Origin of the sequence: Fibrobacter sp. UWB13 (assembly GCF_900177805.1) — a bacterium.
In the GTDB taxonomy this organism is placed as follows: domain Bacteria; phylum Fibrobacterota; class Fibrobacteria; order Fibrobacterales; family Fibrobacteraceae; genus Fibrobacter.
Window position 1 is genome coordinate 173,014 of sequence record NZ_FXAX01000003.1, and the last position, 57,671, is coordinate 230,684.

General features: G+C 45.2%; 45 protein-coding genes and 1 other RNA gene (2 of these 46 only partly in view). 12 read left to right on the forward strand and 34 right to left on the reverse strand.

Annotation, left to right across the window (positions count from 1 at the left end; genetic code table 11):
• The 7 genes from B9Y77_RS13260 to B9Y77_RS13290 all read right to left on the reverse strand — a co-directional run.
• Window positions 1–934 carry the beginning of a hypothetical protein gene (locus B9Y77_RS13260; RefSeq protein WP_176221768.1) on the reverse strand. 1,367 nt of this gene lie to the left of the window's left edge, so only the first 934 of its 2,301 coding nucleotides appear in the window; it begins with the start codon at window positions 932–934; its stop codon lies off the left edge, out of view.
• A 31-nt stretch (window positions 935–965) separates the two neighbouring features.
• Window positions 966–3,278, reverse strand: a complete 2,313-nt coding sequence (locus B9Y77_RS13265; protein WP_176221769.1) for a hypothetical protein — start codon at window positions 3,276–3,278, stop codon at window positions 966–968.
• On the reverse strand, window positions 3,271–4,098 hold the full coding sequence (locus B9Y77_RS13270) for a TIGR02147 family protein (RefSeq protein WP_085491972.1): 828 nt from the start codon (window positions 4,096–4,098) through the stop codon (window positions 3,271–3,273). The genes B9Y77_RS13265 and B9Y77_RS13270 overlap by 8 nt, the downstream gene beginning before the upstream one ends.
• Before the next feature lie 184 nt (window positions 4,099–4,282).
• Entirely contained in the window at window positions 4,283–5,644 is a 1,362-nt protein-coding gene (locus B9Y77_RS13275; protein ID WP_085491973.1) for a hypothetical protein, read from the reverse strand.
• Entirely contained in the window at window positions 5,634–6,464 is an 831-nt protein-coding gene (locus B9Y77_RS13280) for a TIGR02147 family protein (RefSeq protein ID WP_073425149.1), read from the reverse strand. Before B9Y77_RS13280 ends, B9Y77_RS13275 begins: the two co-directional genes overlap by 11 nt.
• 269 nt (window positions 6,465–6,733) lie before the next feature.
• Window positions 6,734–7,348 (reverse strand): imidazole glycerol phosphate synthase subunit HisH, encoded by a 615-nt coding sequence (gene hisH, locus B9Y77_RS13285; RefSeq protein ID WP_073425150.1) that lies wholly within the window; start codon window positions 7,346–7,348, stop codon window positions 6,734–6,736.
• 87 nt (window positions 7,349–7,435) lie between these two features.
• Window positions 7,436–8,308, reverse strand: a complete 873-nt coding sequence (locus B9Y77_RS13290) for a DUF3078 domain-containing protein (RefSeq protein ID WP_244536630.1) — start codon at window positions 8,306–8,308, stop codon at window positions 7,436–7,438.
• 117 nt (window positions 8,309–8,425) lie between these two features.
• Here B9Y77_RS13290 and B9Y77_RS13295 point away from each other — a divergent pair, with 117 nt between their 5' ends.
• A complete protein-coding gene (locus B9Y77_RS13295; protein ID WP_085492028.1) occupies window positions 8,426–8,974 on the forward strand; it encodes a hypothetical protein in 549 nt (182 codons plus the stop codon).
• Between the two features lie 52 nt (window positions 8,975–9,026).
• On the opposite strand, the gene B9Y77_RS13300 is transcribed toward B9Y77_RS13295, so the two are convergent.
• Both B9Y77_RS13300 and B9Y77_RS13305 read right to left on the reverse strand, forming a co-directional pair.
• The gene (locus tag B9Y77_RS13300) at window positions 9,027–9,731 is read right to left on the reverse strand and encodes a fibrobacter succinogenes major paralogous domain-containing protein (RefSeq protein WP_085492029.1); all 705 of its coding nucleotides are present in this window, start codon (window positions 9,729–9,731) and stop codon (window positions 9,027–9,029) included.
• Between the two features lie 128 nt (window positions 9,732–9,859).
• Entirely contained in the window at window positions 9,860–11,128 is a 1,269-nt protein-coding gene (locus B9Y77_RS13305) for an argininosuccinate synthase (protein WP_085491974.1), read from the reverse strand.
• A 166-nt stretch (window positions 11,129–11,294) separates the two neighbouring features.
• Here B9Y77_RS13305 and B9Y77_RS13310 point away from each other — a divergent pair, with 166 nt between their 5' ends.
• Window positions 11,295–12,311, forward strand: coding sequence for an MlaD family protein (locus B9Y77_RS13310; RefSeq protein WP_085491975.1), 1,017 nt, complete (start codon window positions 11,295–11,297; stop codon window positions 12,309–12,311).
• Window positions 12,312–14,405 (forward strand): ATP-dependent DNA helicase RecG, encoded by a 2,094-nt coding sequence (locus B9Y77_RS13315; RefSeq protein ID WP_085491976.1) that lies wholly within the window; start codon window positions 12,312–12,314, stop codon window positions 14,403–14,405.
• A gap of 3 nt (window positions 14,406–14,408) precedes the next feature.
• Here B9Y77_RS13315 and B9Y77_RS13320 read toward each other — a convergent pair whose 3' ends face one another.
• Window positions 14,409–14,765: a hypothetical protein gene (locus B9Y77_RS13320; RefSeq protein WP_073425154.1), complete on the reverse strand. Its 357-nt coding sequence runs from the start codon at window positions 14,763–14,765 to the stop codon at window positions 14,409–14,411.
• Between the two features lie 20 nt (window positions 14,766–14,785).
• On the reverse strand, window positions 14,786–16,486 hold the full coding sequence (locus B9Y77_RS13325) for a BamA/TamA family outer membrane protein (protein ID WP_254900043.1): 1,701 nt from the start codon (window positions 16,484–16,486) through the stop codon (window positions 14,786–14,788).
• A gap of 127 nt (window positions 16,487–16,613) precedes the next feature.
• Between B9Y77_RS13325 and rnpB the strand changes: the two genes are divergently transcribed.
• Window positions 16,614–16,984, forward strand: an RNA gene (rnpB, locus tag B9Y77_RS13330) — RNase P RNA component class A.
• 60 nt (window positions 16,985–17,044) lie between these two features.
• On the opposite strand, the gene B9Y77_RS13335 is transcribed toward rnpB, so the two are convergent.
• Window positions 17,045–17,689: an ABC transporter permease gene (locus B9Y77_RS13335; RefSeq protein ID WP_085491978.1), complete on the reverse strand. Its 645-nt coding sequence runs from the start codon at window positions 17,687–17,689 to the stop codon at window positions 17,045–17,047.
• Window positions 17,690–18,086: 397 nt separating this feature from the next.
• Here B9Y77_RS13335 and B9Y77_RS13340 point away from each other — a divergent pair, with 397 nt between their 5' ends.
• Window positions 18,087–18,422 carry a hypothetical protein gene (locus tag B9Y77_RS13340; protein WP_085491979.1) on the forward strand — a complete coding sequence of 112 codons (336 nt, stop codon included), beginning with the start codon at window positions 18,087–18,089 and terminating at the stop codon, window positions 18,420–18,422.
• 239 nt (window positions 18,423–18,661) lie between these two features.
• Here B9Y77_RS13340 and ettA read toward each other — a convergent pair whose 3' ends face one another.
• From ettA to B9Y77_RS13365, 4 genes are all read right to left on the reverse strand, one after another.
• Entirely contained in the window at window positions 18,662–20,356 is a 1,695-nt protein-coding gene (gene ettA / locus B9Y77_RS13350; RefSeq protein ID WP_085491981.1) for an energy-dependent translational throttle protein EttA, read from the reverse strand.
• Window positions 20,357–20,410: 54 nt separating this feature from the next.
• Window positions 20,411–21,076, reverse strand: a complete 666-nt coding sequence (locus B9Y77_RS13355) for a DUF4405 domain-containing protein (protein WP_254900044.1) — start codon at window positions 21,074–21,076, stop codon at window positions 20,411–20,413.
• A complete protein-coding gene (locus B9Y77_RS13360; protein ID WP_244536632.1) occupies window positions 21,049–21,627 on the reverse strand; it encodes a flavodoxin in 579 nt (192 codons plus the stop codon). The genes B9Y77_RS13355 and B9Y77_RS13360 overlap by 28 nt, the downstream gene beginning before the upstream one ends.
• A 126-nt stretch (window positions 21,628–21,753) precedes the next feature.
• A complete protein-coding gene (locus B9Y77_RS13365; RefSeq protein WP_085491983.1) occupies window positions 21,754–22,398 on the reverse strand; it encodes a CatB-related O-acetyltransferase in 645 nt (214 codons plus the stop codon).
• A 314-nt stretch (window positions 22,399–22,712) separates the two neighbouring features.
• Between B9Y77_RS13365 and B9Y77_RS13370 the strand changes: the two genes are divergently transcribed.
• The 4 genes from B9Y77_RS13370 (at window position 22,713) to recQ (ending at window position 28,626) form a co-directional block, all read left to right on the forward strand.
• On the forward strand, window positions 22,713–23,714 hold the full coding sequence (locus B9Y77_RS13370; protein ID WP_085491984.1) for a hypothetical protein: 1,002 nt from the start codon (window positions 22,713–22,715) through the stop codon (window positions 23,712–23,714).
• The gene (locus B9Y77_RS13375; RefSeq protein ID WP_085491985.1) at window positions 23,708–24,454 is read left to right on the forward strand and encodes a hypothetical protein; all 747 of its coding nucleotides are present in this window, start codon (window positions 23,708–23,710) and stop codon (window positions 24,452–24,454) included. Before B9Y77_RS13370 ends, B9Y77_RS13375 begins: the two co-directional genes overlap by 7 nt.
• An 84-nt stretch (window positions 24,455–24,538) precedes the next feature.
• Entirely contained in the window at window positions 24,539–26,713 is a 2,175-nt protein-coding gene (locus B9Y77_RS13380; RefSeq protein ID WP_085491986.1) for a DUF262 domain-containing protein, read from the forward strand.
• 71 nt (window positions 26,714–26,784) lie between these two features.
• A complete protein-coding gene (recQ, locus tag B9Y77_RS13385) occupies window positions 26,785–28,626 on the forward strand; it encodes a DNA helicase RecQ (protein WP_085491987.1) in 1,842 nt (613 codons plus the stop codon).
• A gap of 89 nt (window positions 28,627–28,715) precedes the next feature.
• Here recQ and B9Y77_RS13390 read toward each other — a convergent pair whose 3' ends face one another.
• Both B9Y77_RS13390 and B9Y77_RS13395 read right to left on the reverse strand, forming a co-directional pair.
• On the reverse strand, window positions 28,716–29,231 hold the full coding sequence (locus B9Y77_RS13390) for an OmpH/Skp family outer membrane protein (RefSeq protein WP_073425165.1): 516 nt from the start codon (window positions 29,229–29,231) through the stop codon (window positions 28,716–28,718).
• Window positions 29,232–29,249: 18 nt separating this feature from the next.
• Window positions 29,250–31,967, reverse strand: coding sequence for a BamA/OMP85 family outer membrane protein (locus B9Y77_RS13395; protein ID WP_254900045.1), 2,718 nt, complete (start codon window positions 31,965–31,967; stop codon window positions 29,250–29,252).
• 387 nt (window positions 31,968–32,354) lie between these two features.
• Between B9Y77_RS13395 and B9Y77_RS13400 the strand changes: the two genes are divergently transcribed.
• Complete coding sequence (locus B9Y77_RS13400) at window positions 32,355–33,692, forward strand: phenylacetate--CoA ligase family protein (protein WP_085491988.1); 1,338 nt, start codon at window positions 32,355–32,357, stop codon at window positions 33,690–33,692.
• A gap of 14 nt (window positions 33,693–33,706) precedes the next feature.
• Window positions 33,707–34,132, forward strand: a complete 426-nt coding sequence (locus B9Y77_RS13405; RefSeq protein WP_015732209.1) for an ACT domain-containing protein — start codon at window positions 33,707–33,709, stop codon at window positions 34,130–34,132.
• 168 nt (window positions 34,133–34,300) lie between these two features.
• Here the strand turns inward: B9Y77_RS13405 and B9Y77_RS13410 are convergent, their stop codons facing one another.
• Window positions 34,301–37,390: a CotH kinase family protein gene (locus B9Y77_RS13410; protein WP_254900046.1), complete on the reverse strand. Its 3,090-nt coding sequence runs from the start codon at window positions 37,388–37,390 to the stop codon at window positions 34,301–34,303.
• 212 nt (window positions 37,391–37,602) lie between these two features.
• On the opposite strand from B9Y77_RS13410, the gene B9Y77_RS13415 reads away from it, so the two are divergent.
• Window positions 37,603–38,991, forward strand: coding sequence for a chloride channel protein (locus B9Y77_RS13415; RefSeq protein ID WP_085491989.1), 1,389 nt, complete (start codon window positions 37,603–37,605; stop codon window positions 38,989–38,991).
• A 174-nt stretch (window positions 38,992–39,165) separates the two neighbouring features.
• Here B9Y77_RS13415 and B9Y77_RS13420 read toward each other — a convergent pair whose 3' ends face one another.
• The 15 genes from B9Y77_RS13420 to B9Y77_RS13490 form a co-directional block, all read right to left on the reverse strand.
• Window positions 39,166–39,624, reverse strand: a complete 459-nt coding sequence (locus B9Y77_RS13420; RefSeq protein ID WP_085491990.1) for a hypothetical protein — start codon at window positions 39,622–39,624, stop codon at window positions 39,166–39,168.
• A gap of 3 nt (window positions 39,625–39,627) precedes the next feature.
• Window positions 39,628–40,914 (reverse strand): 5-methylcytosine restriction system specificity protein McrC, encoded by a 1,287-nt coding sequence (locus B9Y77_RS13425; RefSeq protein ID WP_176221770.1) that lies wholly within the window; start codon window positions 40,912–40,914, stop codon window positions 39,628–39,630.
• Window positions 40,915–40,982: 68 nt separating this feature from the next.
• The gene (locus tag B9Y77_RS16145) at window positions 40,983–43,487 is read right to left on the reverse strand and encodes an McrB family protein (RefSeq protein WP_085491992.1); all 2,505 of its coding nucleotides are present in this window, start codon (window positions 43,485–43,487) and stop codon (window positions 40,983–40,985) included.
• 33 nt (window positions 43,488–43,520) lie between these two features.
• A complete protein-coding gene (locus B9Y77_RS13435) occupies window positions 43,521–46,787 on the reverse strand; it encodes a type I restriction endonuclease subunit R (protein WP_085491993.1) in 3,267 nt (1,088 codons plus the stop codon).
• Between the two features lie 13 nt (window positions 46,788–46,800).
• Entirely contained in the window at window positions 46,801–47,781 is a 981-nt protein-coding gene (locus B9Y77_RS13440; protein ID WP_254900047.1) for a HipA domain-containing protein, read from the reverse strand.
• Window positions 47,782–47,801: 20 nt separating this feature from the next.
• Window positions 47,802–48,146, reverse strand: coding sequence for a HipA N-terminal domain-containing protein (locus B9Y77_RS13445; protein ID WP_085491995.1), 345 nt, complete (start codon window positions 48,144–48,146; stop codon window positions 47,802–47,804).
• The gene (locus B9Y77_RS13450) at window positions 48,139–48,345 is read right to left on the reverse strand and encodes a helix-turn-helix domain-containing protein (protein WP_085491996.1); all 207 of its coding nucleotides are present in this window, start codon (window positions 48,343–48,345) and stop codon (window positions 48,139–48,141) included. Before B9Y77_RS13450 ends, B9Y77_RS13445 begins: the two co-directional genes overlap by 8 nt.
• Before the next feature lie 172 nt (window positions 48,346–48,517).
• Window positions 48,518–49,519 (reverse strand): virulence RhuM family protein, encoded by a 1,002-nt coding sequence (locus B9Y77_RS13455; protein WP_085491997.1) that lies wholly within the window; start codon window positions 49,517–49,519, stop codon window positions 48,518–48,520.
• A 73-nt stretch (window positions 49,520–49,592) separates the two neighbouring features.
• On the reverse strand, window positions 49,593–50,132 hold the full coding sequence (locus B9Y77_RS13460) for a hypothetical protein (RefSeq protein ID WP_085491998.1): 540 nt from the start codon (window positions 50,130–50,132) through the stop codon (window positions 49,593–49,595).
• A 29-nt stretch (window positions 50,133–50,161) separates the two neighbouring features.
• Window positions 50,162–51,301 carry a hypothetical protein gene (locus B9Y77_RS13465; RefSeq protein ID WP_085491999.1) on the reverse strand — a complete coding sequence of 380 codons (1,140 nt, stop codon included), beginning with the start codon at window positions 51,299–51,301 and terminating at the stop codon, window positions 50,162–50,164.
• Window positions 51,295–51,909: a hypothetical protein gene (locus tag B9Y77_RS13470; RefSeq protein WP_085492000.1), complete on the reverse strand. Its 615-nt coding sequence runs from the start codon at window positions 51,907–51,909 to the stop codon at window positions 51,295–51,297. The genes B9Y77_RS13465 and B9Y77_RS13470 overlap by 7 nt, the downstream gene beginning before the upstream one ends.
• 11 nt (window positions 51,910–51,920) lie before the next feature.
• Window positions 51,921–54,041, reverse strand: coding sequence for an ATP-binding protein (locus B9Y77_RS13475; RefSeq protein WP_085492001.1), 2,121 nt, complete (start codon window positions 54,039–54,041; stop codon window positions 51,921–51,923).
• Between the two features lie 5 nt (window positions 54,042–54,046).
• The gene (locus tag B9Y77_RS13480; RefSeq protein WP_217807245.1) at window positions 54,047–55,327 is read right to left on the reverse strand and encodes an SIR2 family protein; all 1,281 of its coding nucleotides are present in this window, start codon (window positions 55,325–55,327) and stop codon (window positions 54,047–54,049) included.
• Window positions 55,328–55,360: 33 nt separating this feature from the next.
• Entirely contained in the window at window positions 55,361–56,503 is a 1,143-nt protein-coding gene (locus tag B9Y77_RS13485; protein WP_217807250.1) for a restriction endonuclease subunit S, read from the reverse strand.
• On the reverse strand, window positions 56,500–57,671 hold the 3' portion of the coding sequence (locus tag B9Y77_RS13490) for an RNA-binding domain-containing protein (RefSeq protein WP_085492003.1). It continues 202 nt past the right edge of the window; the window shows 1,172 of its 1,374 coding nt (coding positions 203–1,374); its start codon lies beyond the right edge, outside the window; it ends in the stop codon at window positions 56,500–56,502. The genes B9Y77_RS13485 and B9Y77_RS13490 overlap by 4 nt, the downstream gene beginning before the upstream one ends.

The following is a 57,671-nucleotide window of genomic DNA, read 5'->3' on the forward strand; positions in this document are numbered from 1 at the left end:
AAGTCAATGTATCATCGACAGGGAATCTATCGTAAAATTTTTCATCCGGATACTTCCAGCCTTGTGTGGCATTACTTGGATCATAAGTACTAATACCCTTAATATTAAACACCTTATTTTCGTCATCACCGCGACTTTTAATTACAAACATTATGGACTGAATTTCTTTAGCCGCCTCATCCCCAGTATAAACTTTGCTAATCTGCGAAGAGCCACTATTTTTCGCCCAAGAGCTAACATCAAAACTGCTCCATTTCATGCATTCAGTTTGAGCTTCGTTTGTACTGAACAAATTGAAAAGCGTAGGCGCAGGAGATTCCCCAATAGTCGTTTCACTTAAATAATTAGCGGGATACGCTTCAAAAGGCTTCGTTAAGCTATTGGAATCAAATCCATCAACTTGAACCTTTAAATAAACACTAATTGAATAATCAGATTCGTAAGTAACACAAATACCGCCCCAAGATGAGATATCCGCCGTAGAGCCTTCCTTGGCAAGCGGGATTTCAACACCCGCCCAGGGACCAATCATTAAGTAATCGGGTTCAATCGATCCGCACAAACCATCGCAATGTTTAAAGACAGAAGAAAGCGGCGTCGACGAATTTTCAAGTTCGACCGGGAAAATAATCTTCGATTCGCCCTGAAGCCCAAACAAGTTATCGCCAAAGGTTCGCCAAAAGCCCGTGCTATCGTCACCCGTATTGACCTTGTAGTCTACAGCAGGGTCCCACAAGTTGTAGCGGGCCGTTTTTACCGCACCACTCGAAGACGACTCAATTACACTATCATCACTCGAAAGAGCTTCTATAGACGAGCAGCTATCGCCCTCCGAAATAGAGTCATCGATACCGCCCGACGGATTGTCATCGGAACAGGCGACAACACCAAGCAGCAAGGCAGAAATCACGCCACCAAAAATTCCCCTAAACATACAACACTCCTTTATTTTGTTTATACTCTATTTAAAGAACATAAAGAACAGCTGGTTCTTGACATTTTAAATAGGATGTGCCATCCAGTTCTTGATACGGGGCAATTCCCAAAATATTGAACGAACTGCTGGCATTATTCTTGGCATAATCATAGAACAAAATCGACGATATCTTAGAAGGATCGATAGGTACCCTTGTTTCGCTGTCAACAAATTCATTCCAGGATTTACATTCAATCTTGGCATAACCATCTGTCTGTGGCAACGTCACGCCCGGCAATTTAGATACATTTGCAAAATCATTTTGCTCTGCATCATTTATAGCAATATGCAAATCATATTCCGATGCATAAACAACACACATGCCGCCCCAATATTTGAGACTTTTAGCCTGCAACTTGCCATTTTCATCTTTATCAGCAATGTTAAATCCGAAGCCAGCATTTCCTGCACCTTTATGTATGACACAAAGTCCCTGACAGCGGTTTAGAACAGGTTGCAACGAATCCTGACCTAACTCGCTATTCACTTGTACAGGATAAGTCTCATTGACTTCGTCGTTGTCCTTGAATGCATACCAATGTCCACCATCACCTGTCGCTGTCGAATACCCCGTTTTCACACTCAAATAACCATCCGGACCATACCAAACTGGACTAAGATTTTTGAAAGAGCACTCATCTTTATACACCTTGCTACTGCTGGAACTGCGCGGGGTTCGACTCGAAGAACTTGTCGGCGTGTAAGAGGTTTTGGGGATGGAGCAAGCCCCATTAGCAGAATATTTTCCAATACCCGCTATATTAAACTGGTTCCTATCACCATCTTCATAGCTCTTTACAATAAACTGAACCGAGCTTACCGCAGACCCCATATTAGGATCATTCGGGGCAAGGTCACTCCAAGTAAAGCATTTTTCTACAAGAGCCCCCGTAGCAGGGAGAGATGCTTTCGGAGATTCTTCATACGGAACGCCTTTTACAACAACATTTAGGTAAGCATCCTTTTCGGAATAATAAGTGATGCAAATGCCACCCCAATCCTTGATATCGGCAAATTTAGGCTTACCATAGCAAGTATTGCCTTCACAAGATGTCAACGAATCTTCAGCAATATTGAAGCCTACACCAGAAGCGGCATAATCGGCTTTTTCCAAAGTAAACTCCATCGTTCCACAAAAGCCTTTACATACATAGATAATAGGATTATACATATAGGGTTCATATTCCATCCCCCTATACGTAGGGAATTCTATTCTTGTATACGCCCCCTCGGGAGAAACATCGAAATCATACAGCATCCCGACAAATTCATCCCGATCATTATAGCCCGTATTTACAATGCCAGACCTATTCAAGCCCTTCCACAGGCAGGTCAAGGAATCGTCGTTTGTAGTAACCAGGCCTAAATCCGGTTCATTCGTACCGTCATCGCGATTCCACTGCGGAAGATTTTCATCGTAAGTACTGATACCAAAGATATTGAATTCTCCCGAGCCATCGGAATTACCCATAAATACAAAGTTGATTGCCTTGACTTCTTTAGCAGCCTCTTCGCCTGAATAGATCTTGCTCAATTTTGCCTTATTGTATTCCGCCCAGCTAGACACCTTAAAGTCGCTCCATTTGGCACAACGCGTAATGGCTTCATCAGAACCAAGCATATTCATAAGCGTTGGAGTATTCGTTAAAGTTTTCGGAAGCGTAATGCCCGGATAGGCCATAAACGGAGACGCATAGGCAATCGTATCTATGCCGCCGACATCCACATTGAGATAGACACTCACCGGGTATTCAGAGGCATACGTCACACAGATACCGCCCCACGCGGAGATATCCACCGTCGAATTTTCTTCGGCAAGCGTAAAGCCAATACCCGCCCAAGGCTTTGATTCCATGCTTTGCAACTCAGCGCTTCCGCATACGCCTCCACAATAATCAATAACAGGATCTAAATTACTTTCAGAATATTCATTGCCCATTTCCACAGGCCAAGTGATGGTTGACCGGCCCCCTTCCGCATCATCGCTAAAACTGAACCAATATCCCGTATTTTCATTACCAGTATTGATTTTGTAGTCCGTTTTGCCATTCCACACATCAAACTTCGGAACAGCCTCTACACTGCTAGAGGACTGGACTGCAGATGAACTTTCAACAGCAGAAGAGCCGCCCACAACAGACGAACTGCTACCGTCATAAACAGACGAGCTGCTTTCACCATAGGCAATCGGATTACCATCTTCCGTGACACCCGCCGTATTGTCGTCCGAGCACGCCATAAAGCCGAACGCGAACGCACATGCAGAAACGCATGCCGATATGTTAAGAAGATTCTTAAGCATGATTTTTTCCCTCCTCCCACGTCAGCGGGAACAACTGTAAATTCAACCTGTAGACACGACCGACGCCACGGCCCTTCAAAGCGATTTGAGCGATGCGCTTGCGGCAAGCATCAATTTCTTGCACAATTTGCTCGTAATCCTCGTCCGAAATTCCCATGGTAAGCCCAGAATAATTGCGTTCCGTCGACGAGAATTTTTCAAGAGCTTCATCTGCAAAATGGATCATCTCATGATGCAAAGAACGCATCGCCACCGACATAATTTCAGGAGACCCCGTCAGATGCCTATCGACCTGTTCGTAGGCATCCCCGTTTTTCTTCAGCAGTCCTGCATCTACCATAAAATTGAGCGACTCGCGGACTTCCCCCGCTGAGGCATCCAAACAACAACGCCTCGCAATTTCACCCGGAGTCGCTCCAGGCATCACCGGTGCTAGCTCTCTCACCACCGGATGAATCCATGTTTCAAAATACTTATACGCATCGCCATCGACAACTTTCACAGCATTGTCTTTCGCAATCTTCAGCATTGATTCAAAAATGACTTTGCGGTCCGCATCCGTTTTGGCATGGCAGCATTCCACCATCAACTTAAAATAGTCTAGCTCGTAACCCACCAAATGCATTGCGGCACCGACTTTTTCTGCACCAACGGACGAAAGGCGCGTTTTGCCTTCACAGACAAGCTTCAAGTAAGTCGGCGACGTAAAACCAGCCGCACGTGCAAATTCACGCCAGGAAAACGATGATACGCGTTTGCGTTCATCGTAATAGTCCTGCACATAGCAGCGATAGTCCTGATAATCCGTAATCGGTTTCATAACAATAAATATACTTTGTTCTTTACAAAAATGCAATAATCTATGATACTTTTTATCGAATTTTAGTCAATTTTAACGATTTTTGTTTAAAATCACAAAAACACAATGTATTTTAATGATACACAAAAGGCAAAAAAGAAGCCCACTCGAACGAGCAGGCTCAACATGCTAGGAAAAAGCAAACCTAGAAAGAAGTCACTTTCGAGGTATCAATAGAGCAAACGCCTTTGGCATCATACCTGCCAACAGCAATGATATTGAAGTGGATTTGATTAAATACATTTTCACTCGAATGAACTTCAAACTTAATGTCGGTCGCTTTTTCCGCCAACCCTGAGCCAGAGAAATCGTCCCAAGTGACGCATTTCTCAACAGGAGTCGTAGACGCTGCCAGAGTATAATCTTTTTCAAGAGAATCAGAGGCTAGTACCATACGCATATCTTTTTCAGCCATGTAGTACACACAAATTCCACCCCAATCGCTAATATCCGTTGCAGTCACAATAGTATCACCGGAGTCCTCTTTAACAGCCATTTTGATTCCTACCCCCGCATACGCACGGGACGCGCTGCCCATATCCAAAGCGACACTCGCCGAGAGTCCGCCTTCAAACAATTCTTCATCAGTCAGCAATTCGATAGAGTTCTTGTAGCTCGGAGCTTCGGCAGACCAATACAACAGAGAAGCGCCACCATCGTTACGGTCATTGTAAGAATACCACAAACCACCTTTTATCTTCGGCGAGCCTTCCCAGACAAAGCTACTAGGATTACTCGAAGTTCCATTCCACAGGCAGGGTTCTTGCTCCACGTTGTCATCTTGAACTTCAGTAGCTTTTACCGTTTCGACAGAGTCCAGATTCTCAACACCATGCTTGTAAGAGCTCACACCCTTGATATTGAAATAGCCCGATTCCTTCGCCTTGCCGATAAACTTAAACACAAGCGACGTCGCTTTCTTAGAAGCTTCAGCACCGGAATCATCCGACGAATTACGCTTGAAATCAGCCCACTTGGCACAGCGGGCAGCAACAGCGCCCTTCTCCGTCTTATCAAAATTGACGGAGAGCATATCGCCCGAAGCATCGGAGCCATTTTTATAGCCCAGTTCGCCTCTCATGGCAAGTTCAGATTCATAAGAGACGCAAACGCCGTCCCATTCAGAAATATCTACCGTCGTATCTTTTTCAGTCAGCGCGATACCCACGCCCGCGCTCGGAGCAGAAGCATCGCCAAGTTCTACAGTTCCGCAAAGACCGCCGCAATGCGAGACCAGCGATTTCATGTTATCCGAAGTAAGTTCATGCCCATCGAGCGTCGGGAAATTGATCTGCGACGAACCGCCTTCATCTTCATCATCCACGCTAAACCAGTAACCGGAGCTACCGTTGATATTGACGCGAGCCATACCGTTTGCGCCATTCCACAAGTCAAAAGCAATAGAATTGCCTTCTTCCGTAATTCCCGCAGTATTTGAGTCCTTGGAGCACGCGACTGCCCCAATCAAAATTGTAAGCACAGACAAGTGAAGTACTTTACTGAGCATTGGACTTATCCTCTTTCCACGTCAATGGAAACAACTGTAAATTCAACCTATAAACCCTTTCGGTCCCGTGACTGTTCAGGGCAATTTGCGCCACTTTTTTACGGCAAACATCGAGTTCCTGCAAAATCTTGTTATAGTCTTCTGCAGAAATCCCCATAGTGAGCCCCGTAAAGTTTCTCTCCGAGGGTGCAAAGCGATTGATGGATTCTTCTGCAAAGTGAGCCATTTCGCGATGCATGTAACGCAGAGCGAGCGACACCGCCGAAGTCAAGCCTTTCAAGTGTTTGTCCGCCTGCTCGTAAGTGTCACCATTCTTTTTCAGGAGCCCAACTCGTACCATAAATTCGAGCGACTCACGGACTTCCGCTGCAGAGACTCCCTGGCAGCAGCGCCTTGCGATATCACTCGGAGTTGCCCCAGGCATGACTGGAGCAAGCTCTCTCACCACCGGATGTACCCAAGATTGAAAATACTTGAATGCATCGCCATCAACAATTTTGACCTTATTGTTTGATGCCAACTCGAGCATCGCTTCGTAAGCGATTTTGCGTTCCTGGTCTGTTTTAGCATGGCAGTAAGTGACCATCGACTTGAAATACTCAAGTTCGAACCCAGCCAGCTCCATTGCCATTCCCACCTTTTCTGCCCCTTGAGGCGAAAGACGGGTTTTGCCTTCACAAACCAGTTTCAGATAAGTCGGAGACGTAAAGCCCGAAGCGCGTGTAAATTCTCGCCACGAAAACGACGAAATTCGCTTGCGCTCGTTGTAAAAGTCCTGCATATAAATGCGGTAGTCTTCGTATTCCGTTACCGACTTCATAAGCGCAAATATATATTATTTTATCATGTAAAACAACATTTCATGATACTACAATGCGTTTTTCAATCAAAAATAAGGAATTTTTCACAAAATTTTACAAATAGCAAATTTCATGATACTAGGAGTTTGTTGTTAGTCATTGGTCAATAGTCATTGGTCAATAGTTATTGGTCAATAGTTATTAGTTATTGGTTTATGGATAGTTATGGGTAAAAGAAAAAAGGCGGGCAGAAAAGCCCGCTCTTACACAGTCTACTTTATAAAGCCTACTAAATATTCCAGTCGCAGAAATTCTTAAGCATGGCAAGGCCGACCTCGCCACTCTTTTCCTGATGGAACTGGCTTGCGATTAAGTTATCCTTGCCCAAGAGTCCCGTGAAAGTCTGCGTACCGTAAGTCGTTTCGGCAAAGGAGTATTCAGCCGGAACTTGCGGGTAGTAGGAATGCACGTAGTAAAAGTCGCAACCACTGCGGATGCCCTTCATAATCGGGTGTTCGCGTGTAAAGTTTACCTGGTTCCAGCCCATGTGTGGAATCTTGAGGCCCGGTTCATCCTTGAAACGCACAGCACGACCCGGAATGAGACCAAGCGTCTTGACGCCACCGTCTTCTTCGCTTTCTTCGAGGATAATCTGGCAGCCGATGCAGATGCCAAGCACCGGGTTTCCTGCTTTGACCACAGCCTTGATGGCTTCGCCAATTCCGGTCTTGGTCAAGGTTTCCATAGCCGAGGCTGCAGCGCCCACGCCCGGAAAAATCAGTCGCGTCGCTTTTGCAATTTCGTCTGGATCGCGGCTCACCTTGGCGTCAGCACCAATAAACTTGAGCGCGTTCATCACCGATGTCAAGTTGCCCGCATTGTAATCCACAACAGTAATAGCCATAAAAACCTCATTAACTTTTACACGTACAAAGATAGAAAAAAGAACCGCCGAAGCGGTTCCCTTAAATAGTTTGGATTTGATTCTAAATTAGAACCAGCGCCAGGTCACACCGACGAGAATCGTGTTCTTGTGCTGAGCATCTTCATCCAAGTCCTTGTCGTATGCGATATCGTAGCCGACCTGGAATTCAAACAGCGGAGAAAGAGACACGGCGAGGAGGTTTTCCCACTTGCCATCGATTTCGTCAAAACCCTTGAAGTTCACGAATGCCCAGAGGCGGCTCTTGAAGTTCACGATGTCGGAGAAAGCGTACTTGAATTCCGTAATGCTTTCGAGACCCGGTTCATCCTTGAACTTTTCGAATTTCTTAGTATCGCCATCATCAGCGTAGCCGTAACCGTGAGAAATGGTCATACGGTTTGCAAAGCCAAGACGAGTGGAGAAGTTGTCGTTCGGGAAGTAACCGACACCGGCCATCTGCGTGACGTAAGCCGGATCCATGAAGCAAGAAATAGCCTTCTTGACTTCGTTTCCGTCGTCATCTTCACTATACTCGTAACCCTTAGCAAACTGGCTTTCATAGCGGGCGCCAATATAGGGCTTGACCTGTTCAGAGACATTGAAGTCAAGCATGGTTTCGAGGAAGATCTTATCCGAAGACTTGCGCTTGCCGTAACCGTCTGTCCAGGTGTAACCAAGAGCGAGGTTCACCTTGTTACGCCAGTCCGCAACGTTCCAGTGGTTCTTAAGATCAGCATCATAGCTGAAGAGCCATGTGTAAGAGGAAGTACCGTCTTCGAACTTCCAGTTGCTGAACTGCATACGGGTGAACTTAACGGCAGCGACCACATCAGCAGTCATGTTTTCGGGAAGCCAAGCTTCGAACATGCCCCCGTCAGCAAAAGCTGTCGATGCAGAAATGAGTGCTGCACAACCGATTGCGAATAATGACTTTTTCATATTACTTCCTTGTTTATGGTCCTTCTTTCCCATAGACCTTATTGTTTGGCTTAAAGATAACATTTTTTTATAGAAAAAACGGAGCGGTTGCAATTTTCGATTGCTATTATTACAAACATGTTACTCAAGCACCTCGCCATAGTGTCTTTCTTGATTTTTTGCACCGGGTACGCCCTCGCAGACGAAACTGTCAACGTGAACGAGAACAAGCCCGCTGTTTCCGAAAAATCACCATGGACATTTGAAGTAGGGATTTCGGCGGGGCGCCCCACCCCGATCATGGCAAATGCAGGTATCGGCTACAAGAACATCTTTTTCAGGGCGATGGGCGGAGGAATGCGCTTTGGCGCTGACGACTTTTGGGTCGGGTACCGTGGCGGGCTCGCCTGGGAATTTTTCCGAGAATTGCCATTTACGCTAGACCTCGGAATTGGGAGCGGATACTCTTTTGCGAAGGCGCCCAACAAGTATTTCAAGGCGCTGAACAGGGCGAATAAGGATCGCATGGTGCGCTCTTACAACTACAAGGAAACGCTCGACATTTCCGCAGAAGTGCGCACCTGCATTTACGGGGTGTTTACGGACCTCGCGATTCCGGTACATTACTTTATGAAGCACGACGAACCGACCGTGCTTTGGCAAATCGGTTATACGTATAAATTCTAGACGAAAGAACGCCGCAAGCGGCTACAGACGAAAGACTAGAGAGAACACATTTCTAGTCTTTGACGCAACGAACTGAAAAAGCCATGAACTTGGGACGATAGTCCACATCCGCATTGTCATTCCTATAGATCAAGCGCATGGCATACGCATACTCGTCACTCTTCTCTGTAGAGATCCAAAAAGTTGCTTCGTTGCCCACATAGGTATAATCACCCCCACCATCCCTGTAGCCGACAGGCAAAGCCGAGAACGCGTAATCATCCGAGCCGTTGCCGCTAGCTTTGGCAAAGTTCCAGCCACTTGTTGATTTAAGCATCTTGCCCGCAACAGAGTCGCCGCCAACAGCAGAGAACAATGTTTCAAACTCCGCTTTTGTCGGCAAGTGCCAGCCATTCGGACAAACACCACGCACCGGGGACATCGCCGAACATTCCGATTTATAGCCGCACCCCTTGCCGTTCGAACTCCACTCGCCAGCGCTGTCCATCGCCGCAGCCCATGTGTACAGGCGACCGTACTTGGTGCAGTTGGAGGAATCGTCATTGAAACAGAATGATTTTTCCGTTTCAATGTTCAAGTTCTGAGCCATCCACGTCTGTTTTCCGATAACGACAGTCTTATAGGTTTGACCGTCGCGGGAGTCCGTCAAAGTCGGTAAAGACTCCTTCCCCGAAGGGCTAGTTACAGAACTATCATCGCCGCAGGCGGCAAGGAAAAGTCCAATCCAAAGAGAAGCACAAAGAACAAATTTTTTCATATTACGAATATAAAAAAGAATTCCCACAAATGTGAGAATTCCTTAAAAGTAATGGATCCTATCGACCCTGCGGGTCGTGAGGATGACATGCGAAGTATTGATGACAGCCAAGACGGCTGTCAAGAAAATTACTTCTTGAGGCTCGGAACGCCACCGAAGTCGACGTTCGTCTTCTTGCCGAGCAAGAGGGCGCGAGTCTTGAGCGGGAGGCCGTAGCAACGGATGAAGCCAGTAGCATCCTTCTGGTCGTACATGTCAACGTCCGTGAATCCACCGAGGCCCATGTCGTACAAGCTGTACGGGCTCTTGATGCCGGCCGGGATGATGTTGCCCTTGTAAAGCTTGAGGGTAACTTCACCCGTCACAACCTTATTCACTTCATTGAAGAAGGCGTCCATAGCCTGGCGGAGCGGAGTGAACCACTGGCCATTGTAGACAAGGTTTGCGTACGTCATAGACATCTTCTGGGCTTCGAACAAAGTTTCCTTGTCGAGCACGAGCTGCTCCAAGCATTCGTGAGCCTTGTAAAGGAGCGTGCCACCCGGAGTTTCATAAACACCGCGGCTCTTGAGGCCGACGAGGCGGTTTTCAACGATGTCCAAAAGACCGCAAGCGTTCTTGCCACCGATTTCGTTCAAGAATTCGAGAAGTTCAACAGCGCCCATCTTCTTGCCGTTGATAGCAACCGGATTGCCCTTTTCGAAGGAGATCGTCACGTGATCAGCCTTGTTCGGAGCCTTTTCATACGTGTTGGTGTGCTTGAGGAATTCGTACTTGTGTTCCTGTTCCGGGAATTCCAAGACGCCACCTTCGTGAGAAAGGTGCCAGAGGTTGCCGTCTTCGGAGTAGATCTTCTTCTTGCTGATGCCGTTGAGCGGAATCTTGTGTGCAGCGGCGTAGTCGATAGCGTCTTCGCGGCTGTGGAATGTCCAACGCGGGTCCTTCCACGGAGCGATGACTTCGAGCTTCGGGTTGAGAGCGGCGTAGGTGAGTTCGAAACGGACCTGGTCATTACCCTTACCGGTAGCACCGTGAGCAACAGCGTAAGCGCCTTCCTTTTCGGCGATCTTAACCTGGTACTTAGCGATGAGCGGACGAGCAAAGGACGTACCGAGGAGGTAAGTGCCTTCGTACTTTGCACCGGCGCGAACGGTCGGCCAAACGTATTCTTCAAGGAATTCCTTCTTGAGGTCGAGAACGTAGCACTTGGAAGCACCCGTTGCAAGAGCCTTTTCTTCGAGAGCCTTTGCGTTCGGGAAGTCATTCTGACCGAGGTCGGCTGCGAATGCAATAACTTCGACGTCGTAGGTTTCCTTGAGCCAAGGAATGATGATGGAGGTGTCAAGTCCACCGCTGTAAGCGAGGACGACTTTCTTCTTGGATTCTGTTTTAGCCATTTTGAATGTCCTTATGGAAAATTTTAGACGTTGTAAATATAGAATAGACAAGTGGCGAGAGAACAGAGGAACGAAAAATTTTTATTAAAAAAAGCATCCCCATTTTACTTGCAACAACAACGGCTTCAGCAAAGCATTCAACTCTATTTTTTCTATTTTCGAAAACATGAAACTTTCGGACAGAGCGCTTGGTTATATTTCTTTCATTGTATTTGCCTGCATTTTTGGCGGCATTTCTTTTGGCATGTGGGCGGCGCATCAGAACGTACGCCAAACGGCGATAGTCGATTTTAACGAGCTTGGCTCTTTGCAACCCGAAGATCCCGTGGTATTGCGCGGCTACCGAGTCGGCACTATCGGAAGCGTCACCTGGCTCAAAGACCGCTCCCGCGTCGTCATTCACTTTACCGAACCGCTCAAGCTCCGCGAAGGTACACAATTCAATAACGTAAACTACGCACTCATGGGGCAACGCCGTCTCGAAATCATCCCGTCAAAGACGGGAACCCTCATGCCAGAGAACCACGTGTTCCAAGGGCATTTTGAACCAGGCATTGCAGAAACGTTGCGCCTCATCGAAAACGTAAACGAACAACTCGAAGCTGTACAGAAGACGATTCTGCTGCTCGCCCAGGGAGATTCTTCACACAAGTCCGCCCCGGAAATTTATGAAGAAGCCATGCACTCCATCGAGGACATTTTTGCCCACACCGAAAAGACGGTCGGCACGCTCGGTCCCAAGATGATCAAGCTCTTCAAGCAAATGAATTCTTCGAGCAAGGCGCTGACCAAGACCGCACTCCAAGCAGATACTGCCATCAAGACGGCTACTGCAACAGTGAACGAAAAACTCTCGCTCGTCGACTCTGTCGTCATTTCGCTTACAGAAAACGCAAAGAAGACAAACGATGTTATCACGAGCATCGAAAACGGAATCGATTCCGAAACACTTTTGCAATCCAAGGAACTTGTAGAAAAAATCAACGACATTATCGCAAGCCTCAACAGTGCCGTGCAAGCTATCGACACGAAGAATCTTGGATTCAAGGATAAAGACGGCAAGCCGATTAAGCTGATTACCTGGAAAAACATGAACATCATCGGTGATAACGCCCGCGACAAAGCTCGCAAGCGTTTAGAAGAAGCCAAGGCGCAACAAGAACAAAAGAAAGCAGGCAAGTAAATGGATTTATCGAACCTGCCCGGACTTGGTCCCAAGAGACTTGAAAAGCTGAACAAGTCCGGCTTAAGCACCATAGCCGATCTTTTATACAACATTCCGCGCACCTACCTCGACCAGACCAAGGTTTCAAAGATTGCAGACTTACACGATGGCGATCGCGCGGTCGTGATTGGGATTATCACGCGCGCAGGGATAGTCAAAGGGCGCATGTCGCGCTTTATGGCAGTCCTCACGGATGGTTCCGCCGAAATTTCGCTTTTATTTTTCCGCGGCACACGATTCATCGCAAACCGCGTGAAGCCGGGAACACGTTGGCTTGTTTCGGGTACGGTCGGTTCGTACCGCGGGCTGCAATTGGTGCATCCGGACATGCAGCCATTCGACGAAGGCGAAGCATTTAACGGACAAATTCTCCCCGTCTACCCGATTAGCGAAGTTTGCCGTGAAGCCAAAATGGAACAGCGGTTCTTCCGCAATTTGTACAAGACGATTTTCAATTTTCCGGGACTCACGCTCCCGAACGCTTGCCCGCGCGAGCTCACGGACTATTTGCACTTTGCACCTGTGATGGACAATCTCCGTACGCTCCACATGCCGAAAGATTTTGATTCCATTTACAAGGCGAAGCGCGAGCTCAAGATTTTGGAGCTTTTGCCGTTTTGCCTGCGCATGGTGAAGCGCCGCGAAAATCAAAAGATTCGCGGGCATGAACGCCAGATTGATTTGGGGAACGTGATGGCAGCGAAAGCGCGCCTCCCGTTCCAACTGACCGCCGGTCAGGACGCGGCGCTGAATACAATCATTGACGGTCTCAATGGCAAAAAGCAGTTCCACGCACTGTTGCAGGGCGACGTGGGCTGCGGAAAGACCGTCGTTGCCATGCTCGCCATTATGGCGGTCTGCGGAGCAGGCGAACAATGCGCTTTGATGGTCCCGACTGACATTCTCGCCCGCCAGCATTTCAAATCGCTCAAGCCGTTCTTTGATGCGGCTGGTATCCGCGTGCATCTGCTTGTCGGGGCAACTCCCGCCGCCGAAAAGAAGGTGATTCTCGGTGAACTCCAGATGGGGCTTTGCAACGTTGTCATCGGAACGCACGCGCTCTTTAGCAAAGATGTTTTCTTTGCAAAGCTCGGGCTCGTGATTATCGACGAACAGCACCGTTTCGGCGTGAGCCAGCGCGAAGCGCTGCTCGCCAAAGGCGACTACCCCGACATGCTCGTCATGAGCGCTACGCCGATTCCGCGAAGCCTCGCGATGACGCTTTACGGCGATTTAAAAGTCATCAGCATCAAGGAAAAGCCGGCAGGCCGTAAGCCTATCAAGACGCGTCTCGTGAACGCCGCAAAGCGCGAATCGATGAAGCAGTTTATTTGCAAGGAAGCCGCCGGCGGAAATCTTTGCTACTGGATTGCAAGCCGCGTGAACGCCGATGGCTCAGACAGCACCGACGAAAGCAACGCCCGCAGTGTCGATGACATCGTGAACGAAATGCGTGCCTTTATCGCCGCCTTCGGCCACACCGATGTGAGCATTGCAAAGCTCAAAGTTGCAGGCGTCCACGGTCAAATGGACGACACGCAAAGAGACGAAATCATCAAGCAGTTTGCAGCAGGCGAAATCCAGATTCTAGTTGCTACAACCGTTATCGAAGTCGGCGTGAACGTCCCTGCCGCAAATCTCATGGTCATCGACCAGCCAGACCGATTCGGTCTAGCGCAGCTTCACCAGCTGCGCGGCCGCGTAGGCCGTGGCAATCAAGAAGCCTGGTGCTTCTTGATGACACCCGAAGGCGAAGCCGCCGAAACGAGCATGGAGCGCCTCTCGCAATTTGCCGCTACCGAAGACGGCTTTGAGATTGCAGAACTCGACCTGAAAACTCGCGGCGCCGGAAACCTCGAAGGCAACGAACAGAGCGGAGCCTGGGTATTCCGCTGGTTCGACTGGATTCACGACCAGGAGCTCATTTCGCAAACGCTCGAACGAGCAGAACACATATTAAAAGACGGTTCCGCATTCAACGAAACCGCCAAAGAAAAAATCCAAACCTGGTACAACGAGAAGCCCTCGGCAAACGAGGACGGTGTCCATTAAAAATTAGAGCAAGCGCGTCATCGTTCCGACAACAAGAGCGATCAAGACAACGTTCAAGAAGAACATCGCGCGGCGCACAATCAAAAAGAAAATAGACTGCCAATGGAAAATGTGGTCGGTCGGGTTGATAAGTTCCTTCGCCGCCAAGAACACATTGATACCACCCGTCATCACGAGCATCAAAGCCCCCGGGAAATAGCCCTCGTTCCATACGAGAACCGTAAGCCACGCACCTGCAATCATGGCGATAATGCCGATGATAATTTCGACACGCATAAAAATGCGCTTGACTTCGCGAGCACGCTTCCGACGATTCTCGCGAGCAGCCTCGTCTTGATTCTTTTCTTCATCCGTCGCCATGTTCAAATACCTTTAAAAGTTTATAGTGAATACGATGTCGTCACAGAGTAATGCGCATCGCCCTTGCGTTTTCCATTCAGCGGGAAGCTCACATCAAGTTTATTGATCAAACGGGTAATAGACTTCGTTTGAGCCAAGCGGATGCCAAAGCCCGCCACATAAATCAAATCCTTACGATTAATGTCTTTTACGCAAGCAGCCGTTTCGCCAACACTTCCAAATGCGACCACAACCGGAGCCAACGTCAAAATTTCAAAATCAGGAAACCAGCGCTGTTCCAAGTTTCCATAAACGCGAGCTTGCCCAGAATAATACCCCGTCGGGAAACCGACAAATCCATCAGAGCCACCAAGCGTCAACTGGTAACCAAGCTTGGCATCGTCATACAAATCCAACTGTCCCGACAGTGCCGTCGAAAAACGCGTACTCGGATGGAAGATGTATTCGCCATTTACACGGCCATAAAAATCGCGACGCTTACCATGATCCAGATAAAACTTCATATAAGACTTAAGCGTCAAATGATGATTATCACGACCAAGATAAAGGTCTGTCCAAAAATCTAAACGGATATCGTTGTTATCGGAACCAAGTTGTTCGTAATTCTTCGAAATTTGAGCCTTGACGGAAAACCCCTTATCAATATCTTCGGTCCACCTGACGTTGTGGAAATTCTTGATTCTTTCGTAACGAATATTGGAGTACATCACATAAAAACCAAGGCGGGAATCCTTGCGTTCTGGCACCCAGTCATTCGCCGCAACAGCAGAATCAATGGCATAAGTCTTTTCGCCATCAACAAATTGATAGAGTCCTACACGACCATTATCAGCCGTTTCGCGCAAGTAATCATACGTTGCGCCCAAGTAGAACTTACGCTGTGCACCACCAAAAGATCGGCTCAAACGGAAGCTCAGAGAATCGTTAATGAAGTCTTTCAGTTGCATCAACTTCACAGACTTTTTCCCATTGAACTGCTGCAGCGAATCCAGACTCTTTTTCGGCAGAACTTCGACCGCGCCATGCGGCAAATCGCCGTTTCCATAGATGTACGTTATCCGCTTATTTTTCAAGCCCTCAAGTGTGTACGCCCACTGGTTCACGCTACGGCTGAGGAACGGCACGTACATTTTCCAGCTTGCCAAGTAACCATCCGTATTGTAGCTGTACAAAAGGTCTAAATGGTTGTAGCGGAAAAGGAAATGCGGGTCGCCATATTCCAACTGCCACATGTCGCGGAACTCGTCATGTCCAAAGTAAAAGCCAAGCTTTTGACCAAGCCCAAGGAAATTGCTTTCCTGAACGCCGATACCCCAAACCAGGTTGTCATAGCTCCACTCACTTCCCGAAAAACCTAAAGCAAAAGGAATCGTCAACGTCCAGTTATCGCTCGTTTGGACCGTCACGACATTTTTGCCTTCTTCATCGGCAACAGAAATACTGGCATCAGAAAGGAATTTCTGATCACGCAAAAAACGTTCCGCTTCCAAAAGCAAGTTCAAGTTGACGAGGTCACCTTTGTCAAAAAGCAAAAGCTTACTCACCGTAGATTCGCGGGTTTCGATATGCACCCAGTTCAGAATGTCATACGCCCACCGGTCGTACTTCGTATGCGCCTTGGAATCGTCAAAGGCATCGCCAATATTGTAGCGGATTTCGTCAACACGGAAAACGGCATTAGAATCGACCACATCCGCAAAGGATGCAGCCGCAAAACTCAACAAACAAAATATCAATTTTTTCACGGCAAGAATATACAATTTTAGACGATAGAAGAAAGACGAAAGACGAGAGATTTCGCCGAATTCTATACTTGCACGTTCCCGTCGCTTTTTCTACATTTTGCCGCGGGTAGCGGATGGCCGCCGGCAGCGAGCAATCAAAGCTGGAGGAAAGTCCGGGCACCGCAGGGCATGATGCTGGATAACGTCCAGGCGCGGTAACGCGACAGAAAGTGCAGCAGAGAATAGACCGCCCGCAGCAATGCGGGTAAGGGTGAAACGGCGAGGTAAGAGCTCACCGCACGACTGGTGACAGAAGTGGCTAGGTAAACCTCATCCGGTGCAAGACCAAGCAGGATTCCGTTCGAAAGAACCTGGTGCGGCCCGTGCCAGCTGGATATCCGGGTAGGTCGCTTGAGGCGGTCGGTAACGATTCGTCCAGAGAGATGGTCATCGCTTCGCAAGAAGTACAGAACCCGGCTTATAACTACTCAACTTTGAAGGCTTCCGCGACAAACGGAAGCCTTCTCCTTTTTAGACAAGGGAGGGGTCGCGAATCTACAAACTCACGAACTTGCGCATGCCCGCAAAAGTGACTGCAAGGCTAACAATCATAGAAACAGTCAACACAATCAGCGGCACAAATAAATTGCTCAAAAAAGCTTCGTGACCAAGTTGTACAAGCAACAGAAGCGGAATAATGAAAAAAAGCGTCATGTGGGTCGCTGCACGGACGGTTTTAACACGAAGCGAAACCATCAGAGAAAACGCAGTCGTCAACAGCACCGCCGAAAGTGCTCCAAGCATCGAAGCCACCGCCGCAGTTACCGTAATTTCGGAATGAGAAAACCAGTAACCAAGCTGCGCCAAAAGCGCAAACACCAGCGGGAATGGAAGAATCGCAAACAGTTTGCCCCAAAACAGTTTCGCCGGCGCAATCGGAGAGAGCTGTAAAAGTTCCAGCGAATTGCGTTCGCGCTCGCCCGCAAAACTGTCACCCGCCAAAGGAGCGCCCATCGGAGCCATCAGACAGCCGAGCAAAAGCATCATGTAGCTTTCCATGCCCTGCATAATTTCGCCACCGTAACGCGACACAGCAATCGCCTGGCTCGCCGCGAGAATCATCGGCGGGATGATGAACGGAATCCAGAAACGCGGATCCCTGAAAATCAGTCGAAGTTCGTGTTTAAAAACGTGGAGCATATATCTAACCTAGAACTTAGCAAAAAAAGAGCTCGAGCAGGGGCAATTTAAATGCACGCGAAGTACGATTTTGGCCATTTGATGCTACTAATTTTAGATTTTTCCATTTTCAGTAGCATAAATTCTACTTTATCCACAATATTTATAGATAAAAACACTTTTCGCGTGCTACAAAATTCGCATTTTGACCTTTTTTGTAGTACAAATCCAGCGGACAAGCTCAAAATCGGCCTACATTTCGCTTAATTTGTCCCAAAATTATGCTACAAAAACGGAGAATTCACCCATTTAGTAGCATATTTCTGCATTTTCCGTATCACTTTTCGCACCAATTTGCTTCAGAGTACACAAAAAAGTATATTAGCATATACTCTTAAACATAAACACACAACTTTTTATGAGCGACAATTTTAAAAACAAACTCTCCGTGTGGGCGGTTTTTAGTGCCGGCGGGCTTATATTTGGGGCTTTTCTAACTCCTCTTTTCGGCTTTAAAAAAGCGCTCTACATATTCCTTGCATATTCGCTTTTTTCTGCAATAAGTATTTTCGTTTTTGGGAAATTTCCCGGACGAAGGAACATATTCAAGAAAACCGATAATATGTACATCGACGATTATTTTTCGGAAGAAGACAACCACGGCGACGAAACCGACAAATTCGACGAAATTATGGGCATAAAGGAAAAAGAAAAATCCTTTGACGAGTTCATCGCCGCAAGGAAGAAAGAATGATTTACTTACTTTCATTTTGCTTATTCACTTTTTTGCTGATAGAAACGCTTATTACTAAAGAAATAAAACTGAAGGGACCACGAACAACTTTAAAAGACAATCCAAATACTTACAAGCTATTTGTTATTACCTATTCCGCTTTAATTTTATTTTCTTTAATAACCTTTTTTCTTGACTTATTCGGATTGATCGAATAAAAGCTTAAAAACAAAAAGGGACTCTTTCGAGTCCCGTTTTTTTTAGTCGCGCTTGAGCGTCTTGTACTTGATCGGCTTCGGATTGTCGGCGTCTTCACCGAGGCGCTTGCGACGATCAGCTTCGTATTCGCTCCAGTTGCCTTCGAACCACACGACCTTCGAATCACCTTCGTAAGCGAGGATGTGCGTTGCAATACGGTCAAGGAACCAGCGGTCATGCGAGATAATCACAGCGCAGCCTGCGAACTTAAGGATAGCCTGTTCGAGAGCCTGCAATGTTTCGATGTCCAAATCGTTCGTCGGTTCGTCGAGGAACAAGAGGTTGCCCGGCTTCTGCAAGTTCTTTGCCATGAGCACGCGGTTGCGTTCACCACCAGAGAGCTGCGAGAGTTTCTTCTGCTGGGCTGCACCCGTGAAATTGAAGAGACCGCAGTAAGCACGGCCATTCATCTTGCGGTCGCCCACCAAGATTTCGTCATTGCCACCCGTGATGGATTCCCAAACCGTCTTGGAATCGTCCAAGCTTTCGCGGCCCTGTTCCATACTGATGATTTCGACAGTTTCGCCAATCTTGAGCGTACCGCCATCCGGCTTTTCCTGGCCCATGATCATCTTGAACAAAGTCGTTTTACCAGCACCATTCGGACCGATAATGCCCACGATGCCCGAGCGCGGCAAGCTGAAATTCAAATCGTCAAACAGCACCTTTTCGCCAAAGGCCTTCTGCAAATGTTCCGCCTGAATGACGACATCGCCCAAGCGCTTGCCGTTTGCAATGTGGATCTGAGCCACCTTGATCTGTTCCTTGGAATCTTCGGCCAAGAGTTCTTCGTAAGCCTTGAGACGAGCCTTACTCTTTGCTTGGCGAGCCTTCGGACTCTGCTTGACCCATTCCTGTTCGCGAGCGAGGCGCTTCTGACGGTCAGATTCACCCTTTTCTTCGTTCTTCATGCGTTCAAGCTTTTGGTCAAGCCACTGGGCGTAATTGCCTTCCCAAGGAATGCCGCGACCGCGGTCAATTTCCAAAATCCAGTTCGTTACGTTGTCAAGGAAGTAACGATCATGCGTCACGAGAATCACAGAACCCTTGTATTCGCGGAGGTGGCGTTCAAGCCATGCAACCGTTTCGGCATCCAAGTGGTTCGTCGGTTCATCCAAGAGCAACAAATCCGGTTCTTCGAGGAGCAAGCGGCAGAGAGCCACGCGGCGCTTTTCACCACCAGAAAGGTTTGTCACCGGCCAATCGCCCGGCGGGCAGCGGAGAGCGTCCATTGCAATTTCAATGTTGCGGTCGAGGCTCCACAAGTCCTGAGCGTCGATGATATCCTGAAGCTTTGCCTGTTCGTCGAGGAGCTTGTTCATCTCGTCGTCTTCCATCGGTTCAGCAAACTTCATGGAAATTTCGTTGAAGCGGTCAAGTACAGCCTGCTTTTTAGCGACGGCCTGCATCACATTTTCCTTGACGGTCAAGTTCGGGTCAAGCTGCGGTTCCTGCGGCAAGTAGCCTGCGGTGCGACCCGGTTCAATCCAAGCTTCGCCCTGGAATTCCTTGTCAATGCCCGCCATGATGCGGAGGAGCGTAGACTTACCGGCACCATTCTGGCCGATAATACCAATCTTTGCGCCATAGTAGAAGCTCAAAGAAATGTCCTTCAGCACCTCTTTGTTAGGCGGATAGGACTTGGTCATTTTGTACATGTAGAAAACGAATTTTTCTGCTTTGTTTTGTTCGGCCATATTTTAGTGATTAATGGTTAGTGATTAGAGGTTAGCGGCCATGCCGCAGTTTAATTATGCATTCCTAATATAGAAATATCTGTTCAGAGCCAACATTACAAGCTGCATTACCACAGCGAATAGCGCCATAATAGCGATGTAATCCAAAGTAAATAGCAGATATCCGTGCTCCAGATCCAAAGAAAAGAACGGTTGTTGAAGCGTCATGTATTTCCACAAGCCTCGTTCGATAAAGGCATAAATTCCATAAACGCCAAGAACCGAAACCACGCCCATCGCAACCTTTCCGCGAACAAACAGCGACAAATGAAGCCCAATGTGAAGCGAAACAAAAAACAAATACCAATGGCTCGCAAGCATGTGCGCCGTGCGGGCAAAGCTCGTACAACTTTCAATACCAATCCACGCGAATACGTGATTTGAAAGAATTACCCCACTAATCATCAAGAAAAGCACACATAAAATAACACTGCCATTAATGACAGTCCGCACAATCCGCAGTGCATTGTACTTTCCTTTGAGCAGCCCCTTGATCCACGCACGATTCACAACAAGATGCGTTACCCAGAGCACGAATAAAATCACACCTAGAGTTTCATGAACCAAGTCGCTATCAAAAGACTCGTCGAAAGCCTCATAAAAAAAGTTACACCCACCCATTAAAACCAAGGTGAGTGCAGCCATCGCAATATCTAAAGCACACCGAGAAATTTTAACCACTTATCCACATCCTTCTGAGCTTTTTTACGATTATTCTGAGCAATATGCCCATAGATAGAAAGACCTTTCGTCACAACAGCTCCCGTTGCAGCCTTTTTCAGTTTTGCAATGGCAGAAAGACCACTCCCCTCATGCGTCACGAACGGATGAACCAACTTTCCTTTCAGATTATACTTTTCAAGGAAAGTATACATCAGCATAGGCATATCGTTCAACCACACTGGATAACCAATATAAATTTCATCAAACTCCTCGGGATTCACTTCCACAGGCTTAATCGCCGGGCGTGCATTTTCTGCGCGATCCTTTTTCGCTGCACTGAGGCATTCATCATAGGTCCTGGGGTATTCCGTTTCTGGCATCACGCGCAAAAGCGTAGCGCCCGTCTTTTCCGCAATCATCTCGGCAATGATTTCGGTATTACCTTTGATAATTGTACCGACGCTGACGTTTTCGCCAATATGGGAAAAATAGGCGACGAGGATTTTCTTTTCGGCCGCCATGGATACACCAATGAGAAACATCAATAGAATTAAGACTATTTTACGCATGCTCCGCTCCTGTTCTCAATTTTTTACCATTAACTAAAAATAATATAAAAAAACAAGAGAAACCACACGCAATTAGAACAATATGGAATACATTTGAGCTAAAGCAAACAAAACGGCATCAATCCACTAAACTTCCGCCAAAAACTGTTTAATTTTAGCCTTGACGAAATTCAAGTCCGGGTTCGTAATTACCGGAATGAGCGCATTAATTTCTTCGACGGACTTATCCCACCATTTCCACTTGAGCAAAAGCATCGTCAGTTCCTCGTCGAAACGGTTGCGGATATACTGCGCCGGGTTACCCGCCACAATCGTATAGGGCTCCACATCGCTCCCCACGACCGCATTCGCTCCTATGATGGCACCATCGCCAATATGCACACCCGGCAAAATCACAGCGTTCTGCCCAATCCACACATCGTTCCCAATTACCGTATCGCCCTTGAGTGGCAAATTTTCTTTAGCAGGAGGCGCCATATTCCAGCCCTGCAATGTGTAAAACGGGAACGTCGAAACCGCATTCATCTGATGGTTCGCACCATTCATCACGAACTCCACCCCTGCCGCGATTTGGCAGAATTTTCCGACAATTAACTTGTCGTCATTCCACGGATAAAGATGCGTCACGTGACTCTCGAAATCGCTATCGGCAATGTAGGTGAAATCGCCCACGACAATCTGCGGATTCTTGAGCGTCGGCTTCACGTAAATTTCCTTGTCGTACCCAGCAATCGGGTGGACCGTCATCGGATCAGGGAGTGTATTTGGCATAGTGACCTCCGTGGGTGAGATATGGGAAAAGGTAATAAAAAGCAAATAAACCAGTCTTTTCCGAATTGGTCGGGAATCTTCTTTTCGCGATCCATTCACAAAAAGTCATTTTATGACATTAAAGAAACATATATTAATAAAGAAGAATTCAATGAAGGACTTTATAAACTGGGATAAGAAAACAATTATTTTTAAACAATATATCAACATAAATTTTGCAAAATTAGACAAAATTCACTAATTATAACATTTTTATTTGTTATTAACATTTTAAAAAGTTATATTACTATATAAATGTTATAAAGGAGCGGATTATGTCTTTTTCCATACAGAAAGTCATTGACTCAATCAAAGGAATCTTTGAATATTTCGGTTTCGACAGTGAAGTCAAACAAGCTCAAAAACCGAAGGAACTCCCCATGTATCTGACCTCAAACCGTGATTTTTTTGATGTAAATATTTGTGGCATGAACTTTACCGCCATCGTTCCGAATAATGGCGAGACGTTCTCCGCAGAAGCGTTGTCCAAACAAATCGAGAAATACAAACAGGCTTTTTCACAACCAACAGCCTTCTTTTTCGAAAACACCACTGCGATCCAACAAAAAGCACTCATTGAAAACCGTATTCCATTTTTAGCTAATCCAACCATCGTATTTTTACCCTTTCTCGGCATCGCCATGCAACAGCGACGGAAATCGAGTTACGAGTACTCCGTACAAAAAGAAAAAATGAGTCCCCAAACGCAATTGCTCTTTTTATACATGCTTTATAAAGTCAAGGATGCATATGTATCACGCACGCAGGCGGCACAAGATTGCGGACTCAATGTTATGGCTGTTTCAAGAAGTGGCAAAGAGCTTGCTTCATACGGTTTAATAAAACAGGAAGAACACGGCAGAAGTGTCTTGATGACTTGCGCGTTAAACGGGAAGGATCTTATACAAAAAGCCATGTCCTACCTAATAAGTCCTGTGCAAAAAAATATCATTGTAAAAAAGACCGATTTAAAAGCCAATTTTCCAATCGCAGGAGAGACCGCACTTTCTTCAATGACAATGCTCGGCTCACCAAAAATAGAAACCTGTGCAAATGCAAAAAAAGAGATTTCCCCAAACATTGTGGACTATACAAAAGACGCACGGTGGCTTGCACCTGAAACATTGACGAACGTGCAAATATGGAAATACAATCCAACGCAGTTCACAAAAGATGGATGTGTGGATCCACTTTCACTTTACTTATCAATGAAGGATTCAAAAGACGAAAGAATTCAGGCTTGTCTAGACGAAATGATGGAAAAAACAAAATGGTAAACGGAATAGAAAAATTTAGAGAAAAATTTGAAAAATTCAACGACGGCTATGCAGTTATCGGCGGCACAGCTTGTTCCGTCGTTATGGAAACAGAAGGCTTGCCATTTCGCACTACAAAAGACATTGACGCAATCCTGATTGTTGATGCAGACAATTTCACCGAATTTGCGAAAGAATTTTGGAACTTTGTCAAAGAAGGCGGATACAAATGCGGCTGGAAAGGTGACGAAAACCCGCATTTTTACAGGTTTACCGAACCACATGCAGGATACCCCTCGCAAATCGAATTCTTTTCAAGAAGTGCATATCCGATGACAATCCCCAAAGGAATAACCCCCGTGCACGTTGAAGACGATATATCCAGCCTTTCAGCAATCGTGTTGGACGATGACTATTACAGTTTACTGAAAAATAGTTGCGAAAAAATGAACGGAATTCGCATTCTCAAAGCGGAATACCTAATCGTTTTTAAAATGTATGCACGAATTAATTTGGAAACAGAAAAGGAAGCAGGAAAACAGGTTAATGACAAAGATTTCAAGAAACATAAGAACGATGTTTTCCGATTATTGCAGTTGATCCCACCAGACTTAAAAGTTTCGTTGCCTGAAAAAATCAAGCGCCATATTGAACAGTTTTTGAATTCCATGCAAAACGAACCGCTTGACGAACAGGTGCTAGGAATGATTAGTAAGAGCGAAGCGTTAAGAGTGTTGAAGGAAGTGTATTTGTCTAAATAGCTAAATCATTTTTTAATATATTTTTTTTACAAAAAAATCTTCACTATCTATACAAAAAATCATTGATTGCAAAGGATAAAAATCATGGCAAGAAAACCATTGGAACCTAATTTATGGACTATTGGAGACACATTCAAACACATGTATTCCGTACCTGTGTACCAACGTCCATATTCCTGGGAATCTACACAAATCAATGTAATTTTGGACGATATTTTCAAAGCTTATAAGCAACCCGAATCAGATCGTGAAGAAGGCTACTTTATAGGAAGCATCTACATACACGATAAAAATGAAAAATTAAAAGGACTAATTCAAAAGTATGAAATCATTGATGGGCAACAGAGATTAACAACCATATCGTTGCTTTTATTATCAATATATTCGCTTGCAGTCCAGTACAATATTTCAGAAACCGAACAAACATTTCTCAACATCAAAGCGGCTCTTTGGAAATATATAGATCGATCTTACGATAAACAAAATAGAGCGGTTTCGTTAAACAGCATCGAAAAGAAAAGCTTTGAGGATCTTTACAACACGTGTTTTGAAAAACCAAATAAAATACTAGACTTTTGTAACCAATATAAAACAAATAATAATTTTGAAAAACGTGTAATAGAGAATTTTAGAACTATTTACAACTACGTTGAAAAAGAATTTCCCAAGGGAAAAAATAACGACCTTCTGAATTTCGCAGATTTTCTACTAAACTTCGTACAGATTATAGCTATTGATTCAACCTGCAGCATAAGCAAGGCTTTTTCAATATTTGAATCCATAAACAGTAAAGGAAAGCCCCTAGACGAGATTGATAAAATAAAAACATATATATTCTCGGAACTAGACGAAGCATCCTATGATTACTATTTAGATCTATGGGGTAAACTGATTATCGAAACAAATGACCAATTGTACGACTATATGTACAACTACATTAAAGCGTACATTTCATTCTATCGACAAAATATTAATGTTGATAATTTCAAGTCGCTAAGTCGGAATGAAATACAAGTATATTTCAAGAAAAACAGCATTACAGAAGCTCTCAAAGCAATTCTTGACGACATGTACAAAAAAGTCAAGTTCTACAACATGCTTGGGGACGTGAACAAAGCGAATGAGCTCGTAAAAAACAATGAATTTCGATTTTATTATACAATATTCAACCAAATCAACTACAAGCATCCAAAGCCACTATTTCTCCGTTGCATAGAAGAATATGCATCAAAAAAAATATCAAAAGACAATTTAGTGAGTATCATCCGTGAAACGGTAAAATTCATGTTTGAATTCCTTACAATTAGCGACCGAGATAGCAAGGATGCAATCACAATGTTTTCAACAATAATGAATGACATATACATTCGTTCAAGCGTAAATAAAGACATTGTGATTAATGTAATTGCAAATGAAATGATTTCTAAAGCAGTCACTACAGATAGAATAAAATCCAATTTAGCAAACATGGATGCATATGAACAAAACAAGAAAATAGCCGTAGCTCTTCTAGCTCTATACGAATCCACAAGCATCGACAAAAAAGGTAAAGTCAAAATTTCCTATGACAAGGCATACACCCTACTTCATAATTACGGACAGACATTCAGCTTAGATCACCTATTGGTTCAAACACCAGCTCCGAAATCTGAATTTAAATATTATCGCGACGCCAATGATAAACTAGTCTTAAAAAAAGGACATGACTTCGAACCAGGAGTAGTTATTCCAGGAATGGAGTACGATCAATTTACCAAAATAGTATTAAACAAAATCGGAAACCTTCGTTTATGGTACAAAGATGAAAATTCTTCACGACAAAACGATGCTATACAATTAAACGCCTATACTGGATTTAATACATACAAAAAAATTCAAAATAGAAGTAAAAACATAATTGATACATTAGTCGATAAATGTTTGCCAATGTCCAACTACAATCCAAATTTAAAGCTTATTTCAGACCTAAAAGAGAACGCACTTCCTAAATTAAACAAACTTATCGAATACGGATTACTTCATATCGGCGATAAATTATACATTACAACTGAAAATAACAATTCAGAAGCTACACTATTAGACGGCTCATATGTAGAATACAAAGGGAAAAAAATGAAAATCAGTGATTGGGGTTGTAATGTTACTGGAAAGAAAAATGTAAACATCTACACAATTTCAGCACTTGTTGGAGAAGATGAAACTTTACAACAAAAAAGAATCAAATATACGATAAATCATAATGAAGAAACCCTAGGATAATTCCATATACAAATTACATCCTTTTAAAATATACACACGCTTTTCCGTACTGTACAAACAACACACCCGCTATGCCCACCGCTCACGAAATTTTAAAATCTGTTTTTGGCTACGATGCGTTCCGACCCATGCAACAGGAAATCATCGAGCACGTCGTATCGCGAAAAGATGCGCTCGTGCTGATGCCGACTGGCGGCGGAAAGTCCATTTGCTACCAGATTCCGGCCTTGATGTTCAAGGGCATCACGGTCGTCATTTCGCCGTTGATTTCACTGATGAAAGATCAGGTGGACGCGCTAAATGCAAACGGCATCGGGGCAGATGCGCTGAACAGCAACAACGAAGAAGGCGAAAACGCGGCCATCCGGGAGCGTTGTAAAGCAGGCCAGACCAAGATTCTCTACATTTCGCCGGAGCGTTTGCAGCGTGAAATTCCGTGGATGCAACAGCACTTGAACATTTCGCTGTTCGCTATCGACGAGGCGCATTGCATTTCGCAATGGGGGCACGATTTCCGCCCGGAATACACGCAGCTCGGCGGGTTGCATCAAGCGTTCCCGAACGCAACAATCATGGCGCTGACGGCAACGGCAGACAAGCTCACAAAAGAAGATATTGTCAGGCAGCTGAACTTGCGAGATTTTAGACTTTTCGTGAGTTCGTTCGACCGCCCGAATCTGAGTCTCGATGTGCGTCGCGGTTATTCCGCTTCCGAAAAGCTGAAAGCGATTTTATCCATCATTTCAAAGCATAAGCACGAATCGGGAATCATCTATTGCCTTTCGCGCAAGAGCACCGAAAAAGTTGCCGACGAACTCATCAACGCAGGCGTTTACGCAAAGGCATACCATGCGGGGCTTACCGCCGAAGAACGCAACAACGTGCAAGAGGATTTCATCAACGACAATATCGATGTCGTGTGCGCGACAATCGCATTCGGCATGGGCATCGACAAAAGCAATGTCCGTTATGTCATCCATTACAATCTCCCCAAGAGCATCGAGAGCTTTTACCAAGAAATCGGGCGCGCGGGTCGCGACGGTCTCCCTTCCGAAACGGTGCTGTTCTACAATTTCCAGGACATCATCACGCTCCGCAAATTTGTAAACGAGAGCGGCCAGCGAGACATCAACTCCGAGAAGCTCGACCGCATGCAGGAATACGCCGAATCGCAGGTTTGCCGTCGTCGCATTTTGCTCAACTACTTCGGCGAAAACAACAGCAGCAACTGCGGGAATTGCGACATCTGCAAGCACCCGCCACAGCGTTTCAACGGCACAATCCTCGTGCAAAAAGCACTCTCAGCCATAAAGCGCACAGGCGAGCACATAGGCTTTTCAATGACCGCCGACATACTCAAGGGAACGCTCAGCGACGAAATCGTCCAGAAGGGTTACGACAAACTCAAAACGTTCGGTGCCGGCAGCAAAACAACGCTCAAGCATTGGCACGACTACCTTTTGCAAATGCTGCAACTCGGTTACATCGAAATTGCCTACAACGAGAACAACCACCTTAAAATTACCGAGAGCGGGAACGAAGTCCTCTTTGGGAAGAAAACGGCAGAACTTGCCGTCGCCCCAAAAACAGAAGCAAAAGAAGACGCGAAGCCGAGAAGTGGGCGCGCAACATTCAATCGCGGCGGCAATTCACGCACTACATTTACGCACACAGCCGACGACGCGGAAGACAATTCCCTTTTTGAAGCTCTGCGAAAAGTCCGCAGGCAAATCGCCAACGAAAACAACTGGCCGGCCTACGTCGTGCTCTCCGACCGCACGCTAAGAGATCTCGCCTACAAGGCGCCCACATCCATCAACGAACTGCAAGACGTATTTGGCTTTGGTGAAATGAAAATTCGAAAGTTCGGGCAACAATTCGTAGACGCCATCCGCGATTACATGAAGCAATAAAAAATCCCGCAGCACACGCCGCGAGATTTTCATTCATAAAATTTAACTGGGTCCTTCCGCCTTCGGCGTCAGGATGACGCTTCCAGTAACTATCTATTATTCAGATAATTCAGCACCTTGTTCGTAAGGTCGTTTTCCTTCTTCCAGAAGAGAACGGCACCGGTAGCACGGTCAATGACCATGTCATAGCCTTCCTGCAAAGCAATTTCGTTTACTGCCTTGCGGATAAGCTGGATAATCGGGGCACTCACCTTTTCGTTTTCAGTGATGAGCTCACCGTTACGGCCATAGACGCGGTCGATGAACGATTTGAGTTCCGTATCCTTCTTGTTGTACTCGGCTTCAAGTTCGCGCTTCTTTTCGTCCGAGAGCATCAGGACTTGCTTATCGAGCTTTTCCTTGATAGCGGCAAGTTCCTTCTGCAAGAGGTTCGCCTGCTGTTCCCACTTAGCCACCTGGCGGTCGTATTCTTCCTGAGCCTTCTTGGTGCCCTTGAATCCGTCAAAGATAATCTTTGAATCCACATGAGCAATGCGAAGACCATCTTCGGCAAAGCTAGCGCATGCAAAGACTACCGAAAGTAAAACGATCAACTTGCGAATCATAGAGCTCCTCCACTCAGGCTAGAATGCCTGACCAATGACAAAGTTGAATTCCATATCGCCGACACTGGTGTACGATCTACCATAGTAGTCTTCACCCGGATCAAGCGGCCATGCAAAGTCGAAACCGATAATACCAAGCATCGGGACAACCACGCGGAAACCAAAGCCGATATCCTTCTTGAGCGTTGTCGGATCCCATTCGGTAAGCGGGTTCTTCGACGGCTTTTCAATACGTGCATCCAGATCAATGCGCGGACCAAACACGTTACCAGCGTCAAAGAAGAACGGCAAGAGGTAGAATGTCTGCGGCACGAGGGCAAGCTGGAGTTCGGCACCAACATACTGGTAGCTACGACCCAAGCGGCTGTAACCGATAGAGCCAGAGCCGTAACCACGGAGCATACCATCATAGCCAAGCACACCACCCATTCTATACAGAGTGCGGTGCTGCAACTTGTCACCGAAAATCACGCCGTATTCGTTTGTAAGGGCAATCGAGAGACGGTCGCGGAAGAGCGGGAACCACCACTTGATGGAGAGGTCAGCCTTCACGAATTCAAAGTCACTACCGAAGGCGGCGTTTGCCCACTGCACGTCGAGCACATAGCGGGAACCTTCCGTCGGGAACTGCGGCAAGTTCTTGTCGTCACGCTGGATGCGGAAGTTGAATGCCGATTCAATACCCGTGTAAACCACATAGCTATTGTCGATGTTCGGGCCCTGATCGTTCATGAGCCAGCTATAACCGATCTGACCGTAGAAGTAGTCGTCCGGCCACTTGAGGCGCTTACCGGCAAAGATGCTACCACCATAACGGGTAATGTCATGTTCGTAGGAATCTTCCATGTTCCACCAGGAGTAGCTGAGGCTTGCGCCAACAGTAATCGGCTTGTCAAGGAACCACGGTTCCGTAAAGCTGATCGTTGCACTCTTCTTGTCAGCACCGTATTCGAGGTTCAAGGCAGCCTGCTGGCCATCGCCCATACAGCAGTTCGGGATGGAGATGCTTGCCGTACCGACAAAGCCATCGCTTTCGCTGTAAGAAACGCCCAAGCTGAACTGACCCGTACCCGCCTGCTTTTCTTGCACGGCAAAGTCGAGGTCCACTTCCTGTTCGCCCACGACCTTGATATCGGGCACGACCATGTCGAAGTAGTTGAGCTGCATAATGTCGCGGAAGCTACGTTCCAAAGCGGACTGGCGGTAAGTATCGCCCGGGTACAGACGCACTTCGCGGCGGATCACCTTTTCGTTCGTCTTGGTATTGCCCCGCACATGCACCTTGTGGATCTGAGCCGGCAAGCCTTCGTTCATCTTAAACGTGAGGTTCACGGTAGAATCGTTTTCGAACGTTCTTTCTTCATCGAACTGGGCAAAGAGGTAACCGTCTTCGCGGTAAGAATCAAGCAAAGCCTTACGGGATGCTTCGTAGACATACTGGTCAAACACGGCACCGCTATCGAGGCGGAACACATAGCCGAGCATGACATCGCTCTGGACTTCGTTACCCGTAAAGTGGAGCCCGCCCATGTAGTAACGGCGACCTTCGGTCACGTCGATGTGAACGATAATATCGCTAGAAGTCTTGATGTTATCGTACTTGTAGAGTGCCGGAATCATGTCCTCAATCATGTAACGCACAAGGAGCTTGCTTTCGTAAGCGGAGCGCTTCTTGATTTTGAGGAGGGAATCAATCTTCGGATTATTCCACTTGCGGTCTGCCACCAGGTCAATCCATTCCTTGCGGGCACTTTCGTAGCGGATAATGTCGTTCAGGAGTTTCCAAGCGCCTTCTTCATCCTTGACTTGCGGCTTGCGTCTTGCAAGCGGATACTTGTCGCCCGCCTTGCGCATGTTCCTATAATAGTGAGTCACTTCCATCGTCGGCTTGCCCGCAATCTTGTAAAGCGGGTTCGTCGAGTCGGACATAGCCTCGTTCAACTGCGTGTAAAGCGGAGCCAACTTTTCTCCAACCGGCACCATGCGTCCAAGATAGAACAGGCAGGTCGAATCCGGCAGGTATTCGGCGTGATAGTCATTAAGTTCGGCATCCAAGAAACCGAAATGGCGGAAGACGTTCAGCACGGTATCGCGGTCGGCTTCAAAAACGTTTTCCTTGAATTCACCGCCACCCCACCACTGGTTTTCTTTCGAAAGCATGTGGTCCGTGATTTCTTCGACCGGCACGTGATCATTGCCCTTGACGTCAAAGCCACGAATGCGAACCTTGGAGCCTTCGCGAATCACAAAGGTCACCTTGTTCTGGTATTCGTCCACCGGTTCTTCGCGGTAGCCCACTTCGGCAAGGAGGAACCCTTCGGAGCGGTAATGGTCGAGCATAGCCTGGCGCGTGCGTTCCAACTGCGCCTTGCTATAAACCTGACCTGTAATCATGTGGATTTTCAAACGGAGGTCATCTTCGGAGACTTCGTCGCAACCATCCAAAATAGCGGTATCAAGTGCCGGGAGTTCCTTCACTTTGAACACCAGGTCTACATAAGAATCATCATCGCCAACGTAATCCACCCAAGCGGTCACATCGTCAAAAAGACCCGAAGCATAAAGCGAACTCACAGAGTTTTGGACTTTTTCAGAAAGCGAGGTCGGGGAATAGCTTTGCCCCGTACGGATACCGATACGTCCGAGAACCGAACGTTCGTCCATGTGATGGGTACCCTCGACACGAATCTTGTTGATCTTATTCTCAACCATATACTTGTCGGAAATCTGCGACATGTCCAACAATTGGGCATTCGACATACCGACCAAAGCAAGAACAAATAAAAGCGAACGGGAACGCAGAATAGACCTACCTATAAAGCAGTTTATTTTAATTTCTGCCCAAAAATACAAAAATTACACTCCCCCGCCCACACGACTTTTTTAAAAAAGCCCAAACGGCCGACGAATAAACCGTAATGATAGAATAAGGGTTATATCGTCCCGATTTTTACACTTTTTGAAAGCGTTACGCTATGGGCTATAGAGTTCCATATATATGGATAAAGGCAAGCCGGGCATTTTCGCAAAGAAAAAGAAACGCTCCTAAATTAAACGCAACGCAAGCGCATTATATATATTTAAGGCGAAAATTTTAACCTACACCCTCTATTGAAGGATACTATGCGATCTACAGCTTGGAACGACGAAGAAAACAAAATCTTGCCCGAAATGGCGCTTGATTTTATGCCCGAAGAAAAATTGCGCGAATTGCAGTTGCAGCGTTTGCGTGCAACCGTGAAGCTCGCCTACGAGAAGGTTCCGCTGTTCCACGAACGCATGGTCGAAAAGGGCGTCAAGCCCGAAGACATCAAGACTTTAAAGGATATCGTAAAGATTCCGTTCTCCATGAAGAAGGACTTGCGCGACACTTATCCGTACGGCCTCTTCGCTGTCGACATGAGCGAAGTCGTGCGTCTGCACGCAAGCTCCGGCACTACCGGTAAGCCGATTGTCGTCGGTTACACCAAGGAAGACATGGAAGTCTGGGCCCAGGTCGTGAAGCGCGGCCTCCTCGCCTGCGGTTTCCGCAGCACGGACATTGTGCAGAACTTCTACGGCTACGGCCTCTTTACGGGCGGCCTTGGCATTCACGGCGGTTTCGAAGCCCTCGGCGCCACAGTCGTGCCGATTAGCGGTGGCAATACCGAACGCCAGGTGATGCTCATGAAGGACTTCGGCGTGACCGCAGTCGGTGGCACACCGAGCTACTTTGTCCGCATTATCGACGTTGCCGAAAAGATGGGCGTCGACATTTCCAAGTTGAACGTGAAGCGCGGCATCTTCGGTGCAGAACCGTGGAGCGATGGCATGCGCGACTACATCGAAGAAAAGACGGGCATCAAGGCTTACGACATTTACGGACTTTCTGAAATTGTCGGCCCGGGCGTAGGTTGCGAATGCGAATGCCGCGACGGCATCCACATTTTCGAAGACCACTTCTACCCCGAAATCGTGGACCCGGAAACGCTCGAACCGCTTCCGGACGGCGAAGAAGGCGAACTCGTCATCAGTACGCTCAGCAAGCGCGCTATGCCGATCCTCCGCTACCGCACCCGCGACATCACTGCTATTGAAAAGACCAAGTGCAAGTGCGGCCGTACCATCCGCCGTATCCGCCGCATTGGCCGCCGCAGCGACGACATGATCATCATGCGTGGCGTGAACGTGTTCCCGAGCCAGATCGAAACGGCTCTCCTCCGCGCCGAAAAGGCATTGCCGCATTACCAGATTGTGCTCGATACCAAGAACAACATGGATACGCTCGAAGTCAAGGTCGAAGTTTCTCGCGACATGGTGAGCGACTCCATGAGCGATATGGAACAGCTCTCCAAGAAGTTCAAGCACTCCATCGAACAGATTCTCGGCATCTCCGTGATTGTCACGCTCTGCGAACCGGATTCCTTGCCGCGTAGCGAAGGCAAGGCCAAGCGCGTCATCGACAACAGAAAGAAGATTTAAGAAGGAGAAAAAAAATGAAAATTCCACAGGTTTCAGTTTTCGTGTCGAACCGCCCGGGTCGTCTCCAGGCTGTTTGCCGTTCGCTCGCTGATGCAGGCATCAACCTTCTCTCGCTCACGCTCGCCGATTCCGGCGAATTCGGCCTTATCCGCCTGATTGTGAACGATTCTGAAAAGGCTGTCAATGTTCTTGCCAAGGCTGGCCTCAGCGCAACCGTTACCGACGTTGTCGCATGCCCTGTTGCAGACAAGGTTGGCGGTCTTGCAGACCTTCTCGACGTTCTCGGCGACTTGCAGATTGACTACATGTACGCCTACCCGTCCGAATGCTCGACGGCAACGAACGTCATGATTCTTCGCTTTAGCGATACCGAAAAGGCGCTCAAGGTCTTGGAAGAAAAGAACTTCAAGACTCTCAGCACTACAGAAATGCTGGGCTAAAATCGCGAGTTGCGCAGTCTGTGCAAGTTAAACGCGCAGACGAGATGCGCGAATGCGCGGACTAAACTACGCACGCTATTGCAAACAAAAACAGCTAAACGGTTTCCCGTTTAGCTGTTTTATTATGGATTTCAAGTAAGTGAAACTTGACTTTCGAGAGTCCGCAGGCTACCTGAACACAGCGGTAACCGACGTGACTTCACCCGGGTTTACCTTGCGAGTTACATCCATGACGCCATCGCTCCAGCCCGTGAACGTGCTGCCAGAATTTGCCTGAGCCGTAAGCGTGACCGGCACATCCCTGTAAAGCGAGACCGTCATCGAAGACTTATCCAGAGCAAGGCCATCCACGAGAATCGTGCCGGAGCCCTGCGCCGTAAACGTCATTTCCACCGGCGAAGACAGCGTAAAGTACGTTTCCATCTGTTCACGGACCTTAGCCTGACGCGTCTGGGCAAAGCTCTTTATCGTTTCCAAAGCGTTACTCATGCTAGATGCATTATAGCCCCAGAATTCCTGATCACGAGCCACTTCAGGTTCCACCTGCGACTGCAAATCGTTGATGCGCTTGAGGAGCCTATCCGCCGAGAAGTTCATCGAAAGGAGCACGCTAAAGCGGTTGATAAACGCATTCTTGAAGCCCTCGTTACTGAGCAAACGAATCATGAGAATCGTGTGCGGAGAAATAGAGCCGTTCGTCACCTGTTGCTGGCCACCGCCCATGCCACCCATGCCGAAGCCCATTCCCATACCCATGCCACTTGTGCCGCTAGCATTCGTCACATAGCTGAACACGTTTCCGGTCTGGGTATTGTAAGACACGCCGAAGCCAAAGTCCGTATCGTACATGAACCATTTCCACTTCGTCTTCTGACTTGCGACACGCCACTTTTTCATGTTGTTGTGCGGCCAGTCGCTGTTATTCAAGAACATTTCAGCTTGCATATAATTCATGTAGTTGTCGACATCAACCTGGTCTGCAACCTTCTTGTAGTTTGCATCCGATTTCAAATCGTTGTTCTGCAACCAATCCAGCATAGATTTGTAATCCGCAGAAGAACCTACACTCGCTTCATCTGTACCACTTGATGTTGTTGCAAGAAGGTCAATATCGTTCGGGTCATAGCCGTACTTGGTTTCGTAATAGTATTCGTTGTTGCGTTCACGCAAATCGTGGATACCGTAATACTTGCCATTGTAATACACGATAACATAACGGCCACGCTGGTAATCAACGCCCAAGCCTTCCGTCATCGAAGTACCCACACGGTCGCGCACGTAATCGTCGCCGGAATTGTTACCAAAGTTTCTGAGTGAGAAAGCCTTAAACTTCTTGAGTTCCGGATAATCCGGGAACAGCGTGTATTTCAGGCGCTTTTCGCCATACTCTTCGCGCAGCGTCACCGCAAAGGACTTCTTTTCTTTTGCACGGCTGTACTGGCCAGAAATCTTGTAGTCGCCCATCACGCCAAATGCCGGAGCCTGCGGCTTGCCTGGTTCAAACATTTCTACATAAACCGGGAGTTCTCGGTTGCTCCAGAAGTTTGCGCCCTTCTTCGGATCCATCATGCTGGCGTTATTGCCCGTCATGTAAAGGCCGGAATCGGGGCTGAACATCGAAAGCGGATCAGTCGTCACAAAGAGTGCGGCAAGCGTGGGTTGCTTTTCGAAAACGTAAGTACGGATAATTTCTTCACTCGGGTAAGAGCCACCGATATACGCACGGCAACGCAAAACTGTCGTAGCGCTAATCGTCACCGTAGTCTGCACTACCGGAGAATTTGTAGTCGGTTCGGCACCGCCCTGTTCGCAACGAGTGCCCGCCGGGAATGTCGCCGTCACCGGAGACGTGTAGAAACCAGAAGGCGGAATGTTCACTTCGGCAACTTGAACTTGTTCTGCAAAGACCTCGCCTGCCGTATTGCCATAAGGCGACGGAGTTGCAAAGCCCCACTTGCCCGCGCCATCACGAGACCAAGAAGCGGTCGTTGGAACAGCTCCAAAACGCACAGAATCCAGCAAAGCGCCTTCGGCATTCACAAAGTACAATGCACCGCCATCCTTGTCCACCTTGAACGAAGCATGCGGTTCATGGCCGCGATTGCGAGCAATGTACGACGTAATCTGAATGGTCGTCGATTCACTTCCCTGAGTTTCAGTTGCAAACGTTGTTGCCGTTACATTGTTGCGCTTGAGGTCCTTCGCATTATCATCGAGGCGGACATAGAACACCGATGACAAATCACCTGTACCGCGGAGATTCTTGCCGCTCCAATTGCTAAGCGAATCACCTTCCTTAAAGTTCACACGAATTTTGTGATTTTTGGTGATAAAGCCACGGACAACAAGCTGGTTGACCTTGCTAAGGCTAGACGCATTATTGGTCTTGACAACCACGCGAGAGTAATCCCCACCCTGGGCAACCTTCATCACAGACCCAATCTGGACAGAGCCATTTTCGCTAAAGCAGAGCGAAGACTTGCCTTGCAAATTTTCGACATTGTTGCCAGAAGAAGCAGCACCGGTATTGCCACCCATACCGCCCATGTTGCCGCCCCAGCCGCCGCCACCCCAGTTGCCCATTCCGCCACCGAAATCGCCAAAATTGAAGCCGCCCATGCCACCCGATGCAGATTCAGAACTGCAATCCGAGCTCATCATATTAAGCGAATCAGAAGGCAAGACATAATCAGGATAATTCTTGCCCGAAAGGAAAACGATCATGAAACTTTTGGCAGGAACAGTCGCATTGCCAAAGACCCAACGACGCGGATTAGACAAATCATCCGTAAGCGAATAGCCCTTCAAACTCACCGGAGCATCGGACGAGTTGTAAAATTCGACCCACCCCGGATCGTTGCCGTCATTGTCCTTGAGATTTGCATTTGTCGGAGAAACTTCCGAGAAGAACACCGGGCTATTCCCTTCGAAATGCGGAATAACAGTAGCGGCGCTCGAAGCCGGCGGAACCTGCGCACTAGAAGTGGGAACTAATGCCGAAGAAGATGACTGAACTACAGGAGACGACGTTCCCGGAACACCCGCGGAGGAACCTCCCGGAATGCCTGCTGAAGAAAGTCCCGGAGCAAAAGACGAACTGGACCAACCGCCCAATTGACCGTCATTGGAATCGGAGCTAATTTCACCAATTCCCGGAGCCGCCATGCCGAAATCCGAAGGGTTCGAATCACCGCAAGCGGATAAAACCAAACCAAAACTAATCCCAAATAACGCTACACCAGAAAAGATTTTTTTCATGTCTGATCCCTTAGAATTGAGCGATACATTTTGAGCGCCACACCAATCCAATCCTTGAGTTAAGTATATATTTAGCCGCGTTGCAAAAGCCTCTTTTTTTAACTTCACGTTGTAAAAGGATTGAGCATTTGACAACACGCAAAAAAGCGGAACAAGGCGTTCCGTTTTACTATTTTTGTCGTGAAAAATTTTTAACAAAAACAGGATTTTACATGAATTTCAGCGACTTCAGCAAGGCGAGCCAACAGTTCAATCAGTTCAGCCCCGAGATGAAAGAACAGATGATGAAGATGGCAAAAGCCCGCGTTAAGGAAAAGTTACTCAAGTGGCTTGCAACACCGACATTTGTGCTGCTCGGAATTGTTCTCGGTGCAGTCATCGGTGCGCTCACCGCATGCTTCGGCGACATCAGCGATAGGCTCTCCGCCATCCGCGATGCAAACCCATTGTACTTTATCCCCGCCCTCGCCATCGGCGGTGCCGCTATCGTATTCGCTTATAAGAAATGGGGACGCTGGACGGAACGCGGCATGGACCAGGTTTTCGCCGTTGGACTCAACAAGGAATCTGACTTTCCGCTCGTCTCTATCCCGATGGCCGCTGTGAGCACTTGGCTTACGCAACTCTTCGGCGGAAGCGCAGGTCGTGAAGGCGCCGCTATGCAAATAGGCTCCGCACTTTCGTACAACATAAGCAAGAAGTTGCCATTTGAAAACGCAGCGCATGTTATGCTCGTGACAGGCCTTGCCGCAGGATTTGCCGGAATTTTCCAGGCCCCGATGGCTGCCACAGCATTCGCTTTGGAAGTTTTGCTCGTTGGCCATTTGGAACTTGGCGCATTGTTACCCGCCGCCGCAGCGGCTTTCACCGCCTGCAAGGTTTCAAGCATGCTCGGATTCCACAAGTTCAGCGTAGACTTAAGTTCGCTTCTTGATGCGAGCGGATTTTCGGCAAGCATCTTCACGAACGAAGGCGCGCTCGATGGCAAGTTCCTCGTGAAGCTTGCGCTGATGGGCGTACTCTTCGGAATTGTCGGTGGCGGTTTTGCAAAGCTCCTCGGACTCTCGCAAAACTTTTTTGCTAAGAAGTTCCCGAACAACATCAAGCGAATCGCCATTATGGGCGTTGGAATAAGCGCTTTGCTGCTCGTATTTTTCCAAGGACGTTACGCTGGACTTGGAACAAACTTGTTGGACATGTGCTTTGGAATCGCTGGGAATGCTACGGGGAGTGCCGCCGGAACCGCCGACTTGATTGGGAACGTCGCCGGGTACGACTGGATTCTGAAATTCGCTCTCACAATCCTTACGCTCTCCGCAGGATTCATTGGCGGTGTCGTCACCCCGCTTTTCGCCATCGGCGCTACCTTCGGAATCTTCATCGCAAGCATGTTCGGAATGCCCGTTGCACTCGCCGCAGCCCTTGGCTTAGCCGCCGTGTTTGCAAGCGCAAGCAACACGCTCTGGGCTCCCATCCTCATTGCCGGCGAAATCTTCGGATTCAATTGCCTCCCCGCATTTTTCATCGTCTGCACGGTCGCCTACATTTGCAACGGCGGACAATCGATTTATAAGCAGAAGAAGATTAGGATAAAGATTTAAGAAAGACTAATGCTAAAGCGCCCCGCCAATGAGCGGGGCATTTTTGAATTCGTTTTTTAAAAGCGTAAAGGACGCCAATCTTCCTTAGATCGGTATTCCGCGACAATTTGCGCATCGCCCTCCGTTGAATACAGCATCTTCCTCATGCCATCTTTTCCGCAACAAGTGCATTCTTCATTTGCAGGAATCGAACCATCCACATCCTTCCAACTTCGTTATTTTTCGTTTCAGTTCCTTTGATTTAGACGTTCTAATCTTTTGGGACTTTTGTTCCGAAGCCCACTGATTCACTTTCTTTGAAACATACTCGGCATCGGCACGTTTTTGCCGTTCTTCGGCAACAAAAGCCTTAATCTTATTTGGAGTCTGCGCATAGAACTCATCAAAAACTTTTATTTGCTGTTTTAATTGCTTGTAGTAAGACGACCTTTTAAATTCGCTGATATCGCTTACTTCTACGAGTAACTTGCCTTTATCGTCAATCCATTTTTGAAGGGATTCCTTCGTTTTGCTTGCATCAATATAATCTGACAGCGCCCAAGAAATCCGTTGCAGCAAATCATTACATAAACGATTGCGTTCAGCGGCAATGGCCTTGCGACGTTCAAAGAATTTGCGGATGAAGGAGAACATAGATTACTTTTGGGGCAATGGAATCGCTATTTTATAAAGCCCTTCAAAAGCCTTAATTTCATCACATTGGCTAACAATAGATGCATCCTTGTCAAATTCATATTTGCAGGAACAAGCATTTTCAGCGACCACACCTAACAGTTCTCCATTGTCATTTTCTTCCACTTGTACAACAGGATAAACAATCACACAATCCGGCAATAATTTGCCATTCTTGTCAGCTATATTCGCGTTCCATTTTAAAGCTTTAAGAATTTTCTTATCCCTTGCATAGCCGCTAATTTCTCTCACATCTTCGGTTATGCCAATATCGCCTTTTTTATAGCGTGGCTTATACTTTGCGTCAAGAATAATCTGTTCATTGACATCAATATAATCCACCTGTGTCTTGTGCGATCCCTTCACTTGGAACTGAATCTGGTCGCCATACGCCTTGCGGAGTAGACTCAGCACATACATTTCATAGAGGCGAGGCATGTCTATACAGAATGGCCGTACACTCTGTGTAGTTTTCGAAGCGTTGTCAATGGAATAATCGAAATGCCGGAGAATCAGTTTCGCGACCTTGATAGCGGATTCGTAATGGCGGAATATCTTGCCGGCATTCACCTTTGCAACTTGAGCAATCGTAACATCTTCGGAAACATTCTCGAAAGCGGAACCAATCATTGACAACAGTGGAGTCAATTCTTGTAGATGACTTTTGAAACTCGGCAATTGATTTATGAAACGAACAGAGAAAGACAATGCCTTTTTGAGGATCCTGTTCTCCGGAATATCCTCCGTGAATTCCTGGAACCGGCAAAAAACACGGTCTTCGCGCTTGGTGAAAACATTTTTCGTCAGGTGCTTTTGCAACAGGATTCGCCCACGAATTTTGGACTGTAGGTTTTCTTCCCGAACAACATAGCCCTTCTTGAGGCCCCTTGAAACAAGATGCCAGAGCAGGGAGATGTAATGCAGAATAAGAAGTGGCGCGATTACATTATCCAAAGCATTCGTCTTAATTGCAGGCTTTTCAAAATCAATGTAATAGTAATTGGAAAAATATGCAGCCTCATTTTCGGAATTCAACTCCAGCGCCGTCATGAATAACTTGATATAATCAACTTCCACTTTGGGCTTTACGACAAAAGCACACTTGTCTTTTATGAACCAAGAGGCACCAATATAATAATGGGCTTTTAGGTTTTCTCCGTCTTTGACAATACCGAGGTATTTGACATCTTTAATAGATTTGATATTTGGAATACTTGACGGAATATTGGAAAAGCTACCCGATGACATCATCGCATCGAATTCAGCCTTTTCCGCACATTCGCAAAGGCCATCATGCTCTGTAAATGGAAATACTGACATTATGGATTGGGCGAATCAGATTCTTTCATTTGCCATGCTTCTACGAATTTGGCATAGTCCTTCTTTACATCCGCAATTTCATTACCAGAATCATCCTTCAATGGAGACTTACTGATGATTCCATCTTTATGATATTCCACCAAAAGTGGTAGAATTTCATATCGCCATTTCATCTGCAGATTGTCCGCATCCATAAAGTAGCTATGGCCGACCATCAAATCTTCGATGTCCATATCGTACTTGGATTTGTTTAGGAAGTTCTTCACTGCATTAAACAAATTGCGAGCATCACCTTCAGGAGCCTTGCTTTCATTCGCGTCCAAAGTCACAAACGCAAATCTACGGCGCACAGCATAATCAATAGAACCAACACTACGGTCTGTTGTGTTCATCGTGCCGATGATATAGAGATTAGACGGAACAGAGAAAGATTCCTTTGAATACGGCAACGTAACAGAAAGCGGATGGTCACCACCAACACGCTTATCCGCTTCCAACAAGGAAATCAATTCACCAAAAATCTTGGAAACATTACCACGGTTGATTTCATCAATGATGAGAACGTAGTTTTTTGTTTTTTCATTGCTAATATTTTCCTTGCCAATTTTCTCTAACAGATAATTTGCAACCGCCCAATAGTATGATGAGTTACAACCACCAATGACATCTCTAATAGATTCATCAATATTTGTTATTGCTCCAATTTTTTCTTTAGAATCATAAACTTCGCATAATTTTAACAACCTTTCTTTTGAAACACAATTTGCATCAATATTACCATTACCAGCTTTCCATTTTATAGCCATTTGTGACGAAACCGATAACTCTGAAGAACGACCACCATTTTTCATTGGCAGACTCTTCACGTTTCCATCAATAATGTTTTGAATCAAATCGTCAAACGCAGAGTTGAGTGTTTTTTCCTGTTTCACTTGTTGTGGATTTGTTGCGACTCTGCTCATTATTTTGAAAATACCGTTCTCAACTTTATAATACATTTCGCCTTCATCAGGCTTAATTGGCTTTATCCCTTCAACAAAGTCCTCATAATCCATCGACTGGTGGAACGTAACAAAACCAATCTGAGCTTCAGGATTAGCAAAAGAACCATCCCAGTTCAATTTGATTATTTTGGCGTCATAGGCATCCATAACTCTCTTATGGAATGACTTTTCATCTTCACCAACATTTCGCGAGGGTAATTCTCCTATCACGGACAAAGCCAGTTCAGCAGTTCTATAAGTCTTCCCTGTACCTGGAGCGCCCTGGAGAATAATGTTCTTTTTGTTATTTAATAAATCAAGAAGTTCGTTATTAGTGTCTTCAGCATCCATAGGCTTCTCACCCTCTTCAATAATAGACTTGAATGGAACAAGATTTGCAATGTGAGGTTTTTTATACTCTTTTGATGTCACAAATCTATCCATAGGGATAGGTTCTTCTAGTTTTTCAAATTCTTCAATGTAAAACAGTATTCTAGCCTTTCTCTTTCCGTTTTTATCTTGAAAATCAGAAAATGATTCTTTTAACCATTGAGTATCGCTTTCTTGCCATGCCAGTTTCTTCGCGGCATATTCCTCTTCAGAGCACACAAAATCAGCAACAACAGCCTTATAAACAGCCTTCTTTTCTTGAAAGATGTAAAAATCAAAGGGATCATTAGCATCTATTTTTTCTCTAAGTAACTTAATAGTTGATTTTTGTCCTACAGGCAATTCATGCCACCAAAAAACTCCAGGTCTAGCATTACCATCCATAGCATCAATTAATTCATCTTGCCATGGTTCGCTGTTATCCTGAGCCATTAATCCATTTACTTCTAGCTTGTTATTCATTTCAAAAGCATGCCTAGAAATAGACGGAAAACTTTCACCAATTTTATTCTTTACATCACTAATAAGATTTAAATACCTTTCACCAGCAAGTTTCCTTGCGCTAAAAATGTCTACGCCATGTTTCTTCAGATAAGATCTACTTTTGGTATCCATCGGAACATATTCATTCGGTTTCATCCAAAAGAACGCCATCGTCAAATTCCATCTGACGCCTTTCTTCTTTTGTGCCTCATCAAAAGAATGTGCCAACTCTGTAGTATTTCCATTCATGAAAGCATCAAAAAGCTTCCACAACAAGGGGATTGTTTCGTCCTTTTCTTGTTCGTAATAGAAACATGATTTTTGAGCATTGGCTAACGGAATTCCATCAAAATCTTTTGGAATCTCTGCCAATACACCAAACAATTCTTTCAAAGATTTTAGAATTGCGCAACGGCGTTCCATTCCGGAAGATCGATTGAATATGGCAAAAACCGTAAAAGGGTCAATATCAGTAAAATCTCCATTGACCGCTTTGGCGCGCAAGAAATCTATCCATTCCGAATTAAGAGACTTGATTTTTTCTACTAAGGTTGAATGATTTCCATTTTCATCAACTTGATCTTTATATTCCAATAACTTCTGCGAAAATTCTTCGTAGAACGGAATCCAGGTAAATTTTTCAGACATAATCAACCTTTCTTTCAATCCAAAATTAATCTCTTACAAATTCTTCTTGAAATTCTCGGCCTGTTCAAATATCTCCCCATAGACTTCGTCGCGTTCTACGGGCGGGTAGCCGAATTCATCAAGAAGAATTATCAAATCCACTTTCAGAGTAGCCTTAATGTCATCGCGAGTATCCCAATCGGGGTATGCGGCTTGTTCGTCAACAAGAATCTTGACTCGTTTTGAAAGGGCAACCAGTTTGTCTTCGGGATAGGTAAAGTGGTACTTGACGCAGAGTGATTTTAGAATATCATAGAACGCGGTTTCTTCGAAGCTGAGGCCTTTTTCTTCGCCTTCGGTAAATGCCTTGCGGACTTGAACAATCATGTCGGTCAAGGTTTCGGCCATTTCTTCATAGACTTCGCTTTTCAGGATGTCTTGTTCTGTGCGATCGTTGTACTGCTCCACGAGTTGTTGCATTTTCTGCGTGAAGTTGACGCCCTTGACCTTGTTTACCTTGCGAATCTGTCCGATGGCTCTTTGCAAGAGCAACTGCAGCAGTTTGATTTTAGTGTTCGGCAACTTGATACGATTGATGTGCTGCAAGTATTCATCGTCAAAGATATTCTGCTTTGCCTGATTGGCTTCTGCATCACTCAACTGCAAAACATCTTCCACGCCTTCGCTCTGAAGTGCAGAAGCAATCATCTCGCGAACGCGGGCGTTCATCTGCGCGGTATCGGGAGCATTGCCCTTGGTGAGTTTATGCAATATGGAACGAATTGCAAAGTAGAAATGCGCACGGTCGCGCTCGGCCTGCGTGATTCCTTCGTTACCGACGCAAATATCGTATGCGGCTTTCAAGCGTTTCGCGAGGCCCATAAAGCGGGACTCTTTTTCCTTCGTGACCTGCACGAATTCCTGTGCCTGCTTGAGGCATTCCAGCTTTTTCAATTCCGCGCCGTTGCCCGTACTCTTGAAATACGCCGACGCATCAAACTTGTACATCAACTTGTCAAGCAAATCCAAATGATTGCGGAACTCCGTAATCGCGGCGGTAATGTCTTCCACGTTCTGTTCGGAACCGGCACCATACTGCTTTAACGCCAAATTCATCTTACGCTTGATGCCGATGTAATCAACGACAATTCCCTTGTCCTTGCCCGCAAACGTTCTGTTCACGCGAGAAATCGTCTGAATCAGGGAATGTTGCTGAATTGGCTTGTCAATGTAAATGGCATCGAGACACGGGACGTCAAAACCCGTGAGCCACATATCCACAACAATCGCAATCTTGAAGTTGGAGCGTTCCTGTTTGAAAAGGCGGTCCAGTTCCTTGCGGGCATCCTTGTCGCCGAGCAAGTCGTAAAGCTCCTTCTCGTCGTCCTTGCTGCGGGTCATGACCATCTTGATTTTTTCGACCGGCTTCAGTTCCCGCTTTTCCTTGTCGGTAAGTTCGGTTGCCTCGCCTGCAAATTCTGCATCGTCGCAAATTTTCGCCACACCCCATTCCGGGCGCAGTTCCAAAATGTTCTTGTACAATGCATACGCAATCTGGCGGCTGTAACAAACGAACATCGCCTTGCCGCGAACCGTCGATTTTTCTTGAACGCGAGCCTCGTAATGCGCCACGAAATCCTTCGCCACAGCCTTCAAACGGTCAGGGTCGCCGAGAATCACGCCCATCTGCGCTACATCTTGCTTGCTTTGGTCAATCTGGTATTCGTTGGCACCTGCTTCCGCGGCTTCTTCGTAATACTTCTCAATCTCTTCGAGAACGGAATTGTTCAGCACCACCTTGGCAGCACGACCCTCGTAAACGATGGGCACCGTAATGCAGTCCTTCACCGATTCGGTCATGGTGTAAATATCGACCTCGGGGCCAAACACATCGAGGGTCGCGTCAATCGGCGTTCCCGTAAAGCCCACGTATGTCGCATTGGGCAGGGAATTGTGCAGGTAGCGCGCAAAACCGAAACTCGTCTTGACGCCCTTATCGGTCACGGTAATTTTCTGGTCCAAGTTCGTCTGCGTGCGGTGCGCTTCGTCCGAAATGCAGACAACATTATCGCGATCGGTCAACAGCTCGATATCTTCGCTGAACTTCTGGATGGTCGTAAGGAACACACCGCCACTCTTGCGCCCTTGCAACTTTTCGCGCAGGTCGGCACGACTCTCCACGCTTTCGACACGCTCGTCGCCAATATACTTCTTGGATGCCGTAAACAGTCCCGAAAGTTGATCATCCAAATCGGTGCGGTCGGTAATCAGCACAATCGTCGGCGTCTTGAATTCCAGCGACTTCATGAGCAGTCGCGTCAAGAAGAGCATCGTAAAACTCTTGCCACAACCCGTCGCACCAAAATACGTGCCGCCCCTGCCATCGCCATAAGGCTTGCGGGCCTTGCAAATGTTTTCGTACAAAGACCGCGCCGCATAATATTGCGGATAACGGCACAGGACCTTCTGCTCTTTTTTGCTGCTGTCCGGGAAATACTGGAAGTTCTTGAAAATGTCCAACAGGCGTTTGCGATTGAACATCCCCTGAATCATGGAATACAGGCTCTCGATGCCCTCAGCCTCGATTCGCCTGTCGCCAAATTCCACGCGTCGCCACGCATAAAAATAATCGTACTTGGCAAAGAAACTGCCCGCCCGGTTGTTCACGCCATCGCTAATCACGCAGAAGGCATTATAGACAAACAACTGCGGAATGTCGCGGCGGTAACGCACCGTCAACTGTTCGTAGGCGTTGAAAACCGTCGCCTCTTCGCGCACGGCACTCTTGAACTCGAACACCACTAGCGGCAGGCCATTCACAAAAAGGATTGCGTCAGGAATACGCTTTTCGGAACCGACAATTTCAAATTGGTTTACAATCTTGACGATATTGCAATCAGCACAGTATTTCGCCGCCACATCGGCAGCCAATGGCAAAGGTTCTTCATCGGAATCGACACCGAAACCCGATTTTCTCTGTTCACCCAGCGGTCTAAAATCTGCAAGTTCGATGAGGATATCCTTATCCTTCGGATTCTCGCGCTTGAGCATAAAGCCGTCCGAAAGCCAGGAGCAGAACTTCTTGTTGCTTTCGTAAAGCGCACTCGCCGAAAGCGAACGCAACTGCAAGACAATCGAGCGGACTTCGTTCTCGGTAATGCCCTCGGAATCGTAACGACGGTGCAAGTAATCACGCAGGTCCTGCTCAATCAAGACCTCGTCCTCGCCGCGGGCAATCGCCTCGCCGGGCACATACTGGCAACCCTCCTGAACCAGGAGGTCAATAAACACTTTTTCTAAGTCGGCTTCCTTGAACGCCATGCAGTAAAAATAATCACAAACTAAGAGCTTTGGCGCGATCTCGGATAGATTTCTTGTATTCAGCCTTGCCTTTTTCGCTCAAAAAAGACTTTTCTAGCATTTCTTCCATAGCAGGCACACTATCAATAGTCAATTTTATGAAACGAGCGGCCCTTTTTTCGACAACTCCGATTCTTTTGGCAAATTCCATAAAATCGGGTGTTCCATAAAAACTATTCTCTTGAAAAAAAGGAGTCGCAAAATCGATCTCATCTTTGAACAAGTCAAGCGCCATACGCGCACCTTCCTGCCCTTGCATGTGAAGCGAGGTATTCAGCAAGTCGTATGCGGGCGTCAAATCATATACTTCTTGATTGTCGACGCTGTTCTGAAGAGAAAAATTCTTCATATGCGCATCCCCGTTACACACAAGATAGTCGAATACAATCTGTTTGAAAAATTTTTCCACGGCAATCTTTGACGCGCTCACATTTTCAGAAATCAGCTCTGCAATCCTCTCGTAGGATCCCTTATATTTGTAATCTTCGCCATCCCGCTCGGGAATGAGGCCCTCCACCTGCGCAAAATCGCTCTGGTTCAAGCGCTGGCCAATACGATCTCCACTTTCAATGACATCAAAGCGCTTAGTTATATAAACGGGCTCCCCATTATCGAAATACAGCAGTGCCGATAAGGCTGTCGGAATTTTAAAAATGTTCCGGGCCATCAACATGGTCACATGCTCGTTGGCCGGAGAATCTTGGTTGTTCTCATAAATTGATTGCAAAACAGGCTTAAGAATATGCGTTCCGCCGATATCCGTACTAGTCAATTGTTTTTCTTCAATTTTTGCCGAGAACTTAATTTGCGCGCCAGAAATAGAAATTCTTTTTACCTTTCCATTTTCAGGAAATGCCAATTGGGGGGCGTTATAATTTAACTTAGCAGAAAAATTTGTAACGCCAAATAACAATTTGGAGCAGGGACGACAAAAATCCTGTTCCGTTTCTTTCAAACAGCAGTGACAAAAGGCCATCAGACATCCCCTTCACGTACGGTAATGGCTCCTATTGTCTCGTGATTGGCAAGCTTTACAAGCATGGTAAATTTATCGGAGCGCGAAATTCCAAGACGCTCACAAAGGAAAGATTTATTTTCCCCCTCCGGCAACAATCCTTGAAAAAACGGGAAAAGATATGGCGAACAAAAATAACGCTTTCTTTTGGGCATATCCAAAGCAATGGACGGATTACCCGAAGACATATACTTCAAATCATAAATAAATGTATACCGCCCTCTATTTAAAAGAAGACGCCCAGCAAGAATATCATTGTAATATACCACGGCCTTACGGACTGGTTTAAAAAAATAATTATTCATGCTTTATCCTTTCGCTTAAAGAAATTACAAAACCTAAAGGATTTACCACTTTACTCAATACATTTACAGATGGATTCGCCATTCCCAATTCAATGGAATTAATTGTTTTAGCAGAAACGCCAGAAATCTCTGACAAATCCTGTTGTGTCAGACCATTTTTTTTCCGTCTTTCCGCAATCTGTTTTCCAATTTCTTTCATAAAAAAGGCTAAAAACAGTAATATATTTCCTTTTTTATCTAAAATTACATAAAAGCGGCGCCATTGTCAATAGAATTTCGTAATATATTTCCTTTTTTTGCAAAAATTTATGATAAAATCGCCTAAAATAGAAATATATTGCTAATTAATGGCGATTTTAGGGAAAAAGCCCCTAATTCTTCTTTATTTTCCGGATTACCTTGTCGAAATCAGAGTCAATCTTTTGCGTGCGGTTGAAAATCTCGTATTCTCCGAAAGCTTTCTCGTCCGCCTGGTCCCGGCTGACTTTTCCATTGCCATCGAGAATATCGTAGCGCCTGAATTCCAAGAACTCGTTCACGCTTGCGGCAAACTGTTCCATGTTAAAAGCAATCTCCCGCTCTATCAAGTCTTCGATGTAGTCAAAATAACCGCTCACGGCGCGTTCCAGCTGACGGATCTGCTTTTCTGACAAATAATTCTTGGCAATGTTCACATCGCTTTTCAGCACACGACCACTCGGAGAATTTTTCCAAGTCGTTAGCCCCATGTGGTCTTTTTTGTGGTCGGCCCTCTCGTACACGATTTCTGCAGCAGTCTGCCCTGTTATTGCATAGTGGAACTTGTTCTGAACCGTGGCGAAAAACTTTTTCGTTATTTCAGAATCCTTGTCGTAGTCTATGGAACACTCGGCAAAAATATCCGTTATCTGCTGCCAAATGCGGCGTTCGCTCGCACGGATAGATCGGACCCTTTCCAAAAGTTCCTTGAAGTAGTCCTTACCGAAAACCGCGTTACCCTGCTTTAAGCGCTCGTCGTCGAGCACAAAACCCTTCTTGATGTATTCCTTCAGGATTCCCGTAGCCCAAATGCGGAACTTTGTGGCCTTCGCAGAATTTACACGATAACCGACGGAAATAATTGCATCGAGATTGTAAAAATTCATTCTATAGTTTTTGCCGTCGCTGGCAGTTGCCGAGATTTCCTCGGTAACTGATTTCTTTTCCAATTCTCCGGAGGCAAAAACATTTTTCAAGTGCAAACTGATGTTGTCCGTCGAACAGTCAAACAACTCGGCCATAGCCTTCTGCGTCAACCAGATGGTCTCGTCTTTGACTAAGGCCATGACCTTGACATCTTCTTCAGGACTACTGTAAAGAATATACGATATCTGCTTGGCTAGTTCGTTCGACATATCTCCGCCATTTCCTACTCACTTGTGCACTAAATATATATTCCTAGAGCAGATTTGTCAAGACTTTTTTCTGCTATTCAAACAGCCTTGACGGTTCTAGTTGCAGGTCGGATTCGCCAAGGAGTTTGTAGAGATTCCGACAGAGGATGTAGAGGGCGGCGAGGGCGTTCATCACATTTTTCAAGTGCGCAAGCTGATAGTTCGGGATTCCCTTTTCCGGAACATCGGCACGGAAATGCTTGACAAGGTTATAATCCTGCCACCAGCCGGCAGCCGACTCACTGTCAAAACCGGCAAACGGGACAAAATTGATAATCTCGTAAGGATATTTCGTAGAAACCCTTTGATCTTTAATCTTCGGGTCAACATTCACAATGACAGTCATCTTTTGCAAGATGTTCTTGACCTTCGAAGGAGCCTTCACAACCTTGCAATATTCTTCTGCAATAGAATCAATTTCACTGCAGATGTTCAAGAACAGATAAGTGTAACGACTGGAGAACGTCTTGAAGTTACTCTTGTCAATCGTCACGAACTCATCCGTTTCGAGGAAGTCTTTTTCAAGCAGAAGATACTGCTTCCAGAAAATTTTAGAGAAGGTTTGGGGAGTCATATATTAATTTATTTAATGATAATGTCTTTCTAGAAAATAACATCATATATACGATTTACAACATTTATAACAGCAGGATCATAAAATGATTTCCTTTTTATTTTCAAAAAATGTTCCAACACAGGATCATCTTTTGAAGATGGAAACAGAGACTTCAGATAATTTTGGTCAATACTAGCATACATTTCCTTTGTCACTTTAATACAACAAGCAAGATGCATTCCCATTTGATTTTTTGCAAAACCCCAACCAACATGTCCAAACCACGCATGCTGACAGTCCGGTCTGCATTTAGGAAAATTTTTAGGTTTTGTATATGAATATGGAAAAACAACATTTCTAGGACATTTGAATACATAAATCATTGATTTACTAAAATCATCCAATAATTTTACATTCAAATTGTTATTCGAATCATAAGTGAATTTATTTGATGCAAAACATAGAGCCGTTCTATAATCATCTGTCAAATCTAAACCAACGCTAGGCATTCCATAATGCTGAGCCATTCCTAAAGAAAAAAGCGACAATTTAAAAGTTCCCTCAATTTCTTGTTTGGAATGGAAATAATCCATATATTCAGTATTAGGAAGTTCATTGTACAAGTCTACCCCGATATCATTCAACAACATTCTACCTTGCCAATTCCATAGACTTTGTAAAAATTTCTCGTCTAAATTAATATTAGGCCTACAATGGCTAGAAAGGAAAGAAGGTTCTTTTGCCTTACTTTCGCCATATAATAAATCACGTTCTTCTGGCGAACGATTTATTGTATAGTAAGTACCTTGCCCTCTAAATAATATATTATAATCACGATTATAGTCAGTCACATGTTGTATAATCTGTTTTGCTTGATTATTATCAGCAACTTCATAAATAGGTATTTTCCTATATGGAACCCGAAGATAATCAACAACTTCATAATAATCATGATATTTTCCCATACAATCGTAATAAAGCATTTCACTTGAAATACCATATGGACACATTCTTTCATATGCAGATGCAGAAAAAACAGTTCCATAATATTCATCTAGCACATAGTCTTCTTCATCTTTTTCAAAAAAATCTTTACAATGATATATACTTATTTCATTAATATCTGGACGAATATTATAAATACTCGGATAACTTAATTTCAAATCATTTCTTTTTATATTTACCATGGTTGACCTACTTTTTCAACATCTCTCGTTCCACTTACACAAATACCATTCTTTTGTATTTTTTTTAATCCTAACTTTTCAAAGCACCATTCTTGAATAAAATTCATTAATTGAGAAAATCCCTTAGCATTTAAGAATAAATCTGCCTTGTACGGATCTAAAGCGTCCTTATGTTCTTGGAATTGTTCCAAGGTTTGAACAAAATAAGCATGCATTTGACTCAATGGTGTATACAAAACCTGACTCATAAAATTCGTTGTTTCAATTTCATATTGCTTTTTTGATTTTACTAACACAATCTTTGTCTTAGATCTATCAACATTTATCATATGTTTCATAAGAGGATAAATTTCTTCATCACTTTCGGATAAGAAAATGGGTTTAGTTGTATCGTCTATTTGAATATGACCTATGACATATTCTAAAAAATTTCTATACTGCAGTTGTTCCAACAAATCTATCATTCCATCAGGGTTAACTTGCAATACAAGCTTTCCTTCTTCATGGCAGTTGTTTGGAGCATCTTTCCAAAATTCCATTATATCAAGTAAATTGATATATGAATCAATATAAGGCATTATATTGGGATAAATATTTTCTATAGACATATAATTCTCTTTTAAAAAGGTAAATCTACATCATCTTCAGTTAATGAAGTCTCATCATTTTTCGTTTGTTCATCCTCTGTTTCTACACCCACATTGTAATTCCGTTGCCAATCTTGGCACACTTCGGTCCACTTGATTGGCAAATTCTCTTTACCAGTCCAAACATCCCAAAAGTGAGGATCATTTGATTTTGGGCGTTCTTTTTTTGTTAATTCATTCATTTCAACAAGAGTGGGAATGGGAGCCGCCCAGCCCAACAATATTGCAGTTCTTGTAGGCAATATCGGAAGCTCTCCAAGAACGCCGCCTAAACTATCCGGAACCAATCTTTTTACCATTTCCTGATCTCGATCGTTGACCAATCGATGCAACAAGAATGTATTACACTGAGATAGAACTGTTTGTGAAAGCTCTGAAGGCCTTTGAGAAGACAACAAGAGTCCTAAACCAAATTTTCGACCTTCTTTCGCTATTTTTTCAAATATTTGAGTACATAACTGACCAGACGACAAATCCTCAGATGAATCCATGTAATTCTTTATGAAATTATGAGCTTCTTCAACAACTAAAGTTGTAGGAATAACTTTTTGATTCTTCCGACGATATCTTTGATGAGATTCAAAAACTAAACGAGCAAATACGGCAACAACAACATTCAATATATCTGAAGGAATTAATGATAAATCAACTATATTAATAGACCCATTGTCGTTTTCTGCACCAACATATTTTTCAAGCCATCGTTCTAAAGAATCTTCTTTTTCACCATCAATAATAGACTTGACCCGAACATCCGACAATAAAGACTTCATTCTCATCAGAAAAAAATCCATAAATGATGCATTTGGGTTATTCTGAACCATCGTTTGCAAATGACTTGCAAACATCATATTATCAAAGTAAATTGGAGTATCAGAATCAGGTCCTTTTTCTAATTGAAATGAGTCTAAAAGAATGGCCTTATTTTGTTCAATCACGCTAATTAAAGAGTTTACATCAACAACATTAAATGCAGGAAAATAGTTATTACGTCGAGGTTTCTGCAATAATAGATTATTCACTGCGGAATGAATGCCTAATGCCGCGTTACATATCTTAGTTGAACGATTATTTATAAAAGTTTGAATATTTTGACTAGCACATTCTAGAGCTTCACCAAAATTCATGCGGCCACGAAATTCAGCTAAAGCAGCAATATTATTTTTAAAATTCAACAACTGAACATAAAAACTCTGAATAAACTGCAGCAACTCTATATCTTCGTTTTTTTCAGCAACACCATATCGAATTTCTTTTAACGCCTTACGTAATAATGGCCGCTGTGATCTATCACTAGCCTTTGTAACGGCACTCCATTCAAAAGAATTCCACATCCAGCTAGGAACCTTTAATTGCTCGCCGCTAGTATCGCCCTTGTCTAAGGCTACTTTATATTTGTGAATTGTACAAGAAAGGCCATCAAAACATTCTCCATACTCACCATTAGGATCTAATATGAGAAATCTATAATTCGGATTTTTACCATCTTCAATGTTGTTCTTTATAGATTCAATACTCCATCGAATCAAACCTGCTACAGAACAAGATTTTCCGCTTCCTGTATTGCCAAGAACAGCAAGATGACGACCAAATAATTTATCTGGATTTACATAAATTGAAGCATCGGCAGTCATCGGAGATTTTCCGATTAAAATTTTAGCATTTTCATCTTTATTCTGAACAATTGCTTTTAATTGTTCGTTAGACGGAATAGCCGCATTGTCACCAACACATGGATACGAATGCACACCTCGCTCTATTTCATAACCATACTCAAGTTCCTTTAATATGCCTACAGGTGAAATAGATAATTTCCTTAAAGGGAATGGTAAATCCACTAAATCAAAATCTTTATATCCCTTTCTTTTGGGGTAATTAGAATACTCAATTCCAATCCAAGTAATTATCCCCACAAGAGCTCCGTCCTCAACAGGTATTAATACATAGCCATTGATTTTTGGAAATGCTTGTGGAGCACCAGTATTAATTGCTGTACTTTGAGGAGCAGAAGTATCTAGTAAAATTTTTATTTCGCGACTCGAAACGAATTCTACAGTACCGATTGTACGACTTCTTAAATCATCAAATTCCATGCTTGTTAACCCTCAGCTTTTTCTTTATCATCAGTTGTATTTTCTGCAGGAATCTTCTCATTTTCTGTTACAGATCGACGTTCAAGAAGAGCATTTTTTCTATCAGTAATTCGGTCTATTGCGGCTTTGGGGAGATAGTTAGCGACTAATGCGGATATGTCTCCAAACTTTTCTCCAATCAAAAGTGTCAATTGTGATGGATTGCAATCCTCAAGGAATTTTTCAATTCTCCCACCGGCTTTATCATAAGAAATAATAACCAAGTGTGTGGAAAGTATGGTCATCATATCCTTGATAATTCGATTTATGTGTGAATCGCCAAAACCATAACCATATGTTACCAAAACAGAGTTTGGCCTACAAATCGCTGTTGAAAAATCACGGAATAATTCTGAATATGGGAAAAATACTGTTTCAATTCCCTTTGAAGAATTTGGATAAATCATTAATGAATCATGACTATTTTGAAAAGAATGATTTACTCCAAATGGGATTGCATCCCTTACAATATCTTTTCCTTCCAACTTCCAGTCAATAGATCCATGAATTTTTGTGTATCTGACGACTCCCTCAATGTATCTTGGTTCACCTCTTATTCCAGGAGGATTATAGTGATAATCAAGTTCCAGTTTGTGCATCCGCATTATTGGACGTATTTTCCCAACAAAGCGATCAATTGTATAAATTCCGGCTTCATCTAGCGCACATTCTATGAACCTGTCGTAATTTGTAGTAAAAATATGCAAACGATCGCGAGTTGCTGTTCTGCTTGAGAAACTAATCAGAAATTGACGCAGTATACCAAGCGCTTTTTCTCTAGAGGATGAACTATTTACTATTTCTTCATTTTTCAATATTCCATTTGCAAAAGAATTTAATTGTTCGTCAAGAAATTTCTTTAAATTTTCCGCACTTCCATCGGAATCATTTTTTATTAGAAGCCCCTTTAAATATTCATTTGATATACGAATATCATCTTCGATATTCGCTTCACCTCGATCTAAATTTTTTGCTGAATCATCTGCATATTTTTGAATAAATTTGTAATCGGCCCCAAAAGGTAAACGTTGCATTCCTTGAACGGATTCTCGTTCTTCTTTTGGGATAATATTGCATATAGCTGTAGTTAAGCCAGAACCCAACAAGAGAGATAAATGTTCACTTTGGAAAACCGCAGTTAACCAAGGTTCAATTTTTTTCCGTAATTTCTTTTCGTCTAATTTTTCATCATCTATAATTTCATTTGCAATAAAGCAAATATTCTTTTTAGCCCAATCAATACTCATTTTTATCTTCCTATTTTAATAAAAATCTTTTTTCTACGCTCCCATTTTGGAGAGGAGAAGGGTTTGTGTTTTGAGCAGAGTTTTAATTTCCATTCGCTTGGCATGAATCAGTGAATTCATACAACGAACTTTCTTAGAAAACGATTCCAAAACATCTTCTGTAGGAATAACTAATTCAACAGGACGAACCATAGAACAATATAATCGTGTCTGGTTGGTACTACCTTGTGATATACGAACAAAATAGTCTTGTTTTCCAAAAATTAAATACCCCAAATACTCTATATAATGTTCCTTCAAAGGTCTTACAAGAGTCATATTGGAATCAAAAGCAAGTTTATCCGGGACAAATAACACCTGTCCAGATCGACCTAATGTGCCATCACCTGTCGAATTAATTAGTATATCACCATATTTCAAGTATTCACAATTTTCCTTGGGATCGTGATACTTTACTAAATCCAGGTCTACTGAATGATTCCGAATACACTTTTGTCCTAAAACTGCAAAAAAACTCTTTTCATTATATTTGGGAATTACCCCCGCAATTATTTTTTCAGACATTTCTTCGACTGTTCCCATCCTCCACCCATTTGGCAGATTGTTGGGGTCGATGTTGTCGACGAAGGTGTGGCGGTAGAGGGTTTGGGCGGTTTGTTCGAGGGTGGCGATGAGTTTCTTGTTGGTTTCGATGCGGGTGGCGAGGGTGTTGTATTCGGCGACGATTTCATGCTGTTTTTCTATCGCGGGAACGGGGATTTGCATATCGCAGAAATCATTCCATTCCAAACTTCCGCGGACTCCACCGACTGCATAAAAACTTGCCTCGCGGTCAAATTCAGAGCGAGAAAACCACATCATAAGATATTCCGGCAGCAGTTCATTCGTCTTTGAGACTTCAAACATCGGGTATGCCGGAGACATAATGCACGGCTCGCCTTTGAACATCGCAATAGGCATTTTTCCATCGCGACTGACCTGCATCAAACTGCATGCAAACTGGTTTTCCGAAATCACCTTGTAATTCGATAAATCGGTGCCAATCGTATTTGCCACAGACGGGATAAACGCTTTGTCAATAGTCAATCCAACCAACCGCGTCACTTTCAAGTCCCTGTTCCGCACATCTACGGGCCGTATGTAGTCTCCAAGCCGTTTCATATTCTGCCCTGTCATAGATTCTCCAAGTCTATCAAAACCATCCACGAGCCTTTTCTTGTCGTGCCTTCGTGCTTAATCGCGGGGACTTCAAGTTTACCTAATTTGTTCAAATAATACTTGGTGGTATTCAAGTTCATTCCCAAGTATTTTGCAATTTGACCCTGAGTTGCACGTGGATTGGCTACCAGATAATGCATAAGTTTAATTTCAATCGGCAAGTATTTTTGAGTCGATTGGGTGGCGGATTGGGTGGTCGATTGGGTGGCGGATTGGGTGGCCGCAGTCTCTTGCTTAGCGAAAAACGCAAGCATCACATCCCCGGGGTGCACAGTATATTCCGTCTTGACTCCATAATCCTTGCAAAGCCTGCACATGTTTTCGATGCCGCGCCCCCACGCTTCCACGTAGCCAGCCCTAAAAAACGCGTTTGCGATTTTGGGGTTGTATTGTTCCGAACGATGCCTTTGCATCAATGTTTCGGCGGTCCAATTGGCCGGGAAAACGCAATCGTTGCTTATAAGGACTTCGTTCTCGTGTATGCGAATTTGAATCGGGACTCCGGACGAGTAATTCGAATGCATCAGGGCATTGTAAACGGCTTCGCGCATGGCATCCTTTGGAATGGGGTAGCGTTCCACCCGAATCAGGCCGTCGTAACTGATGCGTGCCTTGAAATACTTGAGGTAAATGAGTTCTACGACTCGATCAGCCTGAATGAACAGCGAACCGTAAATTTCATCTTGGTATTGCAAATCGGGCCCATCGCCAAAAAAACCTATTTTCACGTATGCGCCGCCAAACCATTTTTCCGGCTTGCGGTGAAAAAGCAAGACTGCGGCGCGGGTCAATTTTCCATCTACAACCAGATTCAGGCTGTCCAACAGTTCTTCGTCCGTCATCGACAAATCTTGCGCAGTCATCCGGCCCGACTTTTTCGCCTCCCGGCGGAAGATGTCGAAGCTTTCCTTGTCCAAATCCCTAAAGCTGACTCCATCGACAGGGACCGCGTCCCATTTTGTTCCGGTCTTGTTCAGCAAAAACTGAGTGAGCGAAGCACCTTGCAAAAGCTGCTTTGTGCTCCCGGTCCGGTAATGATATTCGCCTTTATAGTTTACGGGATATGTACTCGGAGAAATCGAGATTTCGATGTATTCCTTGGAATCTACAGAAAGCAGGTTTACAT

Coding starts and splice junctions, on each gene's coding strand:
- B9Y77_RS13265 (WP_176221769.1), bottom strand. CDS start 3,278: ATGCTTAAGAATCTTCTTAACATATCGGCATGCGTTTCTGCATGTGCG.
- B9Y77_RS13270 (WP_085491972.1), bottom strand. CDS start 4,098: ATGAAACCGATTACGGATTATCAGGACTATCGCTGCTATGTGCAGGAC.
- B9Y77_RS13275 (WP_085491973.1), bottom strand. CDS start 5,644: ATGCTCAGTAAAGTACTTCACTTGTCTGTGCTTACAATTTTGATTGGG.
- B9Y77_RS13280 (WP_073425149.1), bottom strand. CDS start 6,464: ATGAAGTCGGTAACGGAATACGAAGACTACCGCATTTATATGCAGGAC.
- hisH (WP_073425150.1), bottom strand. CDS start 7,348: ATGGCTATTACTGTTGTGGATTACAATGCGGGCAACTTGACATCGGTG.
- B9Y77_RS13290 (WP_244536630.1), bottom strand. CDS start 8,308: ATGAAAAAGTCATTATTCGCAATCGGTTGTGCAGCACTCATTTCTGCA.
- B9Y77_RS13295 (WP_085492028.1), top strand. CDS start 8,426: ATGTTACTCAAGCACCTCGCCATAGTGTCTTTCTTGATTTTTTGCACC.
- B9Y77_RS13300 (WP_085492029.1), bottom strand. CDS start 9,731: ATGAAAAAATTTGTTCTTTGTGCTTCTCTTTGGATTGGACTTTTCCTT.
- B9Y77_RS13305 (WP_085491974.1), bottom strand. CDS start 11,128: ATGGCTAAAACAGAATCCAAGAAGAAAGTCGTCCTCGCTTACAGCGGT.
- B9Y77_RS13310 (WP_085491975.1), top strand. CDS start 11,295: ATGAAACTTTCGGACAGAGCGCTTGGTTATATTTCTTTCATTGTATTT.
- B9Y77_RS13315 (WP_085491976.1), top strand. CDS start 12,312: ATGGATTTATCGAACCTGCCCGGACTTGGTCCCAAGAGACTTGAAAAG.
- B9Y77_RS13320 (WP_073425154.1), bottom strand. CDS start 14,765: ATGGCGACGGATGAAGAAAAGAATCAAGACGAGGCTGCTCGCGAGAAT.
- B9Y77_RS13335 (WP_085491978.1), bottom strand. CDS start 17,689: ATGCTCCACGTTTTTAAACACGAACTTCGACTGATTTTCAGGGATCCG.
- B9Y77_RS13340 (WP_085491979.1), top strand. CDS start 18,087: ATGAGCGACAATTTTAAAAACAAACTCTCCGTGTGGGCGGTTTTTAGT.
- ettA (WP_085491981.1), bottom strand. CDS start 20,356: ATGGCCGAACAAAACAAAGCAGAAAAATTCGTTTTCTACATGTACAAA.
- B9Y77_RS13360 (WP_244536632.1), bottom strand. CDS start 21,627: ATGCGTAAAATAGTCTTAATTCTATTGATGTTTCTCATTGGTGTATCC.
- B9Y77_RS13365 (WP_085491983.1), bottom strand. CDS start 22,398: ATGCCAAATACACTCCCTGATCCGATGACGGTCCACCCGATTGCTGGG.
- B9Y77_RS13370 (WP_085491984.1), top strand. CDS start 22,713: ATGTCTTTTTCCATACAGAAAGTCATTGACTCAATCAAAGGAATCTTT.
- B9Y77_RS13375 (WP_085491985.1), top strand. CDS start 23,708: ATGGTAAACGGAATAGAAAAATTTAGAGAAAAATTTGAAAAATTCAAC.
- B9Y77_RS13380 (WP_085491986.1), top strand. CDS start 24,539: ATGGCAAGAAAACCATTGGAACCTAATTTATGGACTATTGGAGACACA.
- recQ (WP_085491987.1), top strand. CDS start 26,785: ATGCCCACCGCTCACGAAATTTTAAAATCTGTTTTTGGCTACGATGCG.
- B9Y77_RS13390 (WP_073425165.1), bottom strand. CDS start 29,231: ATGATTCGCAAGTTGATCGTTTTACTTTCGGTAGTCTTTGCATGCGCT.
- B9Y77_RS13395 (WP_254900045.1), bottom strand. CDS start 31,967: ATGTCGCAGATTTCCGACAAGTATATGGTTGAGAATAAGATCAACAAG.
- B9Y77_RS13400 (WP_085491988.1), top strand. CDS start 32,355: ATGCGATCTACAGCTTGGAACGACGAAGAAAACAAAATCTTGCCCGAA.
- B9Y77_RS13405 (WP_015732209.1), top strand. CDS start 33,707: ATGAAAATTCCACAGGTTTCAGTTTTCGTGTCGAACCGCCCGGGTCGT.
- B9Y77_RS13410 (WP_254900046.1), bottom strand. CDS start 37,390: ATGAAAAAAATCTTTTCTGGTGTAGCGTTATTTGGGATTAGTTTTGGT.
- B9Y77_RS13415 (WP_085491989.1), top strand. CDS start 37,603: ATGAATTTCAGCGACTTCAGCAAGGCGAGCCAACAGTTCAATCAGTTC.
- B9Y77_RS13420 (WP_085491990.1), bottom strand. CDS start 39,624: ATGTTCTCCTTCATCCGCAAATTCTTTGAACGTCGCAAGGCCATTGCC.
- B9Y77_RS13425 (WP_176221770.1), bottom strand. CDS start 40,914: ATGATGTCATCGGGTAGCTTTTCCAATATTCCGTCAAGTATTCCAAAT.
- B9Y77_RS16145 (WP_085491992.1), bottom strand. CDS start 43,487: ATGTCTGAAAAATTTACCTGGATTCCGTTCTACGAAGAATTTTCGCAG.
- B9Y77_RS13435 (WP_085491993.1), bottom strand. CDS start 46,787: ATGGCGTTCAAGGAAGCCGACTTAGAAAAAGTGTTTATTGACCTCCTG.
- B9Y77_RS13445 (WP_085491995.1), bottom strand. CDS start 48,146: ATGAATAATTATTTTTTTAAACCAGTCCGTAAGGCCGTGGTATATTAC.
- B9Y77_RS13450 (WP_085491996.1), bottom strand. CDS start 48,345: ATGAAAGAAATTGGAAAACAGATTGCGGAAAGACGGAAAAAAAATGGT.
- B9Y77_RS13455 (WP_085491997.1), bottom strand. CDS start 49,519: ATGTCGAACGAACTAGCCAAGCAGATATCGTATATTCTTTACAGTAGT.
- B9Y77_RS13460 (WP_085491998.1), bottom strand. CDS start 50,132: ATGACTCCCCAAACCTTCTCTAAAATTTTCTGGAAGCAGTATCTTCTG.
- B9Y77_RS13465 (WP_085491999.1), bottom strand. CDS start 51,301: ATGGTAAATATAAAAAGAAATGATTTGAAATTAAGTTATCCGAGTATT.
- B9Y77_RS13470 (WP_085492000.1), bottom strand. CDS start 51,909: ATGTCTATAGAAAATATTTATCCCAATATAATGCCTTATATTGATTCA.
- B9Y77_RS13475 (WP_085492001.1), bottom strand. CDS start 54,041: ATGGAATTTGATGATTTAAGAAGTCGTACAATCGGTACTGTAGAATTC.
- B9Y77_RS13480 (WP_217807245.1), bottom strand. CDS start 55,327: ATGAGTATTGATTGGGCTAAAAAGAATATTTGCTTTATTGCAAATGAA.
- B9Y77_RS13485 (WP_217807250.1), bottom strand. CDS start 56,503: ATGACAGGGCAGAATATGAAACGGCTTGGAGACTACATACGGCCCGTA.